General features: G+C 68.6%; 48 protein-coding genes (2 of these 48 cut by a window edge). 25 read left to right on the plus strand and 23 right to left on the minus strand.

Annotated elements, in window-relative coordinates; all coding sequences use genetic code 11:
* Positions 1 to 1,352 carry the 5' end (the start) of a vitamin B12-dependent ribonucleotide reductase gene (locus tag MTBUT4_RS15850; RefSeq protein WP_173980663.1) on the minus strand. It extends 2,305 nt beyond the left edge of the window, so the window shows 1,352 of its 3,657 coding nt (coding positions 1–1,352); it begins with the start codon at positions 1,350 to 1,352; the stop codon falls past the left edge of the window.
* 309 nt (positions 1,353 to 1,661) lie between these two features.
* On the opposite strand from MTBUT4_RS15850, the gene MTBUT4_RS15855 reads away from it, so the two are divergent.
* Genes MTBUT4_RS15855 through MTBUT4_RS15870 form a run of 4 tightly spaced genes read left to right on the plus strand, consistent with a single transcriptional unit; the run spans position 1,662 to position 3,392 of the window.
* Entirely contained in the window at positions 1,662 to 2,012 is a 351-nt protein-coding gene (locus tag MTBUT4_RS15855) for an NADH:ubiquinone oxidoreductase subunit NDUFA12 (protein ID WP_173980664.1), read from the plus strand.
* Positions 2,012 to 2,512, plus strand: a complete 501-nt coding sequence (locus MTBUT4_RS15860) for an MlaD family protein (protein ID WP_173980665.1) — start codon at positions 2,012 to 2,014, stop codon at positions 2,510 to 2,512. The genes MTBUT4_RS15855 and MTBUT4_RS15860 overlap by 1 nt, the downstream gene beginning before the upstream one ends.
* Before the next feature lie 20 nt (positions 2,513 to 2,532).
* On the plus strand, positions 2,533 to 3,018 hold the full coding sequence (locus MTBUT4_RS15865; RefSeq protein WP_173980666.1) for an outer membrane lipid asymmetry maintenance protein MlaD: 486 nt from the start codon (positions 2,533 to 2,535) through the stop codon (positions 3,016 to 3,018).
* Entirely contained in the window at positions 3,015 to 3,392 is a 378-nt protein-coding gene (locus MTBUT4_RS15870; protein ID WP_173980667.1) for a DUF2155 domain-containing protein, read from the plus strand. Before MTBUT4_RS15865 ends, MTBUT4_RS15870 begins: the two co-directional genes overlap by 4 nt.
* 549 nt (positions 3,393 to 3,941) lie before the next feature.
* Here MTBUT4_RS15870 and aat read toward each other — a convergent pair.
* From aat to MTBUT4_RS15900, 6 genes are all read right to left on the minus strand, one after another.
* Positions 3,942 to 4,565 carry a leucyl/phenylalanyl-tRNA--protein transferase gene (gene aat, locus MTBUT4_RS15875; RefSeq protein WP_173980668.1) on the minus strand — a complete coding sequence of 208 codons (624 nt, stop codon included), beginning with the start codon at positions 4,563 to 4,565 and terminating at the stop codon, positions 3,942 to 3,944.
* A 63-nt stretch (positions 4,566 to 4,628) separates the two neighbouring features.
* On the minus strand, positions 4,629 to 5,972 hold the full coding sequence (gene accC / locus MTBUT4_RS15880; RefSeq protein ID WP_173980756.1) for an acetyl-CoA carboxylase biotin carboxylase subunit: 1,344 nt from the start codon (positions 5,970 to 5,972) through the stop codon (positions 4,629 to 4,631).
* A 19-nt stretch (positions 5,973 to 5,991) separates the two neighbouring features.
* Positions 5,992 to 6,441, minus strand: coding sequence for an acetyl-CoA carboxylase biotin carboxyl carrier protein subunit (locus MTBUT4_RS15885; RefSeq protein WP_173980669.1), 450 nt, complete (start codon positions 6,439 to 6,441; stop codon positions 5,992 to 5,994).
* A gap of 8 nt (positions 6,442 to 6,449) precedes the next feature.
* Positions 6,450 to 6,896: a type II 3-dehydroquinate dehydratase gene (gene aroQ, locus MTBUT4_RS15890; protein ID WP_173980670.1), complete on the minus strand. Its 447-nt coding sequence runs from the start codon at positions 6,894 to 6,896 to the stop codon at positions 6,450 to 6,452.
* A 62-nt stretch (positions 6,897 to 6,958) separates the two neighbouring features.
* Entirely contained in the window at positions 6,959 to 7,777 is an 819-nt protein-coding gene (locus MTBUT4_RS15895; RefSeq protein ID WP_173980671.1) for a M4 family metallopeptidase, read from the minus strand.
* Between the two features lie 57 nt (positions 7,778 to 7,834).
* Entirely contained in the window at positions 7,835 to 8,662 is an 828-nt protein-coding gene (locus tag MTBUT4_RS15900; protein ID WP_173980672.1) for a hypothetical protein, read from the minus strand.
* A 216-nt stretch (positions 8,663 to 8,878) separates the two neighbouring features.
* Here MTBUT4_RS15900 and thiS point away from each other — a divergent pair, with 216 nt between their 5' ends.
* Positions 8,879 to 9,862, plus strand: a complete 984-nt coding sequence (thiS, locus tag MTBUT4_RS15905; protein ID WP_173980673.1) for a sulfur carrier protein ThiS — start codon at positions 8,879 to 8,881, stop codon at positions 9,860 to 9,862.
* 264 nt (positions 9,863 to 10,126) lie between these two features.
* Here the strand turns inward: thiS and MTBUT4_RS15910 are convergent, their stop codons facing one another.
* Positions 10,127 to 10,411: a hypothetical protein gene (locus MTBUT4_RS15910; RefSeq protein WP_173980674.1), complete on the minus strand. Its 285-nt coding sequence runs from the start codon at positions 10,409 to 10,411 to the stop codon at positions 10,127 to 10,129.
* A 571-nt stretch (positions 10,412 to 10,982) separates the two neighbouring features.
* Here MTBUT4_RS15910 and MTBUT4_RS15915 point away from each other — a divergent pair.
* Positions 10,983 to 12,113, plus strand: coding sequence for a type III PLP-dependent enzyme (locus MTBUT4_RS15915; protein ID WP_173980675.1), 1,131 nt, complete (start codon positions 10,983 to 10,985; stop codon positions 12,111 to 12,113).
* Positions 12,114 to 12,617: 504 nt separating this feature from the next.
* Entirely contained in the window at positions 12,618 to 14,207 is a 1,590-nt protein-coding gene (locus tag MTBUT4_RS15920; RefSeq protein WP_173980676.1) for a flagellar hook-basal body complex protein, read from the plus strand.
* 9 nt (positions 14,208 to 14,216) lie between these two features.
* On the opposite strand, the gene MTBUT4_RS15925 is transcribed toward MTBUT4_RS15920, so the two are convergent.
* Complete coding sequence (locus MTBUT4_RS15925) at positions 14,217 to 15,656, minus strand: methyl-accepting chemotaxis protein (protein ID WP_173980677.1); 1,440 nt, start codon at positions 15,654 to 15,656, stop codon at positions 14,217 to 14,219.
* Between the two features lie 481 nt (positions 15,657 to 16,137).
* Between MTBUT4_RS15925 and gltB the strand changes: the two genes are divergently transcribed.
* The 8 genes from gltB (at position 16,138) to MTBUT4_RS15965 (ending at position 29,449) form a co-directional block, all read left to right on the plus strand.
* The gene (gltB, locus tag MTBUT4_RS15930) at positions 16,138 to 20,748 is read left to right on the plus strand and encodes a glutamate synthase large subunit (RefSeq protein ID WP_173980678.1); all 4,611 of its coding nucleotides are present in this window, start codon (positions 16,138 to 16,140) and stop codon (positions 20,746 to 20,748) included.
* A gap of 1 nt (position 20,749) precedes the next feature.
* On the plus strand, positions 20,750 to 22,165 hold the full coding sequence (locus MTBUT4_RS15935) for a glutamate synthase subunit beta (protein ID WP_173980679.1): 1,416 nt from the start codon (positions 20,750 to 20,752) through the stop codon (positions 22,163 to 22,165).
* A 197-nt stretch (positions 22,166 to 22,362) separates the two neighbouring features.
* Positions 22,363 to 24,054 carry a cache domain-containing protein gene (locus tag MTBUT4_RS15940; RefSeq protein WP_173980680.1) on the plus strand — a complete coding sequence of 564 codons (1,692 nt, stop codon included), beginning with the start codon at positions 22,363 to 22,365 and terminating at the stop codon, positions 24,052 to 24,054.
* A gap of 137 nt (positions 24,055 to 24,191) precedes the next feature.
* On the plus strand, positions 24,192 to 25,184 hold the full coding sequence (gene galE / locus MTBUT4_RS15945) for a UDP-glucose 4-epimerase GalE (RefSeq protein ID WP_173980681.1): 993 nt from the start codon (positions 24,192 to 24,194) through the stop codon (positions 25,182 to 25,184).
* Between the two features lie 5 nt (positions 25,185 to 25,189).
* Positions 25,190 to 25,879, plus strand: a complete 690-nt coding sequence (locus MTBUT4_RS15950) for a polysaccharide biosynthesis/export family protein (RefSeq protein WP_173980682.1) — start codon at positions 25,190 to 25,192, stop codon at positions 25,877 to 25,879.
* An 18-nt stretch (positions 25,880 to 25,897) separates the two neighbouring features.
* The gene (asnB, locus tag MTBUT4_RS15955; protein ID WP_173980683.1) at positions 25,898 to 27,775 is read left to right on the plus strand and encodes an asparagine synthase (glutamine-hydrolyzing); all 1,878 of its coding nucleotides are present in this window, start codon (positions 25,898 to 25,900) and stop codon (positions 27,773 to 27,775) included.
* A 44-nt stretch (positions 27,776 to 27,819) separates the two neighbouring features.
* Positions 27,820 to 28,587, plus strand: coding sequence for an S-adenosyl-l-methionine hydroxide adenosyltransferase family protein (locus MTBUT4_RS15960; RefSeq protein ID WP_173980684.1), 768 nt, complete (start codon positions 27,820 to 27,822; stop codon positions 28,585 to 28,587).
* A 31-nt stretch (positions 28,588 to 28,618) separates the two neighbouring features.
* Positions 28,619 to 29,449 (plus strand): MBL fold metallo-hydrolase, encoded by an 831-nt coding sequence (locus MTBUT4_RS15965; protein WP_173980685.1) that lies wholly within the window; start codon positions 28,619 to 28,621, stop codon positions 29,447 to 29,449.
* Between the two features lie 647 nt (positions 29,450 to 30,096).
* On the opposite strand, the gene MTBUT4_RS15970 is transcribed toward MTBUT4_RS15965, so the two are convergent.
* Both MTBUT4_RS15970 and MTBUT4_RS15975 read right to left on the minus strand, forming a co-directional pair.
* Positions 30,097 to 30,759, minus strand: a complete 663-nt coding sequence (locus MTBUT4_RS15970) for a flagellar motor protein MotB (protein WP_173980686.1) — start codon at positions 30,757 to 30,759, stop codon at positions 30,097 to 30,099.
* A gap of 27 nt (positions 30,760 to 30,786) precedes the next feature.
* Positions 30,787 to 31,584, minus strand: a complete 798-nt coding sequence (locus MTBUT4_RS15975) for a motility protein A (protein ID WP_173980687.1) — start codon at positions 31,582 to 31,584, stop codon at positions 30,787 to 30,789.
* Between the two features lie 207 nt (positions 31,585 to 31,791).
* Between MTBUT4_RS15975 and MTBUT4_RS15980 the strand changes: the two genes are divergently transcribed.
* From MTBUT4_RS15980 to MTBUT4_RS15990, 3 genes are all read left to right on the plus strand, one after another.
* Positions 31,792 to 34,098, plus strand: coding sequence for a bifunctional diguanylate cyclase/phosphodiesterase (locus MTBUT4_RS15980; protein ID WP_173980688.1), 2,307 nt, complete (start codon positions 31,792 to 31,794; stop codon positions 34,096 to 34,098).
* 62 nt (positions 34,099 to 34,160) lie between these two features.
* A complete protein-coding gene (locus MTBUT4_RS15985; protein WP_173980689.1) occupies positions 34,161 to 36,467 on the plus strand; it encodes a caspase family protein in 2,307 nt (768 codons plus the stop codon).
* The gene (locus MTBUT4_RS15990) at positions 36,464 to 37,267 is read left to right on the plus strand and encodes an alpha/beta hydrolase (RefSeq protein WP_173980690.1); all 804 of its coding nucleotides are present in this window, start codon (positions 36,464 to 36,466) and stop codon (positions 37,265 to 37,267) included. The genes MTBUT4_RS15985 and MTBUT4_RS15990 overlap by 4 nt, the downstream gene beginning before the upstream one ends.
* 52 nt (positions 37,268 to 37,319) lie before the next feature.
* On the opposite strand, the gene MTBUT4_RS15995 is transcribed toward MTBUT4_RS15990, so the two are convergent.
* Together MTBUT4_RS15995 and MTBUT4_RS16000 are read right to left on the minus strand one after the other, a co-directional pair.
* Entirely contained in the window at positions 37,320 to 38,396 is a 1,077-nt protein-coding gene (locus tag MTBUT4_RS15995; protein WP_173980691.1) for an autotransporter outer membrane beta-barrel domain-containing protein, read from the minus strand.
* Between the two features lie 265 nt (positions 38,397 to 38,661).
* Positions 38,662 to 39,462, minus strand: coding sequence for an ABC transporter substrate-binding protein (locus MTBUT4_RS16000; RefSeq protein WP_173980692.1), 801 nt, complete (start codon positions 39,460 to 39,462; stop codon positions 38,662 to 38,664).
* Positions 39,463 to 39,560: 98 nt separating this feature from the next.
* Between MTBUT4_RS16000 and MTBUT4_RS16005 the strand changes: the two genes are divergently transcribed.
* The 5 genes from MTBUT4_RS16005 (at position 39,561) to MTBUT4_RS16025 (ending at position 44,277) form a co-directional block, all read left to right on the plus strand.
* On the plus strand, positions 39,561 to 41,588 hold the full coding sequence (locus tag MTBUT4_RS16005) for an ATP-binding protein (RefSeq protein ID WP_173980693.1): 2,028 nt from the start codon (positions 39,561 to 39,563) through the stop codon (positions 41,586 to 41,588).
* Positions 41,585 to 42,034, plus strand: a complete 450-nt coding sequence (locus MTBUT4_RS16010) for a response regulator (RefSeq protein ID WP_173980694.1) — start codon at positions 41,585 to 41,587, stop codon at positions 42,032 to 42,034. Before MTBUT4_RS16005 ends, MTBUT4_RS16010 begins: the two co-directional genes overlap by 4 nt.
* Positions 42,035 to 42,041: 7 nt before the next feature.
* A complete protein-coding gene (modB, locus tag MTBUT4_RS16015; RefSeq protein WP_173980695.1) occupies positions 42,042 to 42,734 on the plus strand; it encodes a molybdate ABC transporter permease subunit in 693 nt (230 codons plus the stop codon).
* A 10-nt stretch (positions 42,735 to 42,744) separates the two neighbouring features.
* Positions 42,745 to 43,854, plus strand: coding sequence for a molybdenum ABC transporter ATP-binding protein (gene modC, locus MTBUT4_RS16020; protein WP_173980696.1), 1,110 nt, complete (start codon positions 42,745 to 42,747; stop codon positions 43,852 to 43,854).
* Between the two features lie 72 nt (positions 43,855 to 43,926).
* Positions 43,927 to 44,277 carry a hypothetical protein gene (locus tag MTBUT4_RS16025; RefSeq protein WP_173980697.1) on the plus strand — a complete coding sequence of 117 codons (351 nt, stop codon included), beginning with the start codon at positions 43,927 to 43,929 and terminating at the stop codon, positions 44,275 to 44,277.
* 1,513 nt (positions 44,278 to 45,790) lie between these two features.
* Here MTBUT4_RS16025 and MTBUT4_RS16030 read toward each other — a convergent pair.
* From MTBUT4_RS16030 to MTBUT4_RS16050, 5 genes are all read right to left on the minus strand, one after another.
* The gene (locus MTBUT4_RS16030; protein ID WP_173980698.1) at positions 45,791 to 47,563 is read right to left on the minus strand and encodes a hypothetical protein; all 1,773 of its coding nucleotides are present in this window, start codon (positions 47,561 to 47,563) and stop codon (positions 45,791 to 45,793) included.
* 155 nt (positions 47,564 to 47,718) lie between these two features.
* The gene (locus tag MTBUT4_RS16035) at positions 47,719 to 48,345 is read right to left on the minus strand and encodes a hypothetical protein (protein ID WP_173980699.1); all 627 of its coding nucleotides are present in this window, start codon (positions 48,343 to 48,345) and stop codon (positions 47,719 to 47,721) included.
* Between the two features lie 87 nt (positions 48,346 to 48,432).
* Positions 48,433 to 49,785, minus strand: a complete 1,353-nt coding sequence (gene rimO, locus MTBUT4_RS16040) for a 30S ribosomal protein S12 methylthiotransferase RimO (RefSeq protein ID WP_173980700.1) — start codon at positions 49,783 to 49,785, stop codon at positions 48,433 to 48,435.
* Between the two features lie 48 nt (positions 49,786 to 49,833).
* Positions 49,834 to 50,421: a molybdenum cofactor guanylyltransferase MobA gene (gene mobA, locus MTBUT4_RS16045; protein WP_173980701.1), complete on the minus strand. Its 588-nt coding sequence runs from the start codon at positions 50,419 to 50,421 to the stop codon at positions 49,834 to 49,836.
* Positions 50,422 to 50,452: 31 nt separating this feature from the next.
* Positions 50,453 to 50,953 (minus strand): DUF892 family protein, encoded by a 501-nt coding sequence (locus tag MTBUT4_RS16050; protein WP_173980702.1) that lies wholly within the window; start codon positions 50,951 to 50,953, stop codon positions 50,453 to 50,455.
* Positions 50,954 to 51,131: 178 nt separating this feature from the next.
* Between MTBUT4_RS16050 and MTBUT4_RS16055 the strand changes: the two genes are divergently transcribed.
* Positions 51,132 to 52,136: a class 1 fructose-bisphosphatase gene (locus tag MTBUT4_RS16055; protein WP_173980703.1), complete on the plus strand. Its 1,005-nt coding sequence runs from the start codon at positions 51,132 to 51,134 to the stop codon at positions 52,134 to 52,136.
* A gap of 60 nt (positions 52,137 to 52,196) precedes the next feature.
* Here the strand turns inward: MTBUT4_RS16055 and nifW are convergent, their stop codons facing one another.
* The 3 genes from nifW to MTBUT4_RS16070 are packed head-to-tail and all read right to left on the minus strand — an operon-like array spanning position 52,197 to position 54,015.
* On the minus strand, positions 52,197 to 52,532 hold the full coding sequence (gene nifW, locus MTBUT4_RS16060) for a nitrogenase-stabilizing/protective protein NifW (RefSeq protein ID WP_173980704.1): 336 nt from the start codon (positions 52,530 to 52,532) through the stop codon (positions 52,197 to 52,199).
* Positions 52,533 to 52,544: 12 nt separating this feature from the next.
* Positions 52,545 to 53,681 (minus strand): homocitrate synthase, encoded by a 1,137-nt coding sequence (gene nifV / locus MTBUT4_RS16065; protein WP_173980705.1) that lies wholly within the window; start codon positions 53,679 to 53,681, stop codon positions 52,545 to 52,547.
* 10 nt (positions 53,682 to 53,691) lie between these two features.
* Complete coding sequence (locus MTBUT4_RS16070; protein ID WP_173980706.1) at positions 53,692 to 54,015, minus strand: iron-sulfur cluster assembly accessory protein; 324 nt, start codon at positions 54,013 to 54,015, stop codon at positions 53,692 to 53,694.
* A 188-nt stretch (positions 54,016 to 54,203) separates the two neighbouring features.
* On the opposite strand from MTBUT4_RS16070, the gene MTBUT4_RS16075 reads away from it, so the two are divergent.
* Positions 54,204 to 55,238, plus strand: a complete 1,035-nt coding sequence (locus tag MTBUT4_RS16075; protein ID WP_173980707.1) for a CorA family divalent cation transporter — start codon at positions 54,204 to 54,206, stop codon at positions 55,236 to 55,238.
* Between the two features lie 581 nt (positions 55,239 to 55,819).
* Here the strand turns inward: MTBUT4_RS16075 and MTBUT4_RS16080 are convergent.
* The gene (locus MTBUT4_RS16080; protein ID WP_173980708.1) at positions 55,820 to 56,425 is read right to left on the minus strand and encodes a nitrogen fixation protein NifQ; all 606 of its coding nucleotides are present in this window, start codon (positions 56,423 to 56,425) and stop codon (positions 55,820 to 55,822) included.
* 25 nt (positions 56,426 to 56,450) lie between these two features.
* Positions 56,451 to 56,452 carry a 2-nt sliver of a ferredoxin III, nif-specific gene (gene fdxB / locus MTBUT4_RS16085; RefSeq protein WP_173980709.1) on the minus strand. It continues 298 nt past the right edge of the window, so only 2 of the gene's 300 nt are visible here; its start codon lies off the right edge, out of view; only part of the stop codon is in view: it crosses the right edge, with 2 bases visible at positions 56,451 to 56,452.

The raw sequence follows: 56,452 nt of genomic DNA on the forward strand, positions 1-56,452 counted from the left end.
GGATCGGCGCAGGCCCAGGCCGCCTCGCCGATGGTCTGCCACAGGTCGCGGGCCTTCAGCACCTTCTTGACCTTGCCCGAGGTGTGGTGCTTCAGCACCCAGTCCTGGTCCTCGATGACGGCGTCCAGGAACTGGTTGGTGACCCGCACGGTGTTGTTGGAGTTCTGCCCCGAGACGGTGAGGTAGGCCTCGGAATCCCAGTCGGTGTCGAACACCGGGAACTCGATCTCGGTATAGCCCTGGCGGGCGAACTGGATCACCCGCTGGATGTAGTTCTCGGGGATCATCGAGCCGCGGGCCGCGATGATGGCCTTGCGCAGCTTGGCGTTGCGCTTGGGGTCGAAGCGGTCCTCGGTGTCGGCGCCGTCCCAGTCGCGGCAGGCGGCCATCACCTCGGACAGGTGCTTGTTGGCCAGCTTGGAGCCGGCCACCAGGGCGGCCACCTTCTGCTCCTCGATGACCTTCCAGTTGACGAAATTCTCGATGTCGGGATGGTCGACGTCGACCACCACCATCTTGGCGGCGCGCCGGGTGGTGCCGCCCGACTTGATGGCGCCGGCGGCGCGGTCGCCGATCTTGAGGAAGCTCATCAGGCCGCTGGACCTGCCGCCGCCCGACAGGCGCTCGCCCTCGCCGCGCAGCTTCGAGAAGTTGGTGCCGGTGCCCGAGCCGTACTTGAACAGGCGCGCCTCGCGCACCCACAGATCCATGATGCCGCCCTCGTTCACCAGGTCGTCCTCGATGGACTGGATGAAGCAGGCGTGGGGCTGCGGATGCTCGTAGGCCGACTTGGAGCGGACCAGTTTGCCGGTCTTGAAGTCGATGTAATGGTGGCCCTGGCCGGGGCCGTCGATGCCGTAGGCCCAGTGCAGGCCGGTATTGAACCATTGCGGGCTGTTGGGGGCGCCCATCTGGGCCGCCAGCATGAACGCCATCTCGTCGCGGAAGGTCAGCGCGTCGGCCTCGGTGGCGAAATAGCCGCCCTTCCAGCCCCAATAGGTCCAGGTCCCGGCCAGGCGGTCGAACACCTGCCGCGCGCTGGTCTCGCCGACCACCCGCTCGGCCTCGGGCAGCTCGGCCAGGGCGGCCTTGTCGGGCTCGTGGCGCTGCAGCCATTCGGGCACGCCCTTCTCGGCCACCCGCTTGAGGCGCGCCGGCACGCCGGCCTTGCGGAAATACTTCTGCGCCAGCACGTCGCAGGCGACCTGCGACCAGGCGGCGGGGACCTCGATGTCTGCGGCCTGGAACACCACCGATCCATCGGGATTGCGGATTTCGCTGGTGGCGGTGCGGAACGCGATGGCCGCGAAGGCGGATTCCCCTGCCTTGGTGAAATGACGCTGGACGCGCATTGCTTCCCCTCTGGTCGAATCTTGATTTATTGACCGCCAGGGACGACGGCGACCAAGGGAACCCGCGCGCCCCCTCGTTCGCGAGACTCACAACATGTTGTGGCTCGCCCCCAACCGAGACACAGGCTATGACAAGGCGATCCGGGGATCAACAAGATTTTGACGAATTCGTGGCGGCTCGCCACATAATGTAGCCCCGCCGTCCGAGGCGCCGTGGCCATGGCGGGCAGGGACGGCGAGGCCACTGGACGGGTGCTCCCGGTTTTGCCATGATCCGGGCCTGAATTCCTTTAGAACCAAGGGAACGCGATGACCACCCTGGGCACCCTGCTCTACACCATGCTGAAGGGCCGCATGGTCGGCACCGACACCGCCGGCAACACCTATTATGTCGAGCGCCGCGGCGCCAAGGGGCGCCCGGCCCGGCGCTGGGTGATCTACGGCGGCCGCACCGAGGCCTCGGCGGTGCCGCCGGAATGGCATGCCTGGCTGCATTACACGGTGGACAAGCCGTTGACCGACGTCGTCCCGGCGCCGTGGCAGAAGCCCTACGAGCCCAACCAGACCGGCGGCGCCAACGCCTATCTGCCGCCCGGCCACGACCTGATGGGCGGCCGGCGCGAGCGCGCCACCGGCGACTACGAAGGCTGGCGACCCTGATGGTCACCAAGGGCGGCAACCGGGATACCGCCATCGGGGCGGTGGTGGTGGCGGTGGCCGCCCTGCTGCTGGTCCTGGTCTATGCCGGGACCGAGGGACCCGGCGAGGACCGCACCGATGCCGGCTACCTGCTGACCGCCCGCTTCAACCGCCTGGACGGCATCACCATCGGCAGCCCGGTGCGGCTGTCGGGCGTGCCGGTGGGAAAGGTGGTCGGCCGCCACCTGGCCCCCGACTTCCGCGCCGTGACCGAGCTGCGCATCGCCTCGAACGTGGCGCTGACCGCCGACACCGCCGCCGCCATCCAGACCGACGGGCTGCTGGGCTCGAAGTACATCGAGCTCAAGCCGGGGGCCGAGGAAACGGTGCTGAAGCCGGGCCAGGAGATACCCTATACCCAGGACGCCATGGTCATCGAGGAACTGCTGGACATGATCATCCAGCAGGCCCGGGCCAAACGCGGATACCTGGACAAGCCGGTGCCCTCGGTCACCAACTGAGACACCTGGGAGAGCTAGACATGGGACGCAACCTGATCGAGACCATCATGGGCGCCGTGGTGCTGCTGGTGGCCGGCTTCTTCCTGGTGTTCGCCTACACCCACGCCGACCTGCGCGAGGTCAAGGGCTACGAGATCACCGCCAGCTTCGCCAGCGTCGGCGGTCTCGACGTCGGCTCGGACGTGCGCATCAACGGCATCAAGGTCGGCACCGTGGCCGGCCATGCCCTCGACCCCAACACCTTCAACGCGGTGGTGCGGCTGTCCATCACCCCCGAGATCCGGCTGCCCAAGGACACCCTGGCGACCATCGCCACCGAGGGGCTGCTGGGCGGCAAGTTCGTGCGCCTGGAGCCCGGCCGCGCCGCCGAGCGCATCGCCGAGGGCGGCTCCATCACCCGCACCAAGGACTTCAAGTCCATCGAGGAGATGGTGGGCGAGCTGATCTTCCTCGCCACTTCCGACGCCCCCGCCCAGCCGGCGGCCCCGGCCGGCCCGGCGCAATGAGCCTGCGCCGCCTGCTCGCCGCCGCCGTCTTGTGCCTGGCGCCGTCGCTTGCGGCGGCCCAGGCCCCGGTGCCGGAACTGGCGCTCAAGGTGGCCCAGCTGGGCGGGCTGGACAAGATCACCGCCCGCGTCGACACCATCGAGGCGCCGGTGGGCGAACCGGTGCATTTCGGCACCCTCGAGATCATCGTGCGGGCCTGCCACAAGCGCCGCCCCGAGGAAAGCCCGGAAAGCGCCGCCTTCCTCGACATCTGGGAACTGAAGCCGAACCAGCCGGCACAAAGCGTGTTCCGCGGCTGGATGTTCGCCTCCAGCCCGGCGCTGTCGGCCATGGAACACCCGGTCTTCGACGTCTGGGTGCTGGACTGCCATTAGCGTCTATCCGGCGGTGATGGGCCTGTTGGCCCTTTATCGTCATCGCCGGGCTTGACCCGGCGATCCACGTCGGTCCGCCAGAAAACATTTTGAAACAGTGAGTTAGGTGACGCCACGGTAGATGCCCGGGTCAAGCCCACGGCTGTCCGGTTTAATTTTCGGCTGTTAAGGGCCCCCTCGCCCGCCTGCGGGAGAGGGGGCGAGCGTCAGCGAGCCGGGGTGAGGGCGGCGCGTGTCCACGCGCCCAAGACCTGGAGAGACAGCCGCTTTCGCTGTCGCGAAGCGCACCTGGCGGTGCGCGCCCTCTCCCTCCCGTCGCTGTCGCGACGGGCCCCTCCCTCTCCCGCTGGCGGGCGAGGGAAATTATGTCTACTGCGGCCAGCGTCACCCTGGACGCAGCCGTCACCAAGGGCTTCGAAAGGCGTTCCGAAAATTAAACCGGACAGAAGTGGGGCAAGCCCGGGCATGACGATAAGGGGGCGGGACGAATGAACCGGGCGGTACTGGGTGAAGCCCGGCGATGACGACCATGTGGTGCCGCCGCCGCCTCTACAGCGCCGCTTCCCATGCCACCGGCTGGCGGGGAAACGCCGCCGGCAGCTCGATGGCGTCGGACAGCATCCGCAGGTATTTCTCGCGCGGGATCTCGACGGCGCCGAAGCGCACCAGATGCTCGGTGACGAACTGGGTGTCGAGCAGGCGGTAGCCGCCGATCTTGAGCCGGGCCACCAGATCCACCAGCGCCACCTTGCTGGCCTCGGTCTCGGTGCTGAACATGCTCTCGCCGAAGAAGGCGCCCCCCAGGGCCAGGCCGTAGAGACCGCCGACAAGGCGGCCGCCCTGCCAGGTCTCCACCGAGTGGGCGAGGCCCAGGCGGTAGAGGTCGATGAAGAGGGTGGCGATCTGGTCGTTGATCCAGGTGTCGGGGCGGGTCCGGGTGGTGCGGGCGCAGCCCTCGATGACCTGGGAGAAGGCGGTGTCCACCCGCAGCTCGAAGCCGCCCCGCTTCAGCACCTTGCGCAGCGATTTGGGGACGTGGAAGCCGTCCAGCGGCAGGATGCCGCGCTGGTCGGGGTCGATCCAGTAGAGCCGCGGCTCGGTTCGCGACCGCGCCATGGGGAAGATCCCCAAAGCGTAGGCCTTAAGCAGCAGGTCAGACGTCAACGGCCTCATGCGCACCAATCCGGCAGTCACACCGTAAAGGTAGCGTGCCTACGGCGGATTTCCAGGACAATATCAGTTGTGCTGGGCCACGAACTTTTCCAGCCAATGGATGTCGTAGTCGCCGTTGACGAAATCGGCATCCTGGATCAGCCGGCTGTGCAGGGGCAGGGTGGTCTTGATGCCGTCGATGACGTATTCGCCCAGCGCGCGGCGCAGGCGCATCAGCGCCTCGTTGCGGCTGGTGCCCGAGACGATCAGCTTGGCGATCATGCTGTCGTAGTGCGGCGGGATGCGGTAGCCGGCATAGAGGCCCGAATCCACCCGCACGCCCAGCCCGCCGGGGGAATGATAGCCCTCGATGCGGCCCGGCGACGGGGTGAAGGTGTGGGGGTCCTCGGCGTTGATGCGGCACTCGATGGCATGGCCCTGGAAGCGGATGTCTTCCTGGTCGTAGCCCAGGGGGGCGCCGGCGGCGATGCGGATCTGCTCGCGCACCAGGTCGATGCCGGTGATGGCCTCGGTGATGGGGTGCTCGACCTGCAGGCGGGTGTTCATCTCGATGAAGTAGAACTCGCCGTCCTCGAACAGGAACTCGATGGTGCCGGCGTTGCGGTAGCCCAGGGTCTTGATGGCGTTGCGGGCGATGCCGCCGATCTTCTCGCGCTGGCTGGCATTGAGCGCCGGCGAGGGGGCCTCCTCCAGCACCTTCTGGTGGCGGCGCTGCAGCGAGCAGTCGCGCTCTCCCAGGTGGACCACGGCGCCGTAATTGTCGGCCAGGATCTGCATCTCGATGTGGCGCGGATGGCCGAGATACTTCTCCATGTAGACGTCGGGATTGCCGAAGGCGGCCTTGGCCTCGTTGCGGGCCAACTTGTAGGATTCCCGAAGTTCTTCGGCGTTGCGGGCCACCTTCATGCCCTTGCCGCCGCCGCCGGCGGTGGCCTTGATCAGCACCGGATAGCCGATGTCGGCGGCGCAGGCCAGCGCCTCCTCCTCGGTTTCCAGCGCTCCTTCCGAGCCCGGCACGCAAGGCAGCCCGGCCGACTTGGCCGCCAGCTTGGCGGTGATCTTGTCGCCCATCATGCGGATGTGGTCGGGGCTGGGGCCGATGAAGGCGAAGCCGTGCTCCTCGACCATGCTGGCGAAATCGGCGTTCTCGGACAGGAAGCCGTAGCCGGGATGGATGGCGTCGGCGCCGGTGATGGTGGCGGCCGACAGGATGGCCGCCTTGTTGAGGTAGGAATCCTTGGCCGAGGGCGGGCCGATGCACACCGCCTCGTCGGCGAGGCGGACATGCATGGCGTCGTTGTCGGCGGTGGAATGCACCGCCACGGTGCGAATCCCCATCTCGCGGCAGGCGCGGTGGATGCGAAGCGCGATTTCGCCGCGATTGGCGATCAGAACCTTCTCGAACATCATCGGCGCGGCCGCCTTTCTATTCCACGATGATCAACGGCTCGCCGAATTCCACCGGCTGGCCATCGGTCACCAGGATGCGGGTGACCTTGCCGCCGCGCGTGGCGCGGATCGGGTTGAAGGTCTTCATCGCCTCGATCAGCATCAGGGTCTGGCCCTCGGTGACCATGGCGCCAATCTCGATGAACCTGGCCGCTCCCGGTTCGGGCGCCATATAGGCGACGCCGACCATGGGCGAGGTGACCGCCCCGGGATGGTTGGCCGCGTCGTCATGGGCCGCCGCCGCCGGAGCCGCCGCCGGTGCCGCGACCGCGACGGGGGCGGCGTGGTGGACGGTCATCGGCACGCCCTGGCGGGCGACGCGGATGCGCAGGGAACCGGTATCGTATTCGATCTCGGTCAGGTTGGTCTCGTCGAGCAGATGGGCGAGCGAGCGGACAAGCTCGGAATCGATGTTCTTGGTCGGCATGGGACTGTTCAGCTTCCCCTGATCATGCGGGCCAGGGCGTCGAGGGCGAGCAGGTAGCCGTGGCTCCCCAGCCCGCAGATCATGCCCTTGGCCGCCTTGGACACATAGGAATGGTGACGGAATTCTTCACGCTGGTGAATATGGGACAGATGCACCTCGATGGCGGGCACTTCGGCCGCCAGCAGCGCGTCGAGGACGGCTACCGAGGTGTGGGTATAGGCGCCGGCATTGATGACGATGCCGGCGCAGCGCCCCCGGGCGCCCTGGATCCAGTCGACCAGGTCGCCTTCGTGGTTGGACTGGCGGACCTCGACGGCCAGGCCCAGCCTGGCCCCATGCGCCGTCGTCGCCGTCTCGAGGTCGGCGAGAGTCTCGGAGCCGTAGACCTCGGGCTGGCGCGTGCCCAGCATGTTGAGGTTGGGGCCGTTGATGATCAGGACGATGGGGTCCGCCATGGGGGGACTTATATCACGCGCTAGGACAAGCGCAATGGGAACCTGCGACCTACGAAATATTGTTACGCGGTAGGGACGCCGACCTGTTGCCAGGCCTTGACGACAGGCGCCGCCAATCCCAGCGCTTCGGCACGCCGGATGGTATGGCGGGCGGCGTCGGCGAATTCCGCCTCATCGCCCAAATCCCGGGTGAATGCCTCGAACCAGACCCGCCCGATACCGGTCCAGGCGTGGCCGCCGGCCCCCGTCGCGGCAAGGTAGAAGGCATGGCTGGGAATGCCGGCATTGCGGTAGATGTCGGCGTCGCCGGTGACCAGATTGGAAAAATGAGCCACCTGGGGTCCGCCCGGCAGCAGGGCGTCGCCGAAGACCGAGCCAGGTGCCGCCAGGGACCGCAGGGCGTTGGAAAGGGGGGCGAAGTCCGGGAAGACGCCGGCGCCCACCATCCAGTCGGTGCCGGCGGCTTGACCTCCCGTCCGTTCCAAGTGCCACTGCCGGCACAGCACGCCCATCACGTCGCAGAAGGACTCGGCCAGCGCCCCGGACTGACCCTCCATGATCGGCCGGATGGTGGTCGCCAGGACGCCGTGGAAGAATTCGTGGGTGAGCAGGTCGAGGTGGGTCGAGTGGTCGGTGGCCAGGCAGATCGATGATTCACGCCATTCGGAACGATTGCCGTGGCGCACCACCACCCGTATTGTGGCATCCCTCCCGTCGAAGGACACGCGGCCGAAGCATTCCCGGAGGAATTTGTGGGCTTCACCAGCGTTGTCATAGGCGGTGTTTACTACCTCTATGTCCGAGGGTTCCTTCCCTTCCTGGCGCGCAGGGCTGGAGGGCAGATATTTGTCGTATTCGGCATCGAAGATGAGTCGGTGCAAGGCCGGTAGTCCCAGGAGGAGGCCGGTGCGGCGGCATGCCGCCGCACCGGTGGACGATCACGGCGCCGCCGGCAGGACGGCAGTAGCCGCCTCGGTCAGCTTGGTCTTGATGTCGTCCTTCTTGTCGTGGAACAGCTTGGCCAGATTCTCCAGCAACCACGGCGGATTGCCGGTCTCGGCGACGGTGAGGGTGGCCACCGTCCAGTTGCGCCCTTCGGGCGACCACGGCGGCAGCGCCCCGATGGTGCCGGGCTTGGTTTCCTGGCTATAGGACTTGTAGACATACGGCACGCCCTTGTACTCCAGGGACTCGCTCAGCACCGTGCCGCTCCAGGCGGGGGCCTTCAGGTTGCCGCCCTGCGCCTCGCGCCAATACGAATCCAGGCGCAAGGAGAGGGCGATGCCGACCTTGCCGCTGGCATCGGTCTTGGCAGCGGCAGCCTCGGAATAGAGGCGCAGCGGACGGGCGGTCAGCACGTTCTTGTCGCCCTTGAGTTCCAGCACACCGACGAAATCCAGCGCGACGATGTCCTTGCCGTCAACCTTGGCCGTTCGAACCATGCGGAAGCACTGGGCTTTCAGCGACGGCGCCTTGTCGTAGAGCTGGAAGGCGGAGGACGCCGAATAGGTCGCCGTGTACTTGGCCATTTCCGCCTGAAGCGCCTTGTCGGCCTGGTCCACCAAGTAAGCGAGGGCACGCTCGGCGCCGACGGTGATCAGGCCCGCGACGGCGGCCGGGGTGGCGCCCGGCGCCTTGCACACGTCGGCAACATCCTTCTCGCGGTCCTTGAGTTCGGGGTGGCGGGTAGCGATGTCGCCGATCTTGCCGGTGCCTTCGGAATAGAACGTCAACTCCGGGGCGGCCACCGGGGTCGGTACAACCACGACGCTGCCGCTTGTCGCGCAGCCGGCCAGCAAAAGAAACGATGCAACGGGAAGAAGCCTCGTATACATAGCGCACCTCATCGGCAAAACACGTCAAAGAAGCGTATTCCCTGCGTGGCAGGGGCGCAAGGGGGGTTCTGCAACGGTCATTGAATTGCCACCGCACCCGCCGCATACTGCCCGGCCCGGCCGCCCGGTACCTCAGGAACGACACCCATGGAAATCTTCATCAACGGCGAGCAGCGCACCGTCTCCGGCCCCATGAGCGTCGAGGCGCTGCTGGGCGAACTCGGCATCGACCCGCGCAAGGTGGCGGTCGAGCGCAACCTGGAGATCGTGCCCAAATCCACCTATGACGCGGTGGCGGTGGGCGAGGGCGACCGGCTGGAGATCGTGCATTTCATCGGCGGAGGAGCGACGGACGTGGCTGAGGACGATTTCTTCGAGGTGGCGGGTCGCAAGTTCAGTTCACGGCTGCTGGTCGGCACCGGCAAGTACAAGGATTTCGAGGAGACGGCGCGGGCCATCGCGGCCTCGGGCGCCGAGATCGTCACCGTGGCGGTGCGCCGGGTCAACCTGTCCGATCCCAGCCAGCCCATGCTGGTCGATTACGTCAGCCCCAAGACCTACACCTTCCTGCCCAACACCGCCGGCTGCTACACCGCCGACGAGGCGGTGCGCACCCTGCGCCTGGCCCGCGAGGCCGGCGGCTGGGACCTGGTCAAGCTGGAGGTGCTGGGCGACCAGAAGACCCTGTATCCCAACATGCCCGAGACCCTGGCCGCCGCCGAGGCGCTGATCAGGGACGGCTTCAAGGTGATGGTCTACTGCTCGGACGATCCCATCCAGGCGAAAAGGCTGGAGGACATGGGCTGCGTCGCCATCATGCCGCTGGGCTCGCTGATCGGCTCGGGCCTGGGCATCATGAACCCCATCAACATCCGCCTGATCAAGGAAAGCGTCGCCGTGCCGGTGCTGGTCGATGCCGGCGTCGGCACCGCCTCGGACGCCGCGGTGGCCATGGAGCTGGGCTGCGACGGCGTGCTGATGAACACCGCCATCGCCGCCGCCAGGGACCCCATCCGCATGGCCCGCGCCATGAAGCTGGCGGTGGAGGCAGGGCGCCTGTCCTATCAGGCGGGGCGCATGCCGAAGAAGCTCTACGCCGACCCCAGTTCGCCGCTGGCGGGGCTGATCTAGGGTCCGTACTCAATTAGGGTGTGGCCTGCGTTGGCGTTCCAAGGGCGCAATGGCAGGCGCCGGCGCGACGGCGATGCTGGACGCATCGCCTAGCGGCGGCAACGTACCAGGGCGCCCTTGGAACGCCAACCCTCCGGGCCGGACGAATTTGCCCTCCCGGTGCGTCAGGCCGCTTGCGCGATGGTCCACATCGCGCTGCGCGTCCTTCCTGCCAGGCGGGCAAATTCGTCTCGGCGCAGGCCACACCCTAATTGAGTCCGGACCCTAGCTGCCCATCTCCGCCCGACAGTCGCAGCCCACACCGGCGGCGATCCAGCGCAGCATCAACCGCTGCGGCAGCCACCGCATGAAGCGGCCGATGCCGCAGCGGTAGCGGCGCTCCGCCTCGATCCAGTCCAGGGCGGGGCAGGGGCCGCGTACCCGCAGGAAACGAATCCGGGCCAGCGGGCAGGTGGTAAGCGCGCAGCACAGGCCGCAGCCGTTGCAGGCGGCGCCGAAGGCCGGCTTGGCCGGTGCGTCGGAATGCAGGGCGACGGTGGCGATGTCCATGGCTTCAGGGTAGCTCCGGCCGCTCCCGGCGCAAGATGACACTATGGTGACAGGGGGTCCTAATGGTGCGGCAGCCGAAGGCCGCGGCGCTATTACTGGGGGCTCGGGGGACGGTAACCGCACCGCAACAATCGCTCTATCATATTGAAAAATATGAAAGAAGCCAAGATATGCGAAAAAACTTCGTCAGCACGCTCAATTTTTCCCTTTTCATCCGGCGAAAACGGCGTATATAGCGCCTTCAGGTGAGACGTACAGCGCACGTGCCTCTGGCCCTTCAATGGGTTTATGTAACGACGTCCAAGGCGTCTTCTGGGTGCAGCGGGGCGGAAGCCCCCGGTGCTTGGAGGATTTAGCTATGAACGTGGTGGCACGGCAGGCGCTGTCGGCAACCTTTTCCCTTTTCGCTGATGGATTCCGCCCGCGGCAGGTCTGGGCCCTGCTGTGGAGCGATGTCCGAAGTCCCTCCCGGCGGAGCTGACGGCTTCCCGAATTGCCGTCGCTTTCACGGTCCGCGTGGTTGACCCCCGCGGCACCGAGGTTCCGTCGTCGTTGTTTGGAGGGTTTCGCGATGACCGCGAAGATCGCCCGTTTCCTGGAGGAAGTCCGTCCGGTCACCCCCTGCGTGGTGGTTGACCTGGACGTGGTGCGTGACAACTATCTCGGCCTGCGCCACTGGCTGCCGCTCGCCCAGGTGTACTATGCGGTCAAGGCCAACCCGGCCCCCGAGATCGTGCGCATGCTGACCGGCCTCGGCTCGTCCTTCGACGTCGCCTCGCGCGGCGAGATCGACCTGTGCCTCGAGAACGGCGCCCCGGCCGAGCGCATCTCGTTCGGCAACACCATCAAGAAGCAGTCGGACATCGCCTACGCCTATGCCAAGGGCGTCCGCCTCTATGCCTTCGATTCCCTGTGCGAGCTGGAGAAGCTGGCGGAATCCGCCCCCGGCTCGCGCGTGTTCTGCCGCATCCTGATGACCTGCGAGGGCGCCGAATGGCCGCTGTCGCGCAAGTTCGGCTGCGAGATCGACATGGCCAAGGACCTGCTGGTGCGGGCCCGCGAGCTGGGCCTCGACCCCTACGGCGTGTCGTTCCACGTCGGCTCCCAGCAGACCGATCTGGGCCAGTGGGACATCGCCGTGGGCAAGGCGGCGATGCTGATCACCGCCCTCAACGCCGCCGGCATCGAGCTGCGCATGGTCAACCTGGGCGGCGGCTTCCCGGCCAAGTACCGCTCCGACGTGCCGGCGGTCGAGCGTTATGCCGACGCCGTCATGCACGCCATGACCAAGCATTTCGGCAACGCCCTGCCGGCCATGATCATCGAGCCCGGCCGTTCGCTGGTGGGCGACGCCGGCGTGCTCGAGACCGAGGTGGTGCTGATCTCGCGCAAGGGCTACGAGGAAGACTCGCGCTGGGTCTACCTGGACGTCGGCAAGTTCGGCGGCCTGGCCGAGACCATGGACGAGGCCATCAAGTACCGCATCGTCACCCCCCGCGACGGCGACGACACCGCGCCGGTGGTGCTGGCCGGCCCGACCTGCGATTCGGCGGACATCCTCTACGAAAAGGCCGGCTACGAGATGCCGGTGACCCTCAAGGTCGGCGACAAGGTGCGCATCCTGTCGACCGGCGCCTATACCACTTCCTACTCGGCGGTCAACTTCAACGGCTTCGCGCCCTTGAAGGCCTATTTCATCTGAAACTGGCCTCCGGCGCGGCGCCACGCCGCCCGGGGAACCTCCGAGCCCGATGAAGGGGACGCGGTGCGAGCCGCGTCCCCTTCTTCATGTCGGGAAAAGAGGTGTTCACCACGAAGGCACGAAGGACACGAAGAAGGCACAGAGGAGAAACATCCTTCTCTGTGACTCCTCTGTGTCTCTGTGTCTCTGTGGTTTATCCCCTGGTGGTGCACCGACACCGTGTCCGCGACTCCTGGGTCCCCGCGCAGGCGGGAACGACGGAGGGGCGCTTTTCGAACGACACCCATGAAGCATTTTTCACCACCAAGGCGATCTTCTCTTCGTGCCTTCGTGGTGAATAACCGCCGGGACGGCAATTCCTGCCGGGCAAAGTCGGGCGAGGGGGCAGGTCCTGCCACCCTCGGAATTCGGCAACATATTGAAAATCATACATTTAGTCTCTGGCACGCCCCCTGCATCTGCTTTGGCGGAATATCACGTCCGACGAGCGGCAGGAGGCTCGCGATGCTGTGGGGTGCATTCAATAACGCCAGTTCGGCGATGATGGCGATGAGCTGGGACATGGGGTCCATCAGCCAGAACATCGCCAACGTCAACACAACCGGCTACAAGCGCAAGGAAACGCTGTTCCAGACGGTGATGTCGGAATCGCACGCCGCGCCCAGCACCCATTCCGGGCGGCTGAACATCTTTGGCGTGCAGACCGCCGACCGCTATCACATCTCGACCCAGGGCGTCATCACCAACTCGGACTTCACCAACGATCTGGCGCTGAACGGCAAGGGCTTCATGATGGTGGCCCCGCCCGGGGCCGCGACCGGTGGGGCCGGGGGGGCGCAGCCGCCGGCCGCCGCGTCGGTGGACGATCCCGCCTCGGTGCTCTACACCCGCGACGGTTCCTTCAGCTATGTCAGCGGCGCCAACGGCGAGAGCTATTTCACCCTCGGGGGCAATTACCTGCTGGGGTGGATGGCCGACGAGGCGGGTGTCGTCCAGCCCGGTGGATCGCTCGAGGCGGTCTACACCCTGCCGACCACCACCCTGGAGGGGAAGGCGACGACCGAAGCTTCGCTGGCGCTCAACATCCCGTCGCAGGCGGAACAGACCCCGACCCAGCACAAGACCTACTTCACCTACACCGACCCCCTGGGCGCCAACCAGTCCATGACCGTCACCTGGGATCGGGTGGACGGCAACACCTGGACCGTGACACCGAGCGTCGATGCCGCGGTCGGGACGGTCACCACCACGCCCATCACCGTGACAATGGACGGGTGGCGCACCATCACCGACCCCGCCGTCACCACCCAGGCCATCGACATCGACTGGGACGACGGCGCCTACGGCGCCGCGACCGCCAGTTCCTCCACCAACATCGACATTTCGGTCGACCGGCCAAGCCCGCACCTGGAGAAGGTGTTCATGTCGGTCTTCGACGACGCCTTCACCGAGCATTCGGCGACCCTGGCGTTCGAGCGCTACGGCAGCAACACCTGGTACCTGCATGTCAATGGCGGAACCAACCAGACCACGGGGACCATGCCGGATCCGGTGGCGCTGGAATTCAGCTCGGAAGGGCAGTTGCTGACGCCCGCCGACCTGATCCAGGTGGGGCTCAGCTGGACGGCATCGGGTGTCGATAACACGGCGGATTTCACCCTCGACCTGCGCAACATGACTCAGTTCGACAACGAATTGCTGTGGTCCAGCATCGACCAGGACGGCTACGGCGAGGGGACCATGCTGAACGCCGGCTTCAACGAGCGCGGCGAGATGATCGGGCACTTCACCAATGGCGAGAACCGGGTGCTGTTCCAGGTCCCGATCGCCCAGTTCGTGTCGGAAAACCGGCTCGATCCCATCACCGGCAACCTGTTCCGCCGCACCCGCGAGGCGGGCGACATCAGGGTCGGGGCGGTTGAGACCATGGTCGGGCAGCCGCGCTTCGTGCCGTCCTCGCTGGAGACCTCGACGGTGGACATCGAGGACGAGTTCACCAAGATGATCGTGACCCAGAAGGCCTATTCCACCAACGCCACGGTGTTCCGCACCGCCGACGAGATGACCGTGACGGCGCGCGACCTGAAGGCGTAGCGGGCGCCGCTACGACGTCTCGCGCAGCCGGCCCAGATAGCTGTCCACCTCGGAGCGCATGTACGAGGCCTTGACCGCCAGGGCGTCGGCCGAGCGGTTCAGCTCGCCGGCCGCCGAGGCCGAGACGCCCAGCGCCTCGATGGCGCTGTTGACCGAGCTGGTCACCGCCTTGGCTCCCGACGCCGCCTCGCCCACATGGGCGGCGATGGTGCCGGTGGCGGCGGTCTGGGCTTCCACCGACACCCGGACCTCGGTGGCGACCTGATTGATGGCCGAGACCGACGCGACGGTGTGGTGGGTGGTCTCCACCGCCAGGTTGGTGGCGTTCACCGCCTCCTGCACCGACGCGGCGATGTCGTGGGTGGCCCGGCTGGTCTGCTCGGACAGCTTCTTGATCTCCTGCGCCACCACGGCGAAGCCGCGGCCGGCGGCACCGGCGCGGGCCGCCTCGATGGTGGCGTTCAGCGCCAGCATGCGGGTCTGGCGGGCGATGGTGTCGATGGTCTCGCCGATGCGGCCGATGCGGGACGCCACATCAAGCAGGCCCTGCATGGCGTCGTTGGTGGCGTGGGCGGCCTCGGCCGCCTGGGCCGCCGCGTCGGCGGTGCGCACCACGTTGCTGCGGATTTCCTGGATGGAACTGGCCAGGTTGGTGGTGTTGGAGGCGATGTTGTCGACGCTGAACGAGGCCTCTTCCGCCGCCGCCGCCATGTTGACGGTCTCGTAATCCATGTGCGAGAGGCGGTGCAGCATCTCCTCGGAATGGGATTTGAGGTTGACCGCCATGGCCCCGACCTCGTCCACCACGCCCTTGATCGAACGCTCGAAGCCCAGGGCAAGGTCGGTGACCATCTTGGCCCGGTTCTGCTTGGCCGCCTCGAAGTAGTCCAGGGTGACCAGGGACACGTCCAGCTGGGTCGCCTTGGTCAGGGCCTGGGCCAGGGCGTCGAACTGACGGCTGCCCTTCAGGAGCGTCAGAGCCCGCGCCGCCCCGGCCGAGGCCATGGCCTGGTACCACGAGGCGCCGAGGTCGAGATAGGCCAGCATGAACCCCAATTGCTGGGCGGTGGCGATGTAGTCGGCGGTGAATTCGGCCCGGTACAGGCGGGTCCAGTGTTCGACCAACGCCCCTTTCAGGGTGGTGGCGGCGTCGCCCGCCATCTTCTCGTCGAACGGGGGGAAACGTCCGACCCAGTCGGAGGCGTGATCGACCAGGGCCGGCGCGGTCTCGACCACCTTGGCGCAGGATCCGCGGATCAGCTCCTGGGTCGCGTCATCGACCGCGAACAGCTGAAGGTAAAGGGCGACCTGCGCCTTCATGTCGAGGGCAGGGGGGGAAGCGCCGCCGCCGACCGGTTCGTCGTCGTCGTCGAAGAACAGCCCGTCGCCGCCCGACGGGGCGGCTGCCGATGGGGCGTCGTCGGAGAACAGTTCGAAATCGTCGCTCATGACACCCGTTCGGCACCCGGTCCTTGCCGGCCTGCGGGCAATGCCGGTGGGACAGCGGACAGATGGACTAACCCCTGATCCAAAGATAACGGCTATCGCGGCCAAAGGAAAGGTGCTGTTCGGCGCCCCCAGGGCGGCCCGCCTATCCTGAACGTCAGCGCGCTGTGCGTTGATAATCGGCCGAACGGCATGGAACATCGCAGGGTGAGAATTCCCATTGGCGGTTTCGCCGCGGCCCCACCCGTTCGGGGCAGCGGGCGCCACCCCGGGGCTGAATCAATTGCGCGGCGGCGGTTCCCGGGGTGACTCGCGGACTTGGCGGCGGCTCCCTAATCGCGTATGAAGTCACCTTTGCGTCGAAGGGGGGGCGTTGGCCGCCCGTTCGGGAAGGGAGAGGCGCGCGCCTTCGCGCCGTTGGAAAAACCAAGAATCGGCCGCGTTCCCGACCCTGGGGCCGCGGTCCAGGGGAACCGAGTGCCAGATGAGCGGATTGCCTGACCAGCAGGGACTTTACGACCCGCGCTACGAACACGATGCCTGCGGCGTCGGCTTTATTGCCGACATCAAGAACCGCAAGTCCCACGACATCGTTCGCCAGGGCCTCGAAATCCTCAAGAACCTGACCCATCGCGGCGCCGTGGGTGCGGACCCGCTGGCCGGCGACGGCGCCGGCATCCTGATTCAGATGCCCGATGCCTTCCTGCGCGCCGAGGCCGCGGCCCGCGGCATCACCCTGCCGGAGATCGGCTGCTACGGCGCCGGCACCGTGTTCCTGCCCAAGGACCAATCCCTGCGCGCCGCCTGCGAGCAGGTGGTGGAGCGGCTGATCGCCGCCGAGGGCCAGGTGCTGCTGGGCTGGCGCGACGTGCCCACCGACGGCTCCGGCCTGGGCGAGACGGTGAAGCCCACCGAGCCCTTCGTGCGCATGGTCTTCGTCGGCAAGGGCGCCGCCTGCGCCGACCAGCAGGCCTTCGAGCGCAAGCTGTTCATCATCCGCAAGCAGACCGAGACCAATGTCCCCGCCGGGGCCGATGCCGACTTCTATATCCCGTCGCTGTCGTCGCGCACCCTGGTCTACAAGGGCATGCTGCTGGCCGACCAGGTCGGCGAGTTCTACAGGGACCTCGGCGACGAGCGCATGGTGTCGGCGCTGGCGCTGGTGCACCAGCGCTTCTCCACCAACACCTTCCCCAGCTGGCGCCTGGCCCATCCCTTCCGCATGATCTGCCACAACGGCGAGATCAACACCCTGCGCGGCAACGTCAACTGGATGAACGCGCGGCGCCAGGCCATGGCCTCGCCGGTGCTGGGCGACGACCTGGCCAAGCTGTTCCCGCTGATCCAGGAAGGCCAGTCGGATACCGCCTGCTTCGACAACGCGCTGGAACTGCTGGTGATGGGCGGCTACCCGCTGGCTCATGCCATGATGATGCTGGTGCCCGAGGCGTGGTCCGGCAACCCGCTGATGGACGAGAAGCGGCGCGCCTTCTACGAATACCACGCCGCCCTGATGGAGCCGTGGGACGGCCCGGCGGCGGTGTGCTTCACCGACGGCCGCCAGATCGGCGCCACCCTGGACCGCAACGGCCTGCGTCCGGCCCGCTACCTGATCACCAGCGACGACAAGCTGATGCTGGCCTCGGAAATGGGCGTGCTGCCCATTCGCGAGGAAACCATCGTCAAGAAGTGGCGTCTGCAGCCCGGCAAGATGCTGCTGATCGACCTGGAGCAGGGCCGCGTCATCGACGATTCCGAGATCAAGGCCAAACTGGCCGGCGAGAAGCCCTACCGCGCCTGGCTGGACGAGGCGCAGCTGATCCTGGAGGACCTGAAGATCGCGGTCGAGCCCAAGGGCTTCGACCAGGCCACCCTGCTGGACCGCCAGCAGGCCTTCGGCTACAGCCAGGAAGACCTCAAGTTCCTGATGCAGCCCATGGCCGTCACCGGCCAGGAGGCGGTGGGCTCCATGGGCACCGACACCCCCATCGCGGTGCTGTCGGACAAGCCCAAGCCGCTGTTCAACTACTTCAAGCAGTGCTTCGCCCAGGTGACCAACCCGCCCATCGATTCCATCCGCGAGGAATCGGTGATGAGCCTGGTCAGCCTGATCGGGCCGCGCCCCAACCTGCTGGCGGTCGATCACGGCGCCGAGGGCAAGCGCCTCGAGGTCAAGCAGCCGATCCTGACCAACGAGGACCTGGAGAAGATCCGCCGCATCGAGCAGGTGCCCGGCTCCGGCTTCCGCTCGGTCACCCTGGACATCACCTGGCCGGCCGCCGATGGCGCCTCCGGCCTGGAACCGGCGCTGGCCGGCCTGTGCGCCGCCGCCCAGGCACAGGTGGCCGAGGGCTACAACATCCTGATCCTGTCCGACCGCGCCATGGGCGCCGGCCGCATGGCGGTGCCGTCGCTGCTGGCGGTGTCGGCGGTGCACCACCACCTCATCCGCGAGGGCCTGCGCACCCAGGTCGGCCTGGTCATCGAGACCGGCGAGGCGCGCGAGATCCATCACATGTGCTGCCTGGCCGGCTACGGCGCCGAGGCCATCAACCCCTATCTCGCCTTCGAGACCCTGGAATCCATGCGTCCGACCCTGCCCGAGCCGCTGTCGCCGGCCGAGGTGCAGAAGCGCTACATCAAGGCGATGGGCAAGGCCATCCTCAAGGTGATGGCCAAGATGGGCATCTCCACCTACCAGTCCTATTGCGGCGCCCAGATCTTCGACGCCGTCGGCCTGGCCCAGGACTTCGTCGACCGCTTCTTCGCCGGCACCGCCAGCCGCATCGGCGGCATCGGCCTGGCCGAGGTCGCCGAGGAGACCGTGCGCCGGCACCGGCTGGCCTATTCCGACGCCCCCATCTACCGCAACGCGCTGGACGTCGGCGGCGAGTACGCCTGGCGCCTGCGTGGCGAGGACCATGCCTGGACCAGCGAGACCATCGCCACCATGCAGCACGCGGTGCGGTCCAATTCGTTCGAGAAGTTCAAGGAATTCTCGACCGCCATCGACGAGCAGTCGCGCCGCCTGCTGACCCTGCGCGGCCTGTTCGACATTTCGCCTGCGGGCAACGGCATCCCCCTCGACGAGGTCGAGCCGGCCAAGGAGATCGTCAAGCGCTTCGCCACCGGTGCGATGTCGTTCGGCTCCATCTCGTGGGAAGCGCATACCACGCTGGCCATCGCCATGAACCGCATCGGCGGCAAGTCCAACACCGGCGAGGGCGGCGAGCTGCCGGAGCGCTTCAAGCCCCTGGCCAACGGCGATTCCATGCGCTCGGCCATCAAGCAGGTGGCGTCGGGCCGCTTCGGCGTCACCACCGAGTATCTGGTCAACGCCGACGACATCCAGATCAAGATGGCCCAGGGCGCCAAGCCCGGCGAGGGCGGCCAGCTGCCCGGCCACAAGGTGGATGCCAGCATCGCCAAGGTCCGCCACTCCACCCCCGGCGTCGGCCTCATCAGCCCGCCGCCGCACCACGACATCTATTCCATCGAAGACCTGGCGCAGCTGATCTTCGATCTGAAGAACGTCAACCCGGCTGCCCGCATCTCGGTGAAGCTGGTGTCCGAGATCGGCGTCGGCACCGTCGCCGCCGGCGTGTCCAAGGCCAAGGCCGACCACGTCACCATCTCGGGCTTCGACGGCGGCACCGGCGCCTCGCCGCTGACCTCCATCAAGCATGCCGGCAGCCCGTGGGAGATCGGCCTGGCCGAGACCCACCAGACCCTGGTGCTGAACGGTCTCAGGAAGCGCATCGTCGTTCAGGTCGACGGCGCCCTGCGGACCGGGCGCGACGTGGTGGTCGGAGCCCTGCTGGGCGCCGACGAGTTCGGCTTCGCCACCGCGCCGCTGATCGCCGCCGGCTGCATCATGATGCGCAAGTGCCACCTCAACACCTGCCCGGTCGGCGTCGCCACCCAGGACCCCGAACTGCGCAAGCGCTTCAAGGGCCAGCCCGAGCACGTCATCAACTACTTCTTCTTCATCGCCGAGGAAGTGCGCCAGCTGATGGCCAGCCTGGGCTTCCGCACCTTCGAGGAAATGATCGGCCGCTCCGACCTGCTGGAAACCCGCAAGGCGGTCGAGCACTGGAAGGCCAAGGGCCTCGACTTCTCGCGCCTGTTCCATCAGGTCGATGCCAAGGGCGACAAGGTCTGCAACTGCGAGACCCAGGACCACGGCCTGGACGAGGTGCTCGACCGCAGCCTGATCTCGGCCGCCCGGCCGGCCATCGACAAGGGCGAGACCGTCCACATCGTGCGCGCCGTGCGCAACGTCGACCGCACCGTCGGCGCCATGCTGTCGGGCGAGGTGGCGAAGGTGTACGGCCATGCCGGCCTGCCCGAGGACACCATCTCCATCAAGATGTTCGGCACCGCCGGCCAGTCGTTCGGCGCCTTCCTGGCCAAGGGCGTGACCCTCGAGCTGGAAGGCGAGGGCAACGATTATGTCGGCAAGGGCCTGTCGGGCGGGCGCGTCGTCATCTACCCGCCGGCCGTCAGCCGCATCGTCGCCGAGGACAACATCATCGTCGGCAACACCGTGCTCTACGGCGCCATCGCCGGCGAGTGCTATTTCCGCGGCGTCGCCGGCGAGCGCTTCGCCGTGCGCAATTCCGGCGCGGTGGCGGTGGTCGAGGGTGTCGGCGACCATGGCTGCGAGTACATGACCGGCGGCTGCGTCCTGGTCATCGGCCCGACGGGCCGCAACTTCGCTGCCGGCATGTCGGGCGGCGTCGCCTATGTGCTGGACGAGGCCGGCGATTTCGGCAAACGCTGCAACATGGCGATGGTCGAGCTGGAGCCGGTGGTCGAGGAGGAGGAGGCCATGCGCAAGCACGAGGGCCTGTCCAACGACCTGGAAAGCCACGGCCGCGTCGATCTCGGCGACATGACCCGCGACGACGCCCAGCGCATCCAGACCATGCTGCGCAACCACCAGACCCTGACCGGGTCGAGGCGGGCGCACGACATCCTGCTCAACTGGGAGTACTACATGCCCAAGTTCGTCAAGGTGATGCCGGTGGATTACCGACGCGCTTTGCAGGAAATGGCGCAGGCTCCCAAATCTACCGCGGCGGGAGGGCGCTGAGATGGGCAAGGCGACCGGTTTCAAGGAATTTCCGCGCCAGACCCCCGGCTATGAAGCGCCTGCGGAGCGGGTCAAGCACTACCGCGAATTCACCCTGCCGCTGGCCGAGGCCGACCTCAACAAGCAGGGCGCGCGCTGCATGGATTGCGGCATCCCGTTCTGCCACCAGGGCTGTCCGGTCAACAACATCATCCCGGACTGGAACGATCTGGTCTATCGCAACCGGTGGAAGGACGCCATCGAGGTCCTGCACTCCACCAACAACTTCCCCGAATTCACCGGCCGCGTCTGCCCCGCCCCGTGCGAGGCGTCGTGCACCCTGAACCTGGAAGAGTCGCCGGTGGCCATCAAGACCGTCGAGCACGCGGTGATCGAGCGCGCCTGGGCCGAAGGATGGATCGTCCCCGAGCCGCCCAAGGCCCGCACCGGCAAGCGCGTCGCCGTGATCGGCGCCGGTCCCGCCGGCCTGGCCGCGGCGCAGCAGCTGTGCCGCGCCGGCCACCAGGTGACGCTGTACGAGAAGAACGCCTTCGCCGGCGGCCTGCTGCGCTACGGCATCCCCGACTTCAAGCTGGACAAGGCGGTGATCGAGCGCCGCGTCGCCCAGATGAAGGCCGAGGGCGTCGAGTTCCGCATGGGCGCCCATGTGGGGGTGTCCGTGCCGGTCTCGGAAGTTCTCGCCTACGACGCGGTGGTGCTGTCGGGCGGCTCGGAAAAGCCGCGCGATCTGCCGGTGCCGGGCCGCGACCTGGACGGCGTCCACTTCGCCATGGATTTCCTCGCCCAGCAGAATCGCCGGGTGTCGGGCGAAGGCGTGATGGGCGGCGCCGACATCCTGGCGATGGGCAAGAAGGTGGTGGTGATCGGCGGCGGCGACACCGGTGCCGATTGCGTCGGCACCTCCAACCGCCAGGGTGCCGCCGCGGTGGTGCAGATCGAGATCATGCCCCGGCCGCCGGAAAAGGAGGACAAGCTGGCCACCTGGCCGCTGTGGCCCAACAAGCTGCGCTCCTCCTCCAGCCACGACGAGGGCTGCGAACGCCGCTGGTCGGTGGCGACCCAGTCCTTCACCGGCGAGGGCGGCAAGGTCAAGGCGCTGAACTGCGTGCAGGTGGACGGCAAGTTCCAGCCGGTGCCCGGCACCGAATTCACCCTGGAGGCCGATCTGGTGCTGCTGGCCATGGGCTTCGTCCATCCGGTGCACGAGGGCCTGATCGACGGCCTGGGGGTGGAAAAGGACGGCCGCGGCAACGTCAAGGCCGACACCGAGGGCTACCGGACCTCCAACCCCAAGGTGTTCGCCTGCGGCGACATGCGCCGGGGACAAAGCCTGGTGGTGTGGGCCATCCGCGAAGGCCGCCAGGCGGCCCGCGCCGTCGATGCCTTCCTGATGGGGGCGAGCGACCTGCCCCAGTAATTTATCATGCGAATACTGTGTGAACGGGCCGCCCAACTGGGCGGCCTTTTTCATTTTCCTAATAATAACCCAGGGTTACATAATTATCGATACAATTGCGTTAATTGAATGGATGAGGGGAAAGCTGTTGACTTGGTGCGGCGCTATACCAGAATTACCAGGGGTCAACTTGCCTGCCTGGTGTCTGGGGTGCCTCCATGAACTTCATCGACGACTGGCGTTTGCGCTCCAAGATTACAGTTATTGTCGTTCTTTCATTAATAACGATGCTGGCGCTCAGTGTCTTCGCCATCAATGGCCTTCGCGATGAAATGATGTTCGGGCGGCGGATCAAGACCCAGCATCTGGTCGAATCCGCCGTTGCTTTGGTTGGCCATTACGTCGCCGAAGCCAAGGCCGGCCGAATCTCGGAGGATGCCGCCAAGAGTGCGGCGATGACCGCTCTGAAATCCATGCGCTATGGCGGCAGCGAGTATTTCTGGGTCAATGACATGACCCCACGGATGGTGATGCATCCGTTCAAGCCCGAACTGGACGGCAAGGATCTGAGCGGGTTCAAGGACCCGTCCGGCAAGGCGCTGTTCGTCGCCTTCGTCGAAACCGTCGCGCGCTCGAAGGCGGGCTTCGTCGATTATCTGTGGCCGAAGCCGGGCCACGATGCCCCGGTGCCGAAAGTGTCCTATGTCGCCGGCATCGACGCGTGGGGCTGGGTGGTCGGCTCGGGCATCTATGTCGATGACGTCGAAGCCGCCTTCCGCCGCGAGGTTCTGCGCTTCGGCGGAGCGGTGGCGGTGCTTCTGCTCTGCGTCGTCGGTGTCTCGGTGTGGGTCGGCCGGCGGGTGGTGGCCGGCATGACCGGGGTGTCGCGGGCCATGCACGCCCTGGCGGCCGGTGACACCGCGGTGCCATTGGCCGGTGCCGCCCGGCGCGACGAGATCGGCGACATGGTCCGCGCCGTCGAGGTGTTCCGGGAGAATGCGGTGGCGGTGCGGCGGCTCGAGGCCGAGCAGGCGGATTTGCATGCCCGGGCGGAAGCGCAGCGGCGCGATACTTTGGCGCGCCTGGCCACCGAACTGGAGGGCGGCGTCGTCCACGCCGCCGATGCCGCGGGTGCCGCCGCCGAGCGGATGCGCTCCGCCGCGACGCGGATGACCGGAAGCGCCGACCGTGCCAGTGCCGAAAGCGCTGCGGTGGCCGCCGCGGCCCACCAGACCACGGCCAACGTGGAGACGGTCGCCGCCGCGGCCGAGGCGCTGAACGTCTCGATCAGCGAGATCAGCCGGCAGGTCGGCCAGTCCGCCGGCATCGCCCGTGACGCCGTCGCCGCCGCCCACCGCACCGACGCGGTCGTCCGCGGCCTCGCCGATGCGGCCGGACGGATCGGCGAGATCGTGAGCATGATCAACGTGATCGCCAGCCAGACCAACCTTCTGGCGCTCAACGCCACCATCGAGGCGGCGCGGGCCGGTGACGCCGGCAAGGGCTTTGCCGTTGTCGCCAACGAGGTCAAGAGCCTGGCCAACCAGACGGCCAAGGCGACCGAGGACATCACCGCCCAGGTCAGCTCCATCCAGGCGTCCACCGGGGAAGCGGTGCGCGCCATTCAGGAAATCGGGCACACCATCGACGGCATGAGTGCCATCGCCGAGGCCATCGCCGAGGCGGTTGCACAGCAGGGCATCGCCACCCGGGAAATCGCCGGCAACGTGGCCGAAGCGGCCAACGGTTCCCATGAGGTGGCGGAGCACATCGGCGCCGTTTCCAGCGCTGCGGGGGAAACCGGCTCGGTTGCCCGCGAGGTGCTGGAGGCCGCCCATGCCCTCTCCAGCGATACCGAGGGGTTGCGCGGCGGTGTCGGTCGCTTCCTCGCCGGTATCCGCGCCATGTAGGGGGCGGCCGCCCCTCCATCCGGGTCGCTCCGCTACGCCGTCCGGGTCCTTCGCACGCCCTATGCCCTTTTGCCGCGGCACCGCCCGGCGTGACAGCTTGGCACCTCGTCACACGCCAATCGGCGATGGAGGGGCCCATGCAGTCCGTCCTGGTTACCGGCGGTGCCGGTTATGTCGGCAGCCATGTCTGCAAGGCGCTGGCGGGGGCAGGGTATCAGCCCGTCAGTTACGACGACCTCTCCACCGGCCACCGCGATCTGGTGCGCTGGGGACCGCTTGAGGAAGGCGATCTCGGCGACGGCGAGCGGCTGTCGCGGGTCATCGGACGGCACCGGCCGGTGGCGGTGCTGCACTTCGCCGCCGCCTCCCTGGTCGGCGATTCGGTGCGCGATCCGGCCGCCACCTACCGCGCCAACGTCGCCGGCAGCCTGGGGCTGCTCGATGCCATGCGCCGCCACGGCGTCGAGGCGATGGTCTATTCCAGCTCGTGCGCCACCTACGGCGCCGACGCGCCGCAGCCCATGAACGAGGACACGCCGCAGCAGCCCATCAACCCCTACGGCTGGTCCAAGCTGATGACCGAGCGGATGCTGGCCGATCACGGCGCCGCCTATGGGCTGCAATGGGCCGCGTTGCGCTATTTCAACGCCGCCGGCGCCGATCCCGAGGGCGAGACCGGCGAGGACCACCGGCCCGAGACCCACCTGATCCCCCGAGCGCTGATGGCCGCGGCGGGGACGCTGCCCCATCTCGACGTGTTCGGCGCCGACTGGCCGACCGCCGACGGCACCTGCGTGCGCGACTACGTCCACGTCTCGGACCTGGCGCGCTGGCACGTGGCGGCGCTCGATCACCTGCTCACGGGCCGCGGCTCGCTGCGGCTGAACCTGGGTACCGGGCGGGGCCACTCGGTGCGCGAGGTCATCGCGGCCGCCGAGCGGGCCACCGGGCGCGCCGTCCCCATCCGCATCGCGCCGCGCCGCGCCGGCGACCCGGCGGTGCTGGTGGCCGATTGCACCCGGGCGACGGCGGTGCTGGGAAGCCCGCCGGTACACACCGAGCTCGACGACATCGTCGGCTCCGCCTGGCGCTTCATGGAGCGTCGCGGATGCCCCAGCCACAGGAGGTGACGGCCATGAATAGGATGCGACTGATTGCGGCGGCGACCGCCGTTCTGGCCCTGGCCGCCTGCGGCCGGGTCGTCGAGCGGCCGACCACCGTCGCCAACGCGCCGGTGCCGGCGACCCAGGGCTATGTCATCGAGCCCGGCGACGAGCTGGACGTGCGCTTCTTCTACAATCCCGAGCTGAACGAGGAGGTTGTGGTCCGCCCCGACGGCAACATCTCGCTGCCGCTGGTGGGCGAGACCCGGGCGGCGGGGACGACGCCGTCGCAGCTCGAGAACACCCTGCGCACCGGCTATTCCCGCGAACTGCGCCAGGCCGCCATCACGGTCATCGTCAAGGGCTTCGCCGGCCAGCGGGTCTACGTCGATGGCGAGGTCGGCACCCCGCAGATGGTCAACATCGCCGGCAACCTGTCGGCGCTGCAGGCCATCGCCTCGGCCGGCGGCTTCAAGGACTCGGCGCGCAAGGGCGAGGTGCTGGTGATCCGGCGCAGCGGCACCCCGCAGCCGGTGGTGATCCCGCTGGACCTGGGCGCCGTCCTCTCGGGTGCCGACACCCGCCAGGACCTGGCGCTGCAGCCCTACGACATCGTCTTCGTCCCCAAGACCGCCATCGCCGAGGTCAACCAGTTCATCGACCAGTATTTCCGCCAGAACATTCCGATTCCGTTCGGGGTCGGCTACGGCCTGAACAACTGACCGTGCGGGAGACCAGACATGTGCGGCATCGCGGGATGGGTCGATTCCAGCGCCGCGGCGGTGGGGCCGGGGGTGATCATGGCGATGACCGCCGCCATCGCCCACCGCGGCCCCGACGGCTGGGGACGCTGGGACGGGGTCAGCGGCAACGGCCGCTGGCGCCTGTCGCTGGGGCATCGCCGGCTGGCCATCATCGACCCCGCCGGCGGTGCCCAGCCGATGGTCTCGAACGACGGCCGGGCGATCCTGGTCTTCAACGGCGAGATCTACAATTTCGCCGAACTGCGGAGCGAGCTGGAACTGCTGGGCCGGCAGTTCCGCACCCGCTCCGACACCGAGGTGCTGCTGGAGGCCTATCAGGCCTGGGGCATCGAATGCGTCTCGCGGTTCCGCGGCATGTTCGCCTTCGCCCTGTGGGACCGGGTGCGCGAGCGGCTGTTCCTGGCCCGCGACCGCTTCGGCAAGAAGCCGCTGTTCCTGTGGCGGGACGATTCCGGGGCGCTGGCCTTCGCCTCGGAGATCAAGGCGCTGCTGGCCCATCCCCGGGTTCCGGCACGGCTCGACCGCGCCTCGGTGGCCGAATGCCTGGCGTGGCGCTACGTGCCGGGGCCGCACACCCTGTTCGACGGCATCGTCAAGCTGCCGCCGGGGTGCTGGGCGTGCTGGGAAGGCGGGCGGCTGGTGCAGGTGTCCTACTGGTCGCCGCCCGATGCCGGCTACAGCCCCGGCACCCATGGCGGCGACGCGGTGGCCGCCTTCTCCCGCCTGCTCGAGGAATGCGTCGCCCTTCGCATGGTGTCGGACGTGCCGTTCGGCGCCTTCCTGTCGGGGGGCATCGATTCCTCGGCGGTGGTGGCGCTGATGAGCCGCCAGTCCGGCCGCCCGGTGGAAACCTTCTCGGTGGGCTACCAGGAGGCCGGCTATAGCGAGCTGGCCTATGCCCGGATGGTGTCCAAGGCCTTCTCCACCCGCCACCACGAGCTCACCATCGCCGCCGAGGACGTCATCACCGCGCTGCCCGACCTCACCCGCTTCCGCGACGCGCCGGTGGCCGAGCCGGCCGACGTGCCCATCCACCGCCTGGCCTGCGAGGCGCGGCGCAGCGTCAAGATGGTGCTGACCGGCGAGGGCTCGGACGAGGTGCTGGGCGGCTACCCCAAGCACCGGGCCGAGCCCTGGGGCGCGCTGTACCGCCGGGCCTGCCCGCCGGGGCTGCACCGCCGTCTGGTGGAGCCGCTGGCGGCGGCGCTGCCCTATCGCCACCACCGCGCCAAGACGGCGCTGCACTGCTTCGGCCTGGCCGATCCGCGCCAGCGCCTGCCGCGCTGGTTCGGCGCCTTTTCCGGCGACGAGGTGGCGGCGCTGCTGGCCCTGCCGGTGCCGCCCCGCGCCATCGATCCGCGACCGTTCACCGTGGCCCGGCGCCACAGCCCGATGCGGGCGGCGCTGGCCTTCGACCAGGCCTCGTGGCTGCCCGACAACCTGCTCGAGCGCGGCGACCGCATGACCATGGCCGCCGGCATCGAGGCGCGCATGCCGTTCATGGACCACGTGCTGGCCCATTTCCTGGCCAAGCTGCCCGACCGCACCCGGGTCGGCGGCCGCTCGGGCAAGCGGCTGCTGCGCCTGGCCATGGCCGGCATCCTGCCGCCCGAGGTGCTGCACCGGCCCAAGGTCGGGTTCCGGGTGCCGGTGGCCGACTGGTTCCGCGACAGCCTGCAGGGCTGGGTGCACGAGCTGCTGCTGGGTCCGGATTCGGCGACCCGGGACTGGTACCGCCGCGACGCCCTGGTCCGCCTGGTCGAGGAACACCGGGTCGGCCGCCACAATCACGAAAAGGCGCTGTGGCTGCTGATCACCCTCGAGCATTTCCAGCGCGCCTACCGCCTCGGCTGACCCTATATAGGAGGGGAAGGCAGACTTCGGCAAACGAGTGCGTCATGGCCCGTCCCATCATCCTGTTCACCGATTTCGGACCGGCCGGACCCTATGTCGGGCAAATGCGGGCGGTGCTGGCCACCCGGGCGCCCGGGGCCGCCATCATCGATCTGGTCTCCGACGCGCCGGCCTTCGATCCCATGCTGTCGGCCTATCTGCTGGCGGCGCTGCTGCCCGAGATGCCGCCCGGCGCGGTGGTGGCCGGGGTGGTCGATCCCGGGGTGGGCGGCGACCGTGCCGCCCTGGTGGCCGAGGCCGATGGCCGGCTGCTGGTCGGTCCCGACAACGGCCTGTTCGAGATCGCGCTCCGGCGCGCCGGGAGCAGGCGGGCCTGGCGCCTGGACTGGCGGCCCGGGCGGCTGTCCGCCACCTTCCACGGCCGCGACCTGTTCGCGCCGGTGGCCGCCCGCCTGGCCAACGGCGAGCCGCCCGAAGCCGTGGCGGGGCCGGGGCGGGAGGTGCCGGACCGTCCCGACTGGCCCGACGATCTCGCCCGCATCGTCTATGTCGACCATTACGGCAATGCCATGACCGGCCTGCGTGCGACCCTGCCGGGCGACGCCGTGCTCATCGCCGGCGGGCGGCCGCTGCTTTCCGCCCGGACCTATTCCGACCTGCCGCCGGGGAGTGCGTTCTGGTACGCCAATTCCATCGGCCTTATCGAGGTGGCGGTCTCCGGCGGGCGCGCCGCCGATGTGCTGTCCCTGGCGCCCGGGGACCCCGTGGCACTCGGGCAAAATCCCGATGCGGGACACTTCGGAAATGGATAGGATCAGTCGAGGCGGCTATGCGGGGGTGGACGTGTCCTTCAGGGTGAAGTTCTGGGGCGTGCGCGGAAGCATCGCCTGTCCTTCGCCGGACCATGTGATCTACGGCGGCAACACCAGTTGCATCGAAGTCTCGGTCGGCGGCAATACCTTGATCCTGGATGCCGGCACCGGCATCCGAATGCTGGGCCAGTCGCTGATCCAGCGCGGAATTGCCAAGGCGACGCTGCTGCTGACCCACACCCACTGGGACCACATCAACGGCTTTCCCTTCTTCGCGCCAGCCTTCCGGCCTGATTTCGCGCTGCACATCATGGCCGGGCACCTGGCCGGTTCCCAGGGCGGCATCCGCGCCGTTCTGGCCAACCAGATGGAGAACCCGACCTTCCCGGTGCCGCTGTCGGCCATGCGCGGCGCGCTTTCCTTTGCCGATTTCCGCGCCGGCGAGTCGTTCGAGCCGTTCCCGGAGGTGACCGTCCGCACCGCGCCGCTGCGCCATCCCAACAACGCCACCGGGTATCGCATCGAACATGCCGGCAAGGCGGTGTGCTACGTCACCGACACCGAGCATGTGCCGGGCGAGCCGGACCGCAACGTGCTGGGCCTGATCGACCAGGCCGACCTGGTGATCTACGACAGCACCTATACCGACGCCGAGTTCCCGGCCAAGGTCGGCTGGGGCCATTCCACCTGGCAGGAGGGCATCCGCCTGTGCCGCGCCGCCGGCGTTGCCCGCCTGGCCATTTTCCACCACGATCCCGACCATGTCGATACGGTCATGGCCGGCATCGAGGCCGAGGCCAGGGCGTTGTGGGACGGCGCCATGGCCGCCCGCGACGGCATGGACCTGGTGATGGTGGAGTAGGGGAAGGCGCTGCCCCAGTTCCCCCTCCCCTGGCGAAGCCGGGGGAGGGTTGGGGTGGGGGCATGATGCCCTTTGCAGACGTAGCCGGTATCGCTCTCCGTCGGCACTGCCATGCGGAAAGAGTTCATTCACCACAGAGACACAGAGGGTGCACAGAGAAGGAAAGGTTTTTCTCTGTGCCTTCTCCGTGTCTCTGTGGTGAATCTCCCGTCCGACACGAGTGATGTGGGCTTTTCGTTGGCAGGTGGTGTCCCCGCGAGTGGTGCTACGGCACCACGTGGATGGCCGGATCAAGTCCACTTCTGTCCGGTTTAATTCTCGGCTGGCAATTGCCCCCTCGCCCGCCTGCGGGAGAGGGGGGGCGAGCGTCAGCGAGCCGGGGTGAGGGCGGCGCGTGTCCACGCGCCCAAGACCTGAAAACGCAGAGGTTTTCGCTGTCGCGAAGCGCACCTGACGGCGCGCGCCCTCTCCCTCCCGTCGCTGGCGCGACGGGTCCCTCCCTCTCCCGCAGGCGGGCGAGGGGGCCCTTAACAGCCGAAAATTAAGCCGGACAGAAGTAAGTCAAGTCCGGCCATGACGGCAACGAGTTGAAATGGCGTGCAGAAATGTGTGAATGCCGTAGCGCTTCGCCAGGGGGAGGAGGTCGTTCAGCGCGGGTAGACGTGCACCGCCACCCGGCGGTTGAGGCCCTGGTTGGCGGGCAGGGGCGTGCCGTCCTCCAGCCGGTTGGGCACCCGCGGCGCGAACGGGCCGAACGAGGTCACCAGGATGCGCTCGGCCGGCAGGCCCAGGGCGACCATCGCCCGCATGGTGGACAGCGCGCGGGCGGCGGCGAGATCAAAGTTCGACGGGAATTGCGCCGTCTGCACCGGAGTGTCGTCGGTGTGCCCCTGGATCTCGAAGCGATAGGTCTCGAAGCGCGGCTGCACCAGGGTTTCCACCACTTCCTTCAGCAGCGGCTGCAGCTCGCTCTTGATCTCGGCAGAGCCGGGCTGGAACAGGGCGCCGGCATCCAGATTCAGCACCACGCCGCGGTCGTCGGTGGCGACATCGGCGGCGTCGGACCCGCCGGCGGCGGCGTTCACCACCTCGGTCAGCTCCTTGCGCATGGACTCGATGGGGCGCTGCGGCGGCTGCTTGCCGATCTCCGAGGTCATGCCCGACTGCACCTGTTCGTACAGCACCGAGTCCACCTTCGAGACCGACGCCAGCAGGATGAAGAAGCACAGCAGCAGGGTGACCATGTCGCCATAGGTCTCCATCCACGAGCCGTCCGGCTCCTGCGGTGCCTTCTTCTCGAACGCGCTCATGTCATCCGTCCCCTCGGAAGGCCGCCATCATTTGCCCTTCATCTTGTCGATGTCGAAGTGGATGGCCGGGTCGAGGAAGCTGTTCATGGCGTCCTGGATGAAGCGCGGGTTCTTGCGCTCGGCCAGCAGCGACAGTCCCTCGCAGACCAGGTAGTTGCGGAAGCGCACGATCTCCTCGCGTTGCTGGATCTTGCTCGCCGCCGGCAGCAGCACCAGACGGGGGAACAGCACGCCGTAGAGGGTGGTGATCAGCGCCACCGCCATGCCGGGACCCAGCGCCGCCGGGTCCGAGCCCATCTGGCCCAGCATGATGATGAGGCCGATCAGGGTGCCGATCATGCCGAAGGCGGGGGCGGTGCCGGCCATGTTGCGCAGGATGTCGGCCGGGATGCACGAACGCTGGAAGGTGGTCTCGATGGAATTGGTGAGGATCTGGCGCACCTCGGCTCCCGAATAGCCGGCGATCACCAGGTCGACCCCGAAGCCGAGGAAGCGGTCCTGCGATTTCACCTTGCCGGCGTCGGATTCCAGCCCGGCCATGCCCGACTTCTGGATCAGGTAGCCCCAGCGGATGCAGCGGCCGACCTCGCCCTGCAGAATGCCGCGCTGGACCTTGGGCGCGAAGAAGATCGAGGCCATCAGCTTGAAGGCCTGCAGGACGTAGCGCGGTTCGTAGGAGATGAAGGTGGAGGCGAAGGTGCCGCCGACCACCATGATGAACGAAGGCCCGTCGAGAAAGACCAGGTAATTGTCGGTGGCCAGGGCGATCGAGCCGAGGAACAGGAGAATACCGGCCAGAAAGCCGACGATTGTTGCCAGCGACATGTTCGCCCCTGATCCCCCGTCTTCGGTTTGACGTTCGGCGGTTGGAGTATTGGCGACCATCTTGTGCGAAACGGCGCAAAGGGGCAAGCCCGGCGCGATCAAGGAGACCAACGCGCTTGCACCGGACTCCACATGACGTAGACTAAAAATTGGGAAGGAGCCGTTTCGCCGGGCAAAGGCAGGGACGGCAAGCATGGGAAATTTGCGATGACCTTGTCGGCGCCTTACGGCGTGCATGGCATCCTGCTGGTGATCGTCGTCGCGGTGGCGGCCATGATCTTCGTGGGTCGCCGCCCCGGAGCCAGACGTCTGCGCCCCTATGCCGTCGGGTTCGCGCTGCATCTGACGCGGGCGATCCTTCTGTTCGCCGAGGATGGACTGGGCCACATCGCCGCCGCGGCCGAAATCGCCAATGCCGGCGTCGCGGCGGTCCTGGTCGCCGCCATGTTCGGCGAGGTCGGGCGGGCGCCGCCGTGGCGGATGCTGGCGGCGGCGTGGCTGGCCGCCGCACTCTGGGTGGCGGCGGCCACGGCGACCCTTGGCATCGCGGCGGCGGCGCTGCCGGTGCAACTGGTCGTCGGCGGTGTGATGATGGCCACCGCGGTGGCGTTCTGGCGCCGGGCCGAGGCGGCGCCCGAGGCCGGCTTCCGGCTGGTGGCGCTGCTGTTCGCGCTGTGGGCGGTGCACGAATGGGATGCGTCGCTGCTCGGCCTCGCCGCGCACAACAATCCCTTCGTCTTCCTGGTGTCGCAGGTGATGGCGACGGCGCTGGCGGTGGCCCTGGTGATGGCGTTCTACCGCGAGCGCCGGGCCATCGAGGAGGGGCTGAAGCGCGAGGCCCAAAGGCTGTTGCGGCTGCAGGGCGAGGCCATCGCCGCCGCCGCCAACGCCATCTTCATCACCGACCGCTCGGGGCGCATCGAATGGTCCAACGAGGCCTTCACCCGCCTGTCCGGCTGGGGTGCCGTCGAGGCCAAGGGGCGGGGGGCGCGGCGGCTGCTGATGGGCAAGGAACGCGACAGCCGCCTCGACGATGCGCTGGGCAGCTCGCGGCCGTGGCGCGGCGAGCTGTCGTTGCGGCGCAAGGACGGCACCCTCTACGTGGTCGATCAGACGGTCGCCCCCATCATCGGCGACGACGGCCGCGTCGCCCATTTCGTGGTGGTGCAGGAGGACGTGACCGAGCGGCGCCATGCCGAGGAGCGCATCCGCTTCCTGTCCAACCACGACCAGCTCACCGCGCTGCCCAACCGGCTGCTGTTCCGCGAGCGGCTGCAGCGCACGGTGGCGCGGGCCCGCGCCGAGCGCGGCGAACTGGCGGTGCTGTTCATCGATCTCGACGATTTCAGCCGCTACAACGACGTGCTGGGCCATGACGGCGGCGACCGGCTGCTGCTGCAGGTGGTGGAACGGGTGATGATGGCCGCCCGCGGCGCCGAGGTGGTGGCCCGGGTGGGCGGCGACGAGTTCGCCCTGCTGATGCTGGGGGGCGCCGATCTGGCCGAGACCACGGCGCAGGCGGTGCTCGAGGCGATGCAGGGCGCCTACGACATCGACGGCAGCGACGTCCATGTCGGCGGCTGCGTCGGCATCACCGTCTTTCCCAGCGATGGCGGCGACGCCGACGTGCTGATGAAGAACGCCGACATCGCCATGTACCGGGCCATCCACGAGGCCCAGGGCGGCTATTGCTTCTTCGCCCCGACCATGCACGACGAGCTGGAGCGCCGGCGCGGCATCGAGGCCGACCTGCGCCGCGCGGTCGCCCGCGACGAGCTGGTGCTGTACTACCAGCCGGTGGTCGAGATCGCCGGCCGCCGCATCCTCGGATTCGAGGCGCTGCTGCGCTGGAACCGCGGCGGCGCCGGGCTGGTGGCGCCGGCCGAGTTCATCCACCTGGCCGAGGCCAACGGGCTGATCGTGCCCATCGGCGAGTGGGTGCTGCGCGAGGCCTGCCGTCAGGCCCGGGAATGGGCCGATGCGGGGCTGGCCGAGGTGCCGGTGGCGGTCAACCTGTCGGCGGTGCAGCTGCTGCGCCAGGATCTGCCCCTGCTGATCCGCGGAGCCCTGACCGAGACCCGGCTGCCCGCCGCCCGGCTCGAGCTGGAGCTGACCGAGACCACGGTGATGGCCGATGCCTCGGCCGCGCTCAGGACCCTGGGCGAGGTCTCCGCCCAGGGCGTGGCCCTGGCGGTGGACGATTTCGGCACCGGCTATTCGTCGCTGGAACGGCTCAAGCGGTTCCCGGTGGGCAAGCTCAAGATCGACCAGTCCTTCGTGCGCGACCTCGCCGAGGACGACAGCGACGCCGCCATCGCCCGCGCCATCATTTCCATGGGCCATGCCCTCGGCCTGATGGTGGTGGCCGAGGGGGTCGAAACCGAAGCGCAGTTGGCCATCCTGGCGGCGCAGGGATGCGACGCCGTCCAGGGCTTCCTGTTCAGCCCGCCGGTCTCGGCCACCGAAGCCGCCGAACTGCTGCGAAGGGGCCGGTTCTCCCAAGCGCGGTCATGACAACCGGCCCCCGGCTGGATTACCCTGGCGCCCGCCACCATCCAGACCACTCGGGAGGGACCATGCGCAAGACCGCCATCGCCGTTTCGGCCGCCTTGGTGCTGGGCCTGCCGCTCGACGGCTTCGCCCAGATGGGCTCGCAGATGCTGCGCAACCAGTCGCGCATGATCGAGCGCACGGTCAGCCGCAACCTCGACAAGGTGTTCCGCCCCCGGCTGGTGGTGCGCGAGGGCAATACCGGTCCGGTCACCGCGCTGGCGCTGTCGGCCGACGAGCACTTCATGGTGTCGGCGGTGGGCAACAATTCGGTGCGGCTGTGGGATCTGGGCGCCGGACGCGAGCTGGCGCGGCTGTCCGGCCATGCCGACCGGGTGACCGCCATCGCCGTCAGCCCCGACGGCAAGCTGGCCGCTTCCGGCTCGGCGGACCGCTCGGTCAAGCTGTGGAACCTGCGCCAGGTGGGTGAGGCCGGCGGCGTGGCGGACCATGGCGCGGTGGTGACCGGGCTGGTCTTCCTCGACGGCAAGCGGGTCGCCTCGGCCGACGCGGCGGGCACGCTGAAGATCTGGGCGGCCGAGGGCGGTGCGCCGGCGAAGGCGGTGCAGGCGCACGGACCCGGCGCGGTGGTGCTGGCGGTACTGCCCGGCGGGCGGCTGGTCAGCGGCGGCGCCGACGGCCGCGTGCGGTTGTGGGACGGCGCCGGCACCCCGGTGGCCGAGGCCTCGGCCGAGGCGGCGGTGACGGCGCTGGCCGGCGGTGCCAAGGGGCTGGCGGTCGGCCTGCAGGACGGCCGCATCCTGCGTCTCGACCCCGCCACCCTGGCGCCCGGCGAGACCCTGTCCGGCGGCCATTCCGGCGCCGTGACCGGGCTCGCCTTCGACGGCGAGGGGCGGCTTTATTCCGGCGGCGGCGACGGCACGGTGCGGGCGTGGCGCGACGGCACGCCCAAGCTGCTGGGCAAGCACGACAAGGCGGTCACCTTCATCGGCGCCAGCCAGGATTCCGGCTTCGTCCTGTCGGCCTCCGAGGACGGCACCACCCGGCTGTGGAACGCTACCACCGGCGCCGCCTTGGTCACCCTGCTGTCGACCGAGAAGGGCTGGGCGGTGGTCGATCCCAAGGGACGCTACGACGGCAGCCAGCAGGCGCTGAACGGCATCGACTGGCAGGGCGAGGACGTGGCCGTCAACATCGATTCCTATGCCGAGACCCATTTCGAGGCGGCGCTGCTGCCGCGGGTGATGGCCGGCGACGGGCTGGGCGAGGCGCCCTCGATCCCGGACGGGGTGCGCTATCCGGCCAAGATCCGGTTCGTCACCCCGACCGCTTCGGGCTCGGTGGAGCAGCCCCGCATCGCCGTCGAGGTCGAGGCCGAGGACGATGGCGGCAGCGGCGTCAACGAACTGCGCCTGTACCGCAACGGCCGCCAGGTGGCGACCGAGGCGGCGACCATCGAACGCGGCCAGACCGCCGACGGCGCCCCCCGCGTGGTCGGCCGCTTCGAGCTGCCGCTGGGGCCGGGCCGCAACGAGCTGGTCGCCACCGCGGTCAATGCCGACAAGATGGAGAGCCCGCCGCGCACCCTGGTGGTCGAGACCGCGGCCGATGCCGGCAAGCCGGCCATGCATCTTCTGGTGGTGGGAATCAACGCCTACCGGAACAAGGAATTGAACCTTTACTACGCCCGTCCCGACGCGCAGGCCCTGCTGAAATTCTTCGCCGAAGCCGGCGGCGGTGCCATGAACCCGGGTCAGGTCATCTATCTCGAGGATGGCAAGGCCACCCGCGAGAACATCAAGGCGGCGCTGGCGACCCTGCGGCGGGCGCCGGCGGGTGATCTGGTGGTGGTCTACATGGCCGGCCACGGCGTCTCCATCGGCGACGACTGGTACTACGTGCCGCACGAACTGGAAAAGCCCGAGGAGGACGAGTTCCTGAGGGCGCAGGGCATGTCCTCGAAGGACCTCAAGGCGGCGCTGGAGGCCATGACCGCCGACCGCACCCTGCTTCTGCTCGACACCTGCCATTCCGGCACCGCCGTCAGCCCGCTCAAGGATTATCGCGGCCTCAAGTCGCTGCGTCTGCTGGCGCGCTCGGTGGGGACCCACATCCTGGCCGCCACCGACCGCGACCAGTACGCCATCGAGCTGGCGCGGCTGGGGCACGGGGTGTTCACCTATGCGGTGCTGGGGGCGCTGCGGGGCAAGGCGGATACCGGTCCCGCCGACGGCACCGTGACGGCGGCGGAGCTGATCCGCTACGTGGAGAACGAGGTGCCGCGGCTGGCGCAGCAATATACCGACTACGCCCAGTACCCCACCGGCTATTCCCGCGGCATGGACTTCATGGTCTCGCGGCCGGCGAAATGATCCGGCTTTTCGCCGCATCTCTGGCGCTGGCGCTGGCCGCCTGCGCCGGCACGGTGGTCGCCGACGCGGAGCGGGCCGGGCTGGTTCCGGTGATGGTCGAGACTCCGACGTTCCGCCTCGCCGCGTGGCAGCGGCTGCCGCCGGTGCCGGGCGGCGAGTTGGCGGTCTACCTGGAGGGTGACGGTTTCGCCTGGGCCGGGCGCGGCCAGCCGTCGCGGGACCCGACGCCGCGCGACCCGGTCGGCCTGGCCATGGCCGCCCGTGATCCGGCCCCGGCGGTGCTGTACCTGGCGCGGCCATGCCAGTTCTCGGGCCGCGCCGATCCGCGCTGCCATGAGCGCTACTGGACCGGCGCGCGTCTGGCGCCGGAGGTGGTGGAGGCGGCCGAGGCGGCGGTGGCGGCGGCCATGCAACGCACCGGCGCGGCGCGGCTGCGCCTGGTCGGCTATTCCGGCGGCGGAGCACTGGCGGCGCTGCTGGCGGCCCGCCGCTCGCCCGAAAGCACCCGACTGGTCACCGTGGCGGCGCCGCTGGACCTCGAGGCCTGGACGGGGCTGCACACGGTGTCGCCGCTGTCCGCGTCGCTGTCGCCCGCCGATCACCGCGACCGCCTGCGCGCAGTGCCGCAACTGCATCTGGCCGGCGCCGAGGATGCGGTGGTGCCGCCCTCGTTGGCTCGCGATTGGGTGGCGGGGCTGGGCGGTTCGTGCGCGGCGTTGCGGGTGGTGCCCGGCTTCGGCCACCAATGCTGCTGGGCGACCCTGGCGCCCGACCAGCTGAAGGCGCCCGACTGCCGGTGACGAAAAAGCCCCCGGCAACGGCGTGCCGGGGGCCTTCACGGAAACGCGGAAATCAGAACCGCAGGCGGGCGTTCATCAGGACGCCCATGGCGCTGGTGCGGTCGCGGCCGACCACGCGGTTGAACTCCAGGCCGACCGATTCGGTGTCGGTCGGGAACCAGTCGAGGCCGGCATAGATCTGCGCCTCGTCGGCATCGTCGCTGCCGCCCCGGTTGCCGCCGGTGCCGTCGGCGCCGACATAGTCGTGCACCAGGTCATAGGCGTAGTAGAGCGCGGCGAAGGGTTCGATCTGGCCCCACAGATAGGACAGCCGGCCACCGGCCTTGGCCTGCACCAGATGGCTGGTGGAGCCGGCCTGCTGCCGGGCGGCGGGGCCGGTCTCGGTATAGGAATCGTTGTCCGAGTAGGCCCAGATCATGCCGAAATCGCCGCGCAGGCGCCATTCCGGCGCCAGCTCGAAGCCGTGATGGGCATTGGCGGCGGCCATGGCGCGGTAGCCGTTGTAATGACCCTGGGCGGTGCCGGAGGCGCGCGAGGCGTCGTTGTCGGTCCAGGTCAGGCCGATCAGGCCGTCGATCGAGGTGCCCTGGCCGAAATCGTAGCCGACATAGGGCACCAGCGAATAGCCGTTGGAGTCCAGACGCCCGGCGTTGAAGTCGGTTTCGAAGGTGTTGCTCTCGTGGAAGGCGGCGACGCCCACCACCAGGTTCTGGTTCAGGACCATGTCGAAGCCGACGGTCTGGCTGCCCGCGGTACCGGAAAAGGCGGCGCCGACCACGGTGCTGGACAGGCTGGTGGCGCCCAGCGCGCCCCACAGGGAATAGCGCAGTTCATCGTCGCCGCCGGATACGCCGGTCTCGCCCAGGGCGCTGCGCTGGCGGGTGGAGGGCGAGAGGGAGCGGCTGACCTGGTTGGACACAGCAACCGTGGTGACCGTGGCGGCGCTGCGATTGGCGCCCGAATCCACTTCGGCGCCGGCCGACTTGGTGACGTTGGCGGTGTCGCAGTTGTAGTAGGTGCCGCCCGAGTAAGTACATCCGCTGCTGCTTTCCGAGGCCCAGGCCAGACCCGGTGAAATCAGCGAGGTTCCCAGACAGGTTCCAATGGCGGCGAAAACAAACCGGCGCATCAACGGCTCCCCGATATCACGTTTGTTCGGCAACCTATACCGAAGACCGATGCCCATGGCCACTGGCGGCTGGGCAGGGCGACCGAGACTTTCTCCGCCTGTGGCCGAGCGGCCACACCTTCGTATATGCTGGCCAACAGGCCCAGCCCTTCCGGCAAGGGGGAAGACTTGCCGGTAGGGAGGTGCTAATACCAAAGTCATTGGAGTTGGGAAGCGGGAGCCAGTACGGACCGTGCGTCACGCAGGGGCAGAACAGTCGAGGACCTCATTCGGCGGCGACGATTGGGCCCAATCCGTGGCGCGCGGCGAAGGCCTTCAGGCGTCCGTCGGCCTTGGTCGCGGCGACGAAGCCATCGACCACGGCCAGCCAGGCGCCATCCCCCTTGGGAACGGCATAGGCATAGGGCGTGGGCGCCACCGGCTGCGGCGGTTCGATCAGCTTGGCCCAGTCGGTCAGCGCCGCCATGCGGCGGCCGTAGGGGAAGTCGGTCATGAAGACGTCGGCGCGGCCGCTCTGGACCTCCTGCTCGCGCGCCTTGAAGTCGTCGACCACCCGCAATTCGGCCGCCTTGAGCGCCGAGCGCATCACCGGTTCCATGTAAGTGCCCTTCTGCACCACCACCACATGCCCGGCCTTGTCGATGTCGGCCCAACCGGCGATGCCGTGGTTGGCCTTCATGCCGACCGCGTAGATGCCGCTGATCAGATGAGGGCGGGTGAAATCCATGTGCTCGGCCCGATCGGGGCGGATGCCGACGGCGTGCATGGCGACGTCGCAGGTGCCGTTGGTCATGTTCTCGACCAGCTTGGCGAAGGAACTGTCGATGAAGGCGGCCTTGACGCCCAGGCCGTCGGCGAAGGCCCGGGCCATGTCGATGTCGATGCCTTCGAGCTCGCCGGTGCGCGGGTTGCGGTAGCTGATGGCGAAATAGTCGGGCCAGATGCAGACGCGGACCTCGCCGCGGGCCTTGACCTCGGCGGCGCGGTCGGCGGCTGCGGCTTGGCCGGGAACGAACAGCATCGCCGCAAGAACGGATGCCGCCAACGTCAGTGCAATCGCTTTCATGATCCATCCATCTCCGCGTTGGCGGAACCCCGCACGATGATCGCCGATCCGGCCGCGGTTTCAAGCTTCTTTTCGTTTGCGGCGGGGGCTGTCGCGATATGAGCTTCGCTCCCGGACGTCCCCTCGACCAGCCGGTGGTCCCCCGCGCCACGCTGATGCTGGCGCTGCTGGTGGCGGTGATATCGGTGGGATTGCTGGGGGTGGCGCTGCTGGCCAGCCTGGAGCAGGCGGTGGCCGAGGCCGACGCCCGCACCGTGGTTTCGGCCCGGGTGGTCGAACGCGGGCTGACCCGCACCCTGGAATCGGCCGAACTCACGCTGGTGACCATCGCCCAGGAGATTCGCGCCGACATGGGCGGCGGGCTCGACCTGACCCGCAGGCGGATCCGCGAGGCGATCCGTTTCGCCCCGCAGCTCCGCCAGGTGGTCCTGCTCAAGGGCGACAGGGTGCTGGTGGACAGCAACGGCCGCGAGGGTGTCGAGATCGACGTCGCGGCGCTCGATCTGCCGCCGCCCGGTTCCGGCGGCCTCAACCTGGGCCTGCGCATCGGCGGCGCCGTTCCCTCGCGGTTCCTGCCGCTCAAGGGCCAGACGGCCACCGCCGCCGAACGCAGCCTGGTCCCGGTCGCCGTCAACGTCGATCAGGGCGGGGATCTGGTTCTGGTGGCGGCGCTCAACGCCTCGTACCTGGCCGGCTTCTTCGAGGACGTGGGTCCCGGCGAGCGCGGACGCTGGGGCCTGTTCCGGATCGCCGGCGACCCGCTGGTGTCCTCGCGCGAGGTCCTGAGACCGGGGACAAGTTTGGCGGATGTGGCCGCGTCCTCGGGTGACGAAGCCTTCACCCGCACCCTCGCCGTTGCATCGTCGGCGACCCGGCTGTCGGCCCGCTATCCGCTGGGCGTGGTCATCCAGGTCTCGCACCGCGACGTCCTCGACGGCTGGGGCGGCCGCAACCGGATCATGGTCTGGGTGCTGACCGGCGCCACCTTGATGCTGCTGGCGGCGATCGTCCTGCTGGTCCGCGACACCATGCAGCGGGTCGCTTTGCAGAACCAGGTCCGGCTGCTGTTCCAGGCCATCGAGCAGTCACCCATGGTGGTCCTCATCACCGATGCCAACGGCGTCATCGACTACGCCAATCCTGCCGTCAGGCCCTTGCTGGGCTATGCGCCCGAGGAACTGATCGGGGCCAATCCGCGCATCTTCAACAGCGGCGCCACGCCGCCGGAGACCTATCGCGACCTGTGGCAGTGCATCAGCAGTGGCGCCGCCTGGACCGGGGAATTCGTCAACCGGCGCAAGGACGGCGAGACCCTGGCGGTGTCCTCGACCATCTCGGCGGTGCGCGACGCCTCCGGCCGGGTCACCCACTACATCGGGGTGATGAACGACATCACCGCGGTGCGCGAGGCCAAGCTGGAGCAGGAGCGGCTGATCGCCAAGCTGTCGCGGGCCAATGCCGACCTCCAGCGCTTCGCCGAGGTTTCCGCGCATCATCTGCAGGAGCCGGCCCGCCGGCTGGTCAGCTTCGCCCAGATCCTGCGCAAGCATGTGGAGGCCGGCAATGCCGGCGAGACCGCCAGCACCCTCGACTTCATCGAGATGCAGGCGCGGCGGCTGCGCGAGTTGCTGCGGGACGTGCAGCTCTACCTTGCCGCCGGCCAGGGCGATGCCGACCCGGCCGTGGCCGACGCCGCCTCGGCCGTGAAGGGCGCGCTGGAGCGGCTGTCACCCGGGCGCGCGGTGGTGGAGACGGGGGCGCTGCCGCCGGTGCGGGTCGATCCCCAGCGGCTGACCGACATCTTCGCCATCCTGATCGGCAACGCCGTCGAGCATGCCTGCCCGGGGGGGGAGGTGGTGGTCCGGATATGGGGCGAAAGCGACGGCGAGACCGCCCGCTACATGGTCGCCGACGACGGCATCGGCATCCCGGCGGAATATCGCGAGCGGGTGTTCCGGGTGTTCGAACGCCTTCAGGTGGAATCGGGCGTCGCGGGCACCGGGATCGGGCTGGCCATTGTGCGTCGGATCGTGGAAAATCGCGACGGGAAGGTTTGGATCGAGGATACTCCCGGGGGCGGAACCACGGTGGTGTTCCGCGTTCCGTCAGGGGAAGGGCCGGAATGAACCGCGACACCGCACGGAAATACGTTCTTCTGCTGGTCGAGGACGACCCCGCCGATGCCCATCTCGTCCGCCTGGCCTTTGCCGGCAACGACTTCAACGTCGATTTCCACATGGTGCGCGACGGCGTCGAGGCGTTCGAGTTCCTCCGCCGCGTGGGGGACAGATTCCAATCGGCGCCGCGGCCCGACGTGATCCTGCTCGACCTCAACATGCCGCGCATGGATGGCCGCGAGTTCCTGGCGGCGATCAAGAAGGACGAAGGCCTGCGCTCCATTCCGGTGGTGGTCCTGACCACCTCGGACGTGGAACGCGACACCGTCGCCTCGTACCGCATGGGGGCGGCGGGGTATCTGGTCAAGCCGGTCGACATCGACCGCTTCCGCAACGAGATCCGCCAGTTCGAGGACTATTGGTTCTCGGTGGTGCGGCTGCCCGAACGCCGCTGACCCGGCCATGTTCACGCTGACGGAACTGGAACGGGAGGCTTTGACCCTGTCCCTGCTGGTGTCGGGCTGGGCGGTCGCCGGCTCGTTGCCCTTCGGCGTGCTGTTCGCCTGGCTGCTGGCGCGGCGCGAATTTCCCGGCAAGTCGCTGGTGGACGGCATCATCCACCTGCCACTGGTGCTGCCGCCGGTGGTGGTGGGCTATTTCCTGCTGGTCACCCTGGGCCGCCGCGGCCCGGTGGGGGCCTGGTTGTACGACTGGTTCGGCGTTACCGTCGCCTTCACCTGGAAGGGGGCGGCCATCGCCTCGGCGGTGGTGGCGTTTCCGCTGATGGTGCGCGCCATCCGCCTGTCGCTGGAGGGGGTCGATCGCGGCCTCGAGCAGGCCGCCCGCACCCTGGGCTGCGGCCCCGTCCGCACCTTCGCCACCGTCACCCTGCCGCTGGTGCTGCCGGGTATCCTGACCGGCATGATCCTGTGCTTCGCCCGCTCGCTGTCCGAGTTCGGCGCCACCATCACCTTCGTCTCCAACATCCCGGGCGAGACCCGCACGCTGCCCATCGCCCTGTACGCCCTGACCCAGCTGCCCGGCGGTGACGAGGCGGCGATGCGGCTGTGCCTGATTTCGGTGGCGGTGGCGTTCCTGGCGCTGCTGGCCTCGGAAGTGCTGTCGCGGCGGGTCCAGGCCCGCCTCAGGGGCTGAGGCGCCGGCCATGCTGGAGATCGCCGCCTCCCGTCTGCAGGGCGCCTTCAAGGTGGACGTCGACCTGGTCGCCGGAAGCGGTGTGACCGCACTGTTCGGCCGTTCCGGCTCGGGCAAGACCTCGGTGATCAACATGGTGGCCGGTCTGGCGCGCCCCGATTCGGGACGCATCGTCGCCGACGGGCGGGTGCTGTTCGATTCCCGGGCCGGCATCGACCTTGCCCCGGAACGGCGCCGCCTCGGCTACGTGTTCCAGGAGCCGCGCCTGTTCCCCCATCTCTCGGTCAGGGCCAACCTGGAATTCGGCATGCGGCTGCTGGCCCCGGCCGAGCGGTCCGTGCGTTGGGACGACGTGGTCGGCGTGCTCGGCATCGGCCATCTGCTGGATCGCCGGCCGGCCCGTCTGTCGGGCGGCGAGAAGCAGCGCGTGGCCATCGGCCGCGCCCTGCTGGCCTCGCCGCAGGTGCTGCTGATGGACGAGCCGCTGGCGGCGCTCGACACCCAGCGCAAGGCGGAACTGCTGCCCTTCATCGCCCAGCTGTCGCGGCGCTTCCAGGTGCCCATCCTCTACGTCAGCCACGCCATGGACGAGGTGCTGCGGCTGGCCGACACCCTGGTCCTGATGGATGGGGGGCGGGCGGCCGCGGTGGGGCCGGTCGAGGACCTGCTGTCCAACCCCGACCTGCGCCCGCTGACCGGCCGCTACGACGCCGGGGCGGTCATCACCGCGACGGTGGCCGGCCACGATTCCGCCTACGGCATCTCGCGCCTGGCCTTCTCGGGCGGAACCCTGGTGGTGGCGCGCTGCGACCAGGCGGTGGGAACCACCGTGCGCGTGCGCGTCCATGCCCGCGACATCGCCATCGCCGTCGAGGCGCCGGCGCGGGTGAGCGTCCGCAACGTCCTGCCGGCGGTGGTGCGCTCGGCCGGACTGGCCGAAGGCCACCTGGTGGACGTCATGCTCGACTGCGGCGGCACTTCGCTATGGGCCCAGATCACCGCCCATGCCCAGGCGCAGCTGCAACTGGTGAAGGGCATGCGGGTCCATGCCCTGATCAAGGCGGTGACCATCTCCCGCGGCGACGTCGCCGGCCGTCCCGAGTCCAGCCCGGGCAAATAGAAGCGGCAAGTTTGCCCTTGTGCGCAAGGCGGCCCTTTCTCAATATTCCCCGGTATGCAACGGGAGGCAGGGATGCGCGAAGAACTCAGTGATCTGAAGCGGCACATCTACGAGGATGGCAGCATCTCGGACGGCGAGGTCAAGCTGCTGAAGGACGTTTTCGCCCGCTACGGCCTGGGCGAGGACGAGGCGGGGTTGCTGCTCGACCTCAACACCGTTCTCAGCGGCGAGGACCACGCCGCCAGCTTCGAGGCCCTGTTCATCGACAGCCTGGTCGCCTACCTGTCCGAGGGCGAGCGCTGGGACTGGCTGCGCAGCCGGCTGCTGAAGGACGGCACCGTCGACGCCCTGGAACGCCGCATGCTGGCCGCCTGCCGCGACAAGGGGCTGGCCCTGCCGGCCGATCTGGCGGGGTTCGTGTAGACCTCGGGCCTGCCAGGGAGGATGGATTCACCACGAAGACACGAAGGGCACGAAGAAGGCACAGAGGGAAAAAACCGTTCTCTGTGACTTCTCTGTGCCTCTGTGTCTCTGTGGTTATTCCCCCGCCGCGCACAATAACCGTCGTCCCCGCGCAGGCGGGGACCCAGGGGGGGCACCGCCAGCTTGTCTGCGACTCCTGGGTTCCCGCCTTCGCGGGAACGACGGAAGAGGATGGTGCTGGGGGCGGCACCCCAGCGTCTGAGGGCCGCGGTCAGCGTGACAGGACGCGGAAGACCTGCTCCAGCAGCTGGTCGACGCGCTTGCCCGATCCGCCGCCATCGGTTCCGTCCACCGACGGAGCCGGGGGGATCGGCGGGGCCGGCGGGGGCGGGGCCTGCCGGCCGATCTGGCGGGGTTCGTGTAGACCTCGGGCCTGCCAGGGAGGATGGATTCACCACGAAGACACGAAGGGCACGAAGAAGGCACAGAGGGAAAAAACCGTTCTCTGTGACTTCTCTGTGTCTCTGTGTCTCTGTGGTTATTCCCCCGCCGCGCACAATAACCGTCGTCCCCGCGCAGGCGGGGACCCAGGGGGGGCACCGCCAGCTTGTTCGCGACTCCTGGGTTCCCGCCTTCGCGGGAACGACGGAAGAGGATGGTGCTGGGGGCGGCACCCCAGCGTCTGAGGGCCGCGGTCAGCGTGACAGGACGCGGAAGACCTGCTCCAGCAGCTGGTCGACGCGCTTGCCCGATCCGCCGCCATCGCTGCCGTCGACGGACGGAGCCGGGGGGATCGGCGGGGCCGGCGGGGGCTGGCCCTGCCGGCCGATCTGGCGGGGTTCGTGTAGACCTCGGGCCTGCCAGGGAGGATGGATTCACCACGAAGACACGAAGGGCACGAAGAAGGCACAGAGGGAAAAAACCGTTCTCTGTGTCTCTGTGTCTCTGTGGTTATTCCCCCGCCGCGCACAATAACCGTCGTCCCCGCGCAGGCGGGGACCCAGGGGCGGCACCGCCAGCTTCCTGGGTTCCCGCCTTTGCGGGAACGACGGAAGAGGATGGTGCTGGGGGCGGCACCCCAGCGTCTGAGTGCGCGGTCAGCGTGACAGGACGCGGAAGACCTGTTCCAGCAATTGGTCGACGCGCTTGCCCGAGCCGATGCCGTCGGTTCCGTCCACCGACGGAGCCGGGGGGATCGGCGGGGCCGGCGGGGGCGGGGCCTGCCGGCCGATCTGGCGGGGTTCGTGTAGACCTCGGGCCTGCCAGGGAGGATGGATTCACCACGAAGACACGAAGGGCACGAAGAAGCCACAGAGAAAAGAAACCCTTCTCTGTGACTTCTCTGTGTCTCTATGGTTATTCCCCCGCCGCGCACAATAACCGTCGTCCCCGCGCAGGCGGGGACCCAGGGGGGGCACCGCCAGCTTGTCCGCGACTCCTGGGTTCCCGCCTTTGCGGGAACGACGGAAGAGGATGGTGCTGGGGGCGGCACCCCAGCGTCTGAGGGCCGCGGTCAGCGTGACAGGACGCGGAAGACCTGCTCCAGCAGCTGATCGACGCGCTTGCCCGATCCGCCGCCATCGCTGCCGTCGATGGACGGAGCCGGGGGGATCGGCGGACTCGGCATGGGCGGCACCGGCTCTGCTTGCACCGGCGCGGCCGCAACCGGCATCGGGGCGGGAGCAGGGACGGCGGCGACCGGTGGCGGCGCGGCGGGAGCCGGAGGCGCGGCGGGAGTCGGAGGCGCGACAGGCGGCGGGGCGATGGCGACCGGGATCGGATCGGCCGCCACCTGGGGCGGCTCGAAGGCCGGCACCGGGGCGATGTCCATGCCCAGTCCGGCTTCCATGCGCGACAGCCGGCGATCCACCGCCAGCAGGCAGGCGGCGATGGATTCGCCGTTGGCCCCGGACTCGATGCGGGCTTCAAGGGTGGCGAGGCGGCCGGTCATGGCGTCCAGGGCCTCGTTGATGGGCGAGGCATCCAGTTCGATATTGGGGAACACCGGCGGCTCCTCGACCCGGCGCTCGATGCGGGTGACGCGCTTGGCGATGGTTTCCAGGGCGCTGTTGATGGGGGTGACGTCGATCGGCGTCTGCGGGATGGCGACCGGCATGTCCTCGATCCGGCGCTCGATGCGCGACACCCGCCGGGCGATGGCCTCCAGAGCCTCGGTGGTGGGGCCGAAATCGATGGTTTGCGGCGCCGGCGCCTCCTCGATCTTGGTTTCCACGCGGGCCAGGCGCCGGGCGATGGTGTCCAGGGTGGCGGTGGTGGGGCCCAGATCGACCGGCAGCGGCGCCGGGGCATCGTCGATCTTGTCCTCGACCCGCGACAGCCGGCGCACGATGGCCTCAAGGGTCTCGTTGACGGGGCCGAGATCGGTCGGGCGGGGAACCTCGTCCACCTTGGTTTCGATCTGGGCGAGCCGGCGGCCCAGCGCCTCGATGGCGGCGGTGGCGGGCGACAGATCGACGGGGGCCGGCGCGGGCGCCGCCTCGATCCGGCTTTCGACCCGCGACACCCGCCGGGCGATGGTTTCCAGCAGGGTGGCGATGGGGGTGTCGCCGTTGTCGATGCGGCCGACCTTGTCCTCGACCCGCGACACGCGGCGGGCCACGGTTTCCAGCAGGGTCACCAGCGAGCCGTCGGCGGCGGTGACGCGGCCGACCTTGTCCTCCACCTGCGACAGCCGGCGGGAGATGGTCTCCATCAGGTCGGTGAACGGGGCGAGGTCGATGGCCGGGGTCGCCGGCGCGGCGGCGGTGCGGGCGTCGATGGTGGTCAGCCGCTCGCTGATGGTCGACAGCAGCTCGACCGCCTCGTCGTTGTCGGCGATGGTGCCGGTCTTCTGCTCGAGGCGGTTCAGGCGGTCCGAAACGTGGTCGAAGCCGGCGGCGGTGTCCTGGGCCGAGGACTGGATGGCGTTGCGCAACCCGGCCAGATGCTGGCTGACGGTCTTCAGCGCGCTGGCGAAGGCCTCGATGGCGGCCAGCGCCTGGAGGTCGCGGCGCTCCATGCGCGCCAGGGTCTCCAGCACCGCCTCGGCGGCATAGGTGCGGCTGCTGGCGTTGAGCGCCTCGAAGGTGAAGGACAGCGCCTCCAGCCGGTCGATCAGCGGGGCGACGGCGGGATCGGGCTCGGCGAGGACCGGGCGCGGGGAGCGCAGCGCGGGCGGCGGCGAGTCGAGCGGGACGGCAAGCCCCTCCGCCGTCCTGGCGGGTGCGTCGGCCCTGGCGCCCTGCGCCTTGCCGGGGGGATTGCCGGTGATGATCCTGAACGTCATGGCACAGCCCGAGCCCTAACTGGAAGCCCCCACTATGCCTCCGCCGTCAATGAGTTACAAGTCTTCCCGCAAGATGCGACTGCAACAAAATGCGCCAACGGATTGTCTCTGTTCAGAAAATTACCTGAAGGTTAATGGACGAAGGTAATGGTGCCTCAGGCCGCCAGGGCGGGAGCGTCCTCGCGGTAGCCGTCGAAGAACTCCGCCGCGCGGTCGCGGAAACCGCTCAGGCCATCGGCGACGATGCCCGGCAGCTCGACGCCCGGAACCAGCTTGAGGGGGTCGCAGTCGGGCCGTTCGTTGCCGTGCAGGATGCCCAGCAGCAGGGCATAGTGAATCATCGCGTCGGCCCAGTCGCTGCGGGCGACGGCGCCGCGCAGGCCGGCGGCGTCGTTGCGGAAGGCGCCCAGGACGTCGCCCTCTTCGACATAGGCGCAGGCGACGCGGTTGGCGTAGTACTCGGACGACATGCGGTGGGCCAGGTGCCAGTGGGCGGGCATGGACAGGCTGAGATTGGCGAAGGTCTCCTCGCGCCGCACCGAGATGTCCGACACGTGCGCCAGTTCGTGGGCGACGGTGAAGGGGTTGGTGCAGGCCAGGTACATGGTCATGTCGAGGCCGTCGCCGACCCGCACCGGCTCGACCTTGCCGTTGTAGCCGGGCAGGTGGGCGCGCTCGATGCGGGACAGTTCGTCCAGGTGAAAGCTGTCCTGGCGGAAACGGTCCACCATGCCGGTGACGGTGGCGCGATCGGCGCCGGTGAGATTGACCATCTGGACCATGGCGGGGACCTTCCTCCCAGGTGTCATGCCAACGGAGGTAGGTTGTCCGAACCGGGGTACCCCTGTCACTGCCGCAAAGGGGGTAGGTCAGCCGAGGCGGGGACCGGGGCGGGGACGGGCGGGGGCGGGGCCGACCACGCGGCCCCATAGGTCGTGATCCTCGGCGTGCTCGATCTCGGCCAGCACCAGGTCGCCGGGGGCCAGCCCGTCCGGCGCGTCCATGAAGACGCAGCCGTCCACCTCGGGACTGTCGGCCGACGAGCGTCCGTAGGCGCCCTCGTCGTCGATTTCGTCCACCAGCACCTCGATGGTGCGGCCGACCTTGGCCTGGCCGCGCTGGTGCGACACCTGGCGCGCCACCTCCATCAGGCGGTTGTAGCGCTCTTCCTTCTCGTCCTCGTCGACCTGGGGCAGGGCATTGGCGGCGGCGCCCTTGACGTCCTCGTACTTGAAGCAGCCGACACGGTCGAGCTGCGCCTCCTCCAGCCAGTCGAGCAGGAATTCGAACTCCTCCTCGGTCTCGCCGGGGAAGCCGACGATGAAGGTGGAGCGGATGGCGAGGTCGGGGCAGATGTCGCGCCAGCCGCGGATGCGCTCCAGCAGGCGCTCGTGGTCGGCGGGGCGGCGCATGGATTTCAGCACCCGCGGATGGGCGTGCTGGAACGGGATGTCCAGGTAGGGCAGCAGCTTGCCCTCGGCCATCAGCGGGATGACCTCGTGCACATGGGGATAGGGGTAGACGTAGTGCAGCCGCACCCACACCCCGAGATCACCCAGCGCCGAAGCCAGCTCGGTGAGCCGCGCCTTGACCGGGCGGCCGTGCCAGGAACTGGCGGCGTGGCGCAGGTCGAGGCCGTAGGCGCCGGTGTCCTGGCTGATCACCAGCACTTCCCGGACCCCGGCCATGGCCAGGCGCTCGGCCTCCTCCAGCACGTCGGCGGCCGGGCGGCTGGCCAGATCGCCGCGGATGGAGGGGATGATGCAGAAGCTGCAGCGGTGGTTGCAGCCCTCGGAAATCTTCAGATAGGCGTAATGCGCCGGGGTGAGGTGCAGCCCCTCCGGCGGCACCAGCGATTGCAGCGGGTCGGCCAGCGGCGGCACCGCCTCGTGGACGGCGGCCACCACCTGCTCGTACTGGTGCGGCCCGGTCACCGCCAGCACGCCGGCATGGACCTGGCGGATGGCGGCCTCGTCGATGCCCATGCAGCCGGTGACGATGACGCGGCCGTTCTCGGCCATGGCCTCGCCGATGGCCTCCAGCGATTCGGCGCGGGCGGAATCGAGGAAGCCGCAGGTGTTGACGATGACCACGTCGGCGCCGTCGTAGGTGCCCGAGATGTCGTAGCCCTCGGCCCGCAGGCGGGTCAGGATGCGCTCGGAATCCACCAGCGCCTTGGCGCAGCCGAGGCTGACGATGCCGACTTTCGGAACTGACACCATTCATCTCCCTCGAAGGCGCGGCCTTCCTACGCCCAAACCGGGCCGCGTTCAAGGGGAGAGCAGGGCCTCGACGCGGGCGGCGTCGGCCGGCGTGTTGACGTTGGCGAAGGGATCGAGCGGTTCCGCCGGCCATTCGACCACCACCGGGCCGAAGCGGTCGAGGATCAGGCCGGCCTTGCGCTCGCCCGCCTCCAGCATCCGCCGCAGCCGGGGGCCATGAGCCACCGGCCACAGGGCGAAGACCGGGTGGACGCGCCCGCCCGAGGCGGCCACCGCCATGCCGTCGCCCGCCGCCAGCCGCGCCACCAGATCGGCGGGCAGCAGCGGGCTGTCGCAGGGCGCCGTCGCCAGCCAGGAATAACCCCGCGCGGCGGCCAGCTCGAGCCCGGTCAGCACCCCCACCATGGGGCCGCCGCGGCCGGGCAGGGCATCGGCGACCATCTCCAGACCGGCCGCCGGCGGGGTATCGGCATTGCTGTTGAGCACCAAGGCGCCCACCTGCGGCCGCAGCCGGGCGATCACCCGCTCCAGCATGGCGGTTCCGGCCAGCGGCAGCAGGGCCTTGTCGGCCCCGCCCATCCGCCGCGACAGACCGCCGGCCAGAACCAGTCCGAGAATGTGCCCGCGCTCGACCATGCCCGCCAGGGTACGGCGCGGCGGACATGTGTCAAGCCGCAGCGCCGCCCGACTGGCGCATCAGGTAGCGCCGCGTGATGTCGGGGATGGCGTCGGCCAGCCAGTCGGCGATCTCCTCCTTCTCCTCGGCCATTTCCTCGAACATGGTGGCCATCTCGGCCTCGCCGCCCACCTGGCAGGCGGTGGCGAGGGCGCGGAAATTGGCGATTTCCCATTCCTCGTAGGCCAGGGTGGTGGTGGCCTGCTTGACCACCTCGTCATCGGCGGCGCCGGCCATCATCGCCTGGGCGCGGCCGGCGAAGCGGGTGACGGCGTCCTTGATCAGCGACTTGTCCGCCCCCATGGCGTCCAGGGCGTCGTCCAGGCGGTCCTCCTGGTCGCGGCTCAGGGTCAGCTGTTCCTCCAGCTTGGCCTTGAGTTCGGGGTACTCGTCGAGGCGGCTCACCTGGCGTTCCAGGTTGTCGATGGACGCGCGCTCCATGGCATGGGCGTCGCGCAGCCAGTCGATGAGGATATCCTTGGTTCCGGGCATGGGAGATCTCCTGAAGCTGTCCTGCAAGGATGAGCAACACCCGAGGCGGGCGGCGCGTTCCCCCAGGGGCGGAATCGGGCGGCCGGCGGCGCACGGCGATTGCATCGGGAAGAAGAGTGGGCTACCACTTGGCGCCAAAGCGCGGGCGCGCAACAAAGACCAATCCCCAGGGGGAACGATGTACAGACGGACGACTCTTTCGCACAACCTGCTGGACGAACAGCGCCGTCTCGGCGGGTCCGGCTCCTTCACCGCCCTGATGACCGACATCCTGACCGCCTGCAAGATGGTGGCGCACGAGGTCAACCAGGGCGCCCTGGTCGGCAATCTCGGCGTGGCCGGCAGCGAGAACGTGCAGGGCGAGGAGCAGAAGAAGCTCGACGTCCTCGCCAACGACATCTTCCTGCACATGAACGCGCTGGGCGGCAACTATGCCGGCATGGCGTCCGAAGAGCTTGAGGACGTCCACGCGGTCAAGGGGTCGGCCGACGGCCGCTACCTGCTGCTGTTCGATCCGCTCGACGGCTCGTCCAACATCGACATCAACATCTCGGTGGGTTCGATCTTCTCGATCCTGCGCCTGCCCGACGGTGCCAGCCCCAATTCGGCCGATGCCTTCCTGCAGCCGGGCGTCAAGCAGGTCGCCGCCGGCTACGCCCTCTACGGCTCATCGACCATGCTGGTGCTGACCACCGGCAATGGCGTCCACGGCTACACCCTGAACCGCGACGTCGGCATGTTCTTCCTCACCCACAGGAACATGACCGTTCCCGCCGACACCAAGGAATTCGCCATCAACGCCTCGCGCATGCGGTTCTGGGAGCCGCCGGTGCGGCGCTACGTGGACGAGTGCCTGGCCGGCAAGGAAGGCCCGCGCGGCAAGGACTTCAACATGCGCTGGGTGGCCTCGATGGTGGCGGAAGTCCACCGCATCCTGGTCCGCGGCGGCGTCTTCATGTACCCCGCCGATGCCGAGAACAAGGCCAAGGGCGGCAAGCTGCGCCTGATGTACGAGGCCAACCCGATGGCCTTCATCATCGAGCAGGCGGGCGGCATGGCCACCACCGGCACCCAGCGGATCATGGAACTGCAGCCCACCGGCCTGCACCAGCGGGTGCCGGTGATCCTGGGCTCGCGCAACGAGGTCGAGCGCATCGTCCAGTATCACGGCGACAAGAAGTAAGGTTCCCCGGTTCCGGGTGGCGACGGCGGGAAGGTTTCTTCCCGCCGTTTTCGTTTGGTCTCAGCGCCCGGTCAGCGATCCCAGCGGCACGAACCCCATGGTCGCGCCCTGGAACACCTTGAAGGTCTTGGTGCCGCCGCCCGCCGCGAATTCCTGGTAGGCGGTCTCCAGCGCGGCGCGGCAGGCGGTGCGCTGGGCCGCCTCGTCCAGCGGGGTGAGCGCCGGAATGTCGAGCAGGTCGTGGAAGCGCTTCAGGATGTGCAGGCGGCTGACGCTGACCACCTTCTGATCGAAGGGCAGGCCCAGCGCCTGGAAGAAGTCCTCGGCGGTGGACAGCTGGCCCAGGCCGTGCAGGAAGCTGCCTTCGGCGGGCTTGCACAGGGACGGGGTGCACATGGGCAGGTCCTTTCAGTTGAGGGAGGCGGTGGCGGGCAGGCCGCCCGCCTCGGCCAGGAACAGCAGCAATTCGGTGGGCGAGGGCGAGCGCTTGGTCGCCAGGGCATGGGCGCGCACCCGGGCCAGCACCTTGCGGGCCTCGGGCACGCCGGGATGCAGGCCCAGCTCGCCATAGGCGTGCAGCACCGAGGTCAGGCCGGAATGTTTGCCCAGCACCACGGTGTGGCGGCGCCCCAGCTCGCCGGGATCGAGGGCTTCGTAGTTGCGGCGGTCGCGCAGCAGGCCCGAGACGTGGATGCCGCTTTCGTGGGTGAAGATGGCGTCGCCGACGATGCTCTTGTTGACCGGCACCGGCCGGCCCGAGGCCGCCGCCACCAGCCGCGACACCTCGGCCAGGCTGGTCTTGGCCACGCCGGTGTCGATGCCGTGCAGATGGTCGAGGGCCACCACAACCTCTTCCAGCGGCGCGTTGCCGGCGCGCTCGCCCAGGCCGTTGACGGTGGTGGAGACGTGGGTCGCCCCGCCCTTGACCGCCGCCAGGGAATTGGCGGTGGCGAGGCCGAGGTCGTCGTGGGCGTGCATCTCCAGCTCGATGGCGGTGACGGCGCGCAAGCGGCGGAACAGGTCGTGGACCGCGAACGGCTCCATGATCCCCAAGGTGTCGGCGAAGCGGAAGCGCCGGGCTCCTGCGGCCTCGCAGGCGCCCAGCACCTCGACCAGGAAGGCGGGATCGGCGCGCGACGAATCCTCGCCGCCCACCGCCACCTCGAGGCCGGCATGGCGGGCGCGGCCGACCATGGTGCGGATGTGGGCCAGCGCCCAGGCGCGGTCGCGGCCCAGCTTCTTGGCCAGCTGCTGGTCCGAGACCGGGATCGACAGGTTGACCATGCCGAGGCCGCAGGTCAGCGCCGCCGCCAGGTCGTCCTCGCGCATGCGGCACCAGGCGATCAGGCGGGACCGGAGCCCCAGCGCGGCGACGGCACGGATGGAGGCGCATTCCTCCTCGCCCATGGCCGGGATGCCGATCTCCATCTCGGGCACGCCGGCCAGATCGAGGGCGCGGGCGATGGCCAGCTTCTCGTCGAGGCGGAAAGCCACCCCGGCAGTCTGCTCGCCGTCGCGCAGGGTCGTGTCGTTGACGACGACCATGGATTTTCCCCTAGCAGCTCTTGGACGAGCAGGAGCAGCCACCCTCGCGCTTCGCCGGGGCATTGGGGTTCTCGAAGGTGAAGCCCGAGGAACTGCCCGATTCGACGTAATCCATCACCGCTCCGTTCAGCCACATCACCGAGCCGGGATCGACGAAGACCTTGAGGCCGTCGAATTCGAGCACCTCATCATCGGATTGCGGCTCGGGCTCCAGGCCCAGGCTGTAGGACAGGCCCGAACAGCCGCCGGCGGCGACCATGATGCGCAGGCCCTGGATCTCGTCCTCGCGGACGCTCTTGACGGCGGCGACGGCACGGTCGGTGACGGTAAGCATGGCAACCTCCCTGACGGAAACGACATCCATCACGAAGCAAAGCCGGTGCCAAGTTGCCAAGGAATTGAAAAGGCGAGATTCCTCTGCCGACAGGGGCGCTCCTTGTCGGTTTTGCGACACGACACTTGACGACAGGGCGCAGTAAGGACCAATGCTTGCGGGTGCCCGGTGCCAAGGGGAGGGGCGAGATGGCGACGATCAGGGATGCCCGTGCCGGGGTCGAACCGGGCCTGCGCTTCGCCATGCTGATGCCCCCGGGCGGCGGCGTCACCGAGCTGGGCTGGCACGAGATCGACGAGTGGCGCCCGGAGCGCGGCTTCCTGTGGGTTCACCTCGAACGCGACGATCCCGCCGCCCAGGCCTGGCTCAACGGCCGCGCCGGCCTTGACCGGCTGGTGGCGCTGGCCCTGATGGCCGACGAATCGCGGCCGCGGGTCGAGGCGGTGGACGACGACCTGATGATCGTGCTGCGCGGCGTCAACCGCTGCGCCACCGAGACCGAGACCTGCGCCGAGGCGGAGCTGGTGCCGCTGCACATCTGGGCCGAGGCCGGGCGTGTCATCACCCTGCGCGACAAGGCCCATTCGCTGGAGGCGCTGCACGATCTCCGCATGCAGATGCTGACCGGCAAAGGGCCGCGCAGCACCGGCGCCCTGCTGGCGCGCATTGCCGACAAGGTGGTGGATCACCTGGGCGACCTGACCTCGGCGCTGGAGGAGGAGCTGTCCGAGCTGGAGGAGACGGTGGGCAGTTCCGGCCCCGGCTCCGAGGTGCGCGGCGCCGTCACCGACCTGCGCCGGCGCATCGTCACCCTGCGGCGCTACCTGCTGCCCCAGCGCGATGCCCTGTTCAAGCTGCGCCAGGACGACGCCACCTGGCTCAACCACGACGCCAAGCTGAACCTGCGCGAGGTCAGCGAGCGCCTGGGCCTGCACCTGGACGACCTCGACGAAATGCGCCAGCGGGCGACGCTGCTGCACGAGGAAATGGATTCCAAGGTCGCCGAGCAGACCAGCCGCAACACCTTCGTGCTGTCCATCGTCACCGTGCTGATGCTGCCGGCCACCTTCGTCACCGGCTTCTTCGGCATGAACACCGGCGATCTGCCGTTCAACGGCGCGGTGTCGCACGGAACCTGGTTCGCAGCCCTGCTGATCCTGGCGGCGGCGGCGGGGACCGGCCTGGCGGTGGGCCTGTTCCTGCGGCGGAAATCGTCGGACTGAAATCTCCCTCCCCCCTTGCGGGGGAGGGTTGGGGTGGGGGGCGAACCGCGTCGGCGCCGTCGCGGAACTCACCCCGCCCCCAACCCCTCCCCATCAAGGGGAGGGGAGAAGAAAGGAAATCTCCCTCCCCATCAAGGGGAGGGGAGAAGAAAGAAAAGTTCCCTCCTCCCTTGCGGGGGAGGGTTGGGGTGGGGGGGGGGGAACCGCGTCGGCGCCGTCGCGGATCTCACCCCGCCCCCAACCCCTCCCCATCAAGGGGAGGGGAGAAGAAAGAAAAGCTCCCTCCCCCCTTGCGGGGGAGGGTTGGGGTGGGGGGGGAACCGCGTCGGCGGTGTCGCGGATCTCACCCCGCCCCCAACCCCTCCCCATCAAGGGGAGGGGAGAAGAAAGGAAAGCTCCCTCCCCATCAAGGGGAGGGGAGAAGAAAGAAAAGCTCCCTCCCCCCTTGCGGGGGAGGGTTGGGGTGGGGGGCGAACCGCGTCGGCGCCGTCGCGGAATTCACCCCGCCCCCGACCCCTCCCCATCAAGGGGAGGGGAGAAGAAAGGAAAGCTCCCTCCCCGTCAAGGGGAGGGGAGATCCATCACACCGGCCGTACTTCCGCGGGGTGGGAGTGGCCCAGCAGGCTGGCGCCGTCCTCGGTGCCGAAGCAGACGCGGAAGTCGTCGCATTGCTCGCACACCGGCGACTTGCAGATGACGATGTTCTCGGCCTGGCAGAGCTGGCGGTAGAAGAACTTCTTCCACTTCATGTCGCCGAAATTGGCTTCGGCCAGGGGGGCGAAGTGGCGCCGCATCAGCTGGCCGAGATCGCCGCGGCTGGACAGGCCCAGGTCCTGCCACAGATGGTTGGGCTCCAGCGAGCGCCGCGCGATGATGTGGGCCAGCCAGGCTTCCTCCACCGAGCCGCAGCTGCCGTTGGCGATCAGCAGCGAGCGCAGATCGGGCTCCTCGATGGCCTGGGCCGCCATGCCGTCCTCGTCGGGATCGAGGCCGGCGAGCAGGCCGGGGGCGTGGGGAAAATAGCGTCCGGCCACCGCCGCCAGGCATTCCGCCGACAGGCCCAGCGCCACCGCCGGCGGTCGCAGCGGATCGGCGATGGCCACCGCCAGGGCGCAGGCGAAGACGTGGCGGTCGAAGGGATCGCCGTAGCCGCCGGCCACCAGCCAGCGATAGGTCTCGATCGCCATGTCCTCCTCCCTCGTTCTTATTCGTTC

Source organism: Magnetospirillum sp. UT-4, assembly GCF_902729435.1.
Classification (GTDB): Bacteria; Pseudomonadota; Alphaproteobacteria; order Rhodospirillales; family Magnetospirillaceae; genus Magnetospirillum.

Excerpts from the sequence above, each read along its gene's own strand:
- MTBUT4_RS15855 (WP_173980664.1), top strand. The coding sequence starts at position 1,662 with ATGACCACCCTGGGCACCCTGCTCTACACCATGCTGAAGGGCCGCATG.
- MTBUT4_RS15860 (WP_173980665.1), top strand. The coding sequence starts at position 2,012 with ATGGTCACCAAGGGCGGCAACCGGGATACCGCCATCGGGGCGGTGGTG.
- MTBUT4_RS15865 (WP_173980666.1), top strand. The coding sequence starts at position 2,533 with ATGGGACGCAACCTGATCGAGACCATCATGGGCGCCGTGGTGCTGCTG.
- MTBUT4_RS15870 (WP_173980667.1), top strand. The coding sequence starts at position 3,015 with ATGAGCCTGCGCCGCCTGCTCGCCGCCGCCGTCTTGTGCCTGGCGCCG.
- aat (WP_173980668.1), bottom strand. The coding sequence starts at position 4,565 with ATGAGGCCGTTGACGTCTGACCTGCTGCTTAAGGCCTACGCTTTGGGG.
- accC (WP_173980756.1), bottom strand. The coding sequence starts at position 5,972 with ATGTTCGAGAAGGTTCTGATCGCCAATCGCGGCGAAATCGCGCTTCGC.
- MTBUT4_RS15885 (WP_173980669.1), bottom strand. The coding sequence starts at position 6,441 with ATGCCGACCAAGAACATCGATTCCGAGCTTGTCCGCTCGCTCGCCCAT.
- aroQ (WP_173980670.1), bottom strand. The coding sequence starts at position 6,896 with ATGGCGGACCCCATCGTCCTGATCATCAACGGCCCCAACCTCAACATG.
- thiS (WP_173980673.1), top strand. The coding sequence starts at position 8,879 with ATGGAAATCTTCATCAACGGCGAGCAGCGCACCGTCTCCGGCCCCATG.
- MTBUT4_RS15910 (WP_173980674.1), bottom strand. The coding sequence starts at position 10,411 with ATGGACATCGCCACCGTCGCCCTGCATTCCGACGCACCGGCCAAGCCG.
- MTBUT4_RS15915 (WP_173980675.1), top strand. The coding sequence starts at position 10,983 with ATGACCGCGAAGATCGCCCGTTTCCTGGAGGAAGTCCGTCCGGTCACC.
- MTBUT4_RS15920 (WP_173980676.1), top strand. The coding sequence starts at position 12,618 with ATGCTGTGGGGTGCATTCAATAACGCCAGTTCGGCGATGATGGCGATG.
- MTBUT4_RS15925 (WP_173980677.1), bottom strand. The coding sequence starts at position 15,656 with ATGAGCGACGATTTCGAACTGTTCTCCGACGACGCCCCATCGGCAGCC.
- gltB (WP_173980678.1), top strand. The coding sequence starts at position 16,138 with ATGAGCGGATTGCCTGACCAGCAGGGACTTTACGACCCGCGCTACGAA.
- MTBUT4_RS15935 (WP_173980679.1), top strand. The coding sequence starts at position 20,750 with ATGGGCAAGGCGACCGGTTTCAAGGAATTTCCGCGCCAGACCCCCGGC.
- MTBUT4_RS15940 (WP_173980680.1), top strand. The coding sequence starts at position 22,363 with ATGAACTTCATCGACGACTGGCGTTTGCGCTCCAAGATTACAGTTATT.
- galE (WP_173980681.1), top strand. The coding sequence starts at position 24,192 with ATGCAGTCCGTCCTGGTTACCGGCGGTGCCGGTTATGTCGGCAGCCAT.
- MTBUT4_RS15950 (WP_173980682.1), top strand. The coding sequence starts at position 25,190 with ATGAATAGGATGCGACTGATTGCGGCGGCGACCGCCGTTCTGGCCCTG.
- asnB (WP_173980683.1), top strand. The coding sequence starts at position 25,898 with ATGTGCGGCATCGCGGGATGGGTCGATTCCAGCGCCGCGGCGGTGGGG.
- MTBUT4_RS15960 (WP_173980684.1), top strand. The coding sequence starts at position 27,820 with ATGGCCCGTCCCATCATCCTGTTCACCGATTTCGGACCGGCCGGACCC.
- MTBUT4_RS15970 (WP_173980686.1), bottom strand. The coding sequence starts at position 30,759 with ATGAGCGCGTTCGAGAAGAAGGCACCGCAGGAGCCGGACGGCTCGTGG.
- MTBUT4_RS15975 (WP_173980687.1), bottom strand. The coding sequence starts at position 31,584 with ATGTCGCTGGCAACAATCGTCGGCTTTCTGGCCGGTATTCTCCTGTTC.
- MTBUT4_RS15980 (WP_173980688.1), top strand. The coding sequence starts at position 31,792 with ATGACCTTGTCGGCGCCTTACGGCGTGCATGGCATCCTGCTGGTGATC.
- MTBUT4_RS15985 (WP_173980689.1), top strand. The coding sequence starts at position 34,161 with ATGCGCAAGACCGCCATCGCCGTTTCGGCCGCCTTGGTGCTGGGCCTG.
- MTBUT4_RS15990 (WP_173980690.1), top strand. The coding sequence starts at position 36,464 with ATGATCCGGCTTTTCGCCGCATCTCTGGCGCTGGCGCTGGCCGCCTGC.
- MTBUT4_RS15995 (WP_173980691.1), bottom strand. The coding sequence starts at position 38,396 with ATGCGCCGGTTTGTTTTCGCCGCCATTGGAACCTGTCTGGGAACCTCG.
- MTBUT4_RS16000 (WP_173980692.1), bottom strand. The coding sequence starts at position 39,462 with ATGAAAGCGATTGCACTGACGTTGGCGGCATCCGTTCTTGCGGCGATG.
- MTBUT4_RS16005 (WP_173980693.1), top strand. The coding sequence starts at position 39,561 with ATGAGCTTCGCTCCCGGACGTCCCCTCGACCAGCCGGTGGTCCCCCGC.
- MTBUT4_RS16010 (WP_173980694.1), top strand. The coding sequence starts at position 41,585 with ATGAACCGCGACACCGCACGGAAATACGTTCTTCTGCTGGTCGAGGAC.
- modB (WP_173980695.1), top strand. The coding sequence starts at position 42,042 with ATGTTCACGCTGACGGAACTGGAACGGGAGGCTTTGACCCTGTCCCTG.
- modC (WP_173980696.1), top strand. The coding sequence starts at position 42,745 with ATGCTGGAGATCGCCGCCTCCCGTCTGCAGGGCGCCTTCAAGGTGGAC.
- MTBUT4_RS16025 (WP_173980697.1), top strand. The coding sequence starts at position 43,927 with ATGCGCGAAGAACTCAGTGATCTGAAGCGGCACATCTACGAGGATGGC.
- MTBUT4_RS16030 (WP_173980698.1), bottom strand. The coding sequence starts at position 47,563 with ATGACGTTCAGGATCATCACCGGCAATCCCCCCGGCAAGGCGCAGGGC.
- MTBUT4_RS16035 (WP_173980699.1), bottom strand. The coding sequence starts at position 48,345 with ATGGTCCAGATGGTCAATCTCACCGGCGCCGATCGCGCCACCGTCACC.
- rimO (WP_173980700.1), bottom strand. The coding sequence starts at position 49,785 with ATGGTGTCAGTTCCGAAAGTCGGCATCGTCAGCCTCGGCTGCGCCAAG.
- mobA (WP_173980701.1), bottom strand. The coding sequence starts at position 50,421 with ATGGTCGAGCGCGGGCACATTCTCGGACTGGTTCTGGCCGGCGGTCTG.
- MTBUT4_RS16050 (WP_173980702.1), bottom strand. The coding sequence starts at position 50,953 with ATGCCCGGAACCAAGGATATCCTCATCGACTGGCTGCGCGACGCCCAT.
- MTBUT4_RS16055 (WP_173980703.1), top strand. The coding sequence starts at position 51,132 with ATGTACAGACGGACGACTCTTTCGCACAACCTGCTGGACGAACAGCGC.
- nifW (WP_173980704.1), bottom strand. The coding sequence starts at position 52,532 with ATGTGCACCCCGTCCCTGTGCAAGCCCGCCGAAGGCAGCTTCCTGCAC.
- nifV (WP_173980705.1), bottom strand. The coding sequence starts at position 53,681 with ATGGTCGTCGTCAACGACACGACCCTGCGCGACGGCGAGCAGACTGCC.
- MTBUT4_RS16070 (WP_173980706.1), bottom strand. The coding sequence starts at position 54,015 with ATGCTTACCGTCACCGACCGTGCCGTCGCCGCCGTCAAGAGCGTCCGC.
- MTBUT4_RS16075 (WP_173980707.1), top strand. The coding sequence starts at position 54,204 with ATGGCGACGATCAGGGATGCCCGTGCCGGGGTCGAACCGGGCCTGCGC.
- MTBUT4_RS16080 (WP_173980708.1), bottom strand. The coding sequence starts at position 56,425 with ATGGCGATCGAGACCTATCGCTGGCTGGTGGCCGGCGGCTACGGCGAT.